The 57,671-nt window shown below is 34.9% G+C and carries 49 protein-coding genes and 2 pseudogenes (1 of these 51 running past the window's edge); 38 read left to right on the top strand and 13 right to left on the bottom strand.

The genetic code is table 11. The features are described from left to right. From FYJ79_RS06180 to FYJ79_RS06155, 6 genes are all read left to right on the top strand, one after another. Positions 1-690: the 3' portion of a ParA family protein gene (locus FYJ79_RS06180; RefSeq protein WP_154515507.1), read on the top strand. It extends 78 nt beyond the left edge of the window; only the last 690 of its 768 coding nucleotides appear in the window; the start codon falls outside the window, past its left edge; its stop codon occupies positions 688-690. Beyond that, on the top strand, positions 683-1,570 hold the full coding sequence (locus FYJ79_RS06175; protein WP_154515504.1) for a ParB/RepB/Spo0J family partition protein: 888 nt from the start codon (positions 683-685) through the stop codon (positions 1,568-1,570). The genes FYJ79_RS06180 and FYJ79_RS06175 overlap by 8 nt, the downstream gene beginning before the upstream one ends. Positions 1,571-1,665: 95 nt before the next feature. Further along, complete coding sequence (locus tag FYJ79_RS06170; RefSeq protein WP_154515501.1) at positions 1,666-3,147, top strand: glycoside hydrolase family 1 protein; 1,482 nt, start codon at positions 1,666-1,668, stop codon at positions 3,145-3,147. Between the two features lie 2 nt (positions 3,148-3,149). Further along, the gene (locus FYJ79_RS06165) at positions 3,150-3,806 is read left to right on the top strand and encodes an AEC family transporter (protein ID WP_154515499.1); all 657 of its coding nucleotides are present in this window, start codon (positions 3,150-3,152) and stop codon (positions 3,804-3,806) included. Next, positions 3,766-4,080: an AEC family transporter gene (locus FYJ79_RS06160; RefSeq protein ID WP_154515496.1), complete on the top strand. Its 315-nt coding sequence runs from the start codon at positions 3,766-3,768 to the stop codon at positions 4,078-4,080. The genes FYJ79_RS06165 and FYJ79_RS06160 overlap by 41 nt, the downstream gene beginning before the upstream one ends. A gap of 13 nt (positions 4,081-4,093) precedes the next feature. Continuing rightward, complete coding sequence (locus FYJ79_RS06155) at positions 4,094-4,963, top strand: histidinol-phosphatase HisJ family protein (protein ID WP_154515493.1); 870 nt, start codon at positions 4,094-4,096, stop codon at positions 4,961-4,963. Positions 4,964-4,995: 32 nt separating this feature from the next. On the opposite strand, the gene FYJ79_RS06150 is transcribed toward FYJ79_RS06155, so the two are convergent. Further along, on the bottom strand, positions 4,996-5,793 hold the full coding sequence (locus FYJ79_RS06150) for an MBL fold metallo-hydrolase (RefSeq protein ID WP_154515490.1): 798 nt from the start codon (positions 5,791-5,793) through the stop codon (positions 4,996-4,998). Positions 5,794-5,924: 131 nt separating this feature from the next. On the opposite strand from FYJ79_RS06150, the gene FYJ79_RS06145 reads away from it, so the two are divergent. The 8 genes from FYJ79_RS06145 to trpA all read left to right on the top strand — a co-directional run bounded on the left by FYJ79_RS06145 (position 5,925) and on the right by trpA (position 14,064). Then, on the top strand, positions 5,925-7,340 hold the full coding sequence (locus FYJ79_RS06145; protein WP_033163183.1) for an NAD(P)/FAD-dependent oxidoreductase: 1,416 nt from the start codon (positions 5,925-5,927) through the stop codon (positions 7,338-7,340). Positions 7,341-7,708: 368 nt separating this feature from the next. Then, the gene (locus tag FYJ79_RS06140; protein ID WP_154515487.1) at positions 7,709-9,172 is read left to right on the top strand and encodes an anthranilate synthase component I family protein; all 1,464 of its coding nucleotides are present in this window, start codon (positions 7,709-7,711) and stop codon (positions 9,170-9,172) included. After that, positions 9,169-9,747: an anthranilate synthase component II gene (locus FYJ79_RS06135; RefSeq protein ID WP_154515484.1), complete on the top strand. Its 579-nt coding sequence runs from the start codon at positions 9,169-9,171 to the stop codon at positions 9,745-9,747. Before FYJ79_RS06140 ends, FYJ79_RS06135 begins: the two co-directional genes overlap by 4 nt. Further along, positions 9,740-10,762 (top strand): anthranilate phosphoribosyltransferase, encoded by a 1,023-nt coding sequence (trpD, locus tag FYJ79_RS06130; RefSeq protein ID WP_154515481.1) that lies wholly within the window; start codon positions 9,740-9,742, stop codon positions 10,760-10,762. The genes FYJ79_RS06135 and trpD overlap by 8 nt, the downstream gene beginning before the upstream one ends. After that, the gene (gene trpC, locus FYJ79_RS12425; protein WP_229771354.1) at positions 10,759-11,547 is read left to right on the top strand and encodes an indole-3-glycerol phosphate synthase TrpC; all 789 of its coding nucleotides are present in this window, start codon (positions 10,759-10,761) and stop codon (positions 11,545-11,547) included. Before trpD ends, trpC begins: the two co-directional genes overlap by 4 nt. Further along, entirely contained in the window at positions 11,537-12,118 is a 582-nt protein-coding gene (locus FYJ79_RS12420) for a phosphoribosylanthranilate isomerase (RefSeq protein ID WP_326803447.1), read from the top strand. Before trpC ends, FYJ79_RS12420 begins: the two co-directional genes overlap by 11 nt. Next, the gene (gene trpB / locus FYJ79_RS06120) at positions 12,111-13,295 is read left to right on the top strand and encodes a tryptophan synthase subunit beta (RefSeq protein ID WP_033163188.1); all 1,185 of its coding nucleotides are present in this window, start codon (positions 12,111-12,113) and stop codon (positions 13,293-13,295) included. The genes FYJ79_RS12420 and trpB overlap by 8 nt, the downstream gene beginning before the upstream one ends. Further along, positions 13,288-14,064 (top strand): tryptophan synthase subunit alpha, encoded by a 777-nt coding sequence (trpA, locus tag FYJ79_RS06115; RefSeq protein ID WP_154515478.1) that lies wholly within the window; start codon positions 13,288-13,290, stop codon positions 14,062-14,064. The genes trpB and trpA overlap by 8 nt, the downstream gene beginning before the upstream one ends. 72 nt (positions 14,065-14,136) lie before the next feature. Here the strand turns inward: trpA and FYJ79_RS06110 are convergent, their stop codons facing one another. From FYJ79_RS06110 to licT, 3 genes are all read right to left on the bottom strand, one after another. Next, positions 14,137-15,177: an alpha/beta hydrolase gene (locus FYJ79_RS06110; RefSeq protein ID WP_154515475.1), complete on the bottom strand. Its 1,041-nt coding sequence runs from the start codon at positions 15,175-15,177 to the stop codon at positions 14,137-14,139. A gap of 1 nt (position 15,178) precedes the next feature. Continuing rightward, positions 15,179-17,008, bottom strand: a complete 1,830-nt coding sequence (locus FYJ79_RS06105) for a beta-glucoside-specific PTS transporter subunit IIABC (RefSeq protein ID WP_154515472.1) — start codon at positions 17,006-17,008, stop codon at positions 15,179-15,181. A gap of 72 nt (positions 17,009-17,080) precedes the next feature. Next, positions 17,081-17,926: a BglG family transcription antiterminator LicT gene (licT, locus tag FYJ79_RS06100; RefSeq protein WP_154515469.1), complete on the bottom strand. Its 846-nt coding sequence runs from the start codon at positions 17,924-17,926 to the stop codon at positions 17,081-17,083. Between the two features lie 732 nt (positions 17,927-18,658). Between licT and FYJ79_RS06095 the strand changes: the two genes are divergently transcribed. The 18 genes and pseudogenes from FYJ79_RS06095 (at position 18,659) to FYJ79_RS06010 (ending at position 38,692) form a co-directional block, all read left to right on the top strand. Next, entirely contained in the window at positions 18,659-19,213 is a 555-nt protein-coding gene (locus FYJ79_RS06095; protein WP_154515466.1) for a hypothetical protein, read from the top strand. After that, positions 19,210-27,075, top strand: a complete 7,866-nt coding sequence (locus FYJ79_RS06090; RefSeq protein WP_154515463.1) for a BspA family leucine-rich repeat surface protein — start codon at positions 19,210-19,212, stop codon at positions 27,073-27,075. The genes FYJ79_RS06095 and FYJ79_RS06090 overlap by 4 nt, the downstream gene beginning before the upstream one ends. A 100-nt stretch (positions 27,076-27,175) precedes the next feature. Continuing rightward, entirely contained in the window at positions 27,176-27,391 is a 216-nt protein-coding gene (locus FYJ79_RS06085; protein ID WP_154515460.1) for a hypothetical protein, read from the top strand. A 75-nt stretch (positions 27,392-27,466) separates the two neighbouring features. Continuing rightward, positions 27,467-27,922, top strand: a complete 456-nt coding sequence (locus FYJ79_RS06080) for a MarR family winged helix-turn-helix transcriptional regulator (RefSeq protein ID WP_154515457.1) — start codon at positions 27,467-27,469, stop codon at positions 27,920-27,922. Between the two features lie 3 nt (positions 27,923-27,925). Next, positions 27,926-28,837, top strand: coding sequence for a thioredoxin-disulfide reductase (trxB, locus tag FYJ79_RS06075; protein ID WP_154515454.1), 912 nt, complete (start codon positions 27,926-27,928; stop codon positions 28,835-28,837). Positions 28,838-28,921: 84 nt separating this feature from the next. Beyond that, positions 28,922-29,770, top strand: a complete 849-nt coding sequence (gene folD / locus FYJ79_RS06070) for a bifunctional methylenetetrahydrofolate dehydrogenase/methenyltetrahydrofolate cyclohydrolase FolD (RefSeq protein WP_154515451.1) — start codon at positions 28,922-28,924, stop codon at positions 29,768-29,770. Next, positions 29,770-29,964 (top strand): DUF951 domain-containing protein, encoded by a 195-nt coding sequence (locus tag FYJ79_RS06065; RefSeq protein WP_033162198.1) that lies wholly within the window; start codon positions 29,770-29,772, stop codon positions 29,962-29,964. Before folD ends, FYJ79_RS06065 begins: the two co-directional genes overlap by 1 nt. A 59-nt stretch (positions 29,965-30,023) precedes the next feature. Beyond that, complete coding sequence (gene ychF / locus FYJ79_RS06060) at positions 30,024-31,124, top strand: redox-regulated ATPase YchF (RefSeq protein WP_033162197.1); 1,101 nt, start codon at positions 30,024-30,026, stop codon at positions 31,122-31,124. Positions 31,125-31,182: 58 nt separating this feature from the next. Further along, positions 31,183-32,256, top strand: a complete 1,074-nt coding sequence (locus tag FYJ79_RS06055) for a CapA family protein (RefSeq protein WP_154515448.1) — start codon at positions 31,183-31,185, stop codon at positions 32,254-32,256. 9 nt (positions 32,257-32,265) lie between these two features. Continuing rightward, a complete protein-coding gene (gene ispD, locus FYJ79_RS06050; protein WP_154515445.1) occupies positions 32,266-32,898 on the top strand; it encodes a 2-C-methyl-D-erythritol 4-phosphate cytidylyltransferase in 633 nt (210 codons plus the stop codon). An 80-nt stretch (positions 32,899-32,978) separates the two neighbouring features. After that, entirely contained in the window at positions 32,979-34,397 is a 1,419-nt protein-coding gene (locus tag FYJ79_RS06045; RefSeq protein ID WP_154515442.1) for a glycoside hydrolase family 1 protein, read from the top strand. Between the two features lie 285 nt (positions 34,398-34,682). After that, the gene (locus FYJ79_RS06040; RefSeq protein ID WP_154515439.1) at positions 34,683-34,955 is read left to right on the top strand and encodes a type II toxin-antitoxin system RelB/DinJ family antitoxin; all 273 of its coding nucleotides are present in this window, start codon (positions 34,683-34,685) and stop codon (positions 34,953-34,955) included. After that, complete coding sequence (locus tag FYJ79_RS06035) at positions 34,956-35,237, top strand: type II toxin-antitoxin system YafQ family toxin (RefSeq protein ID WP_154515436.1); 282 nt, start codon at positions 34,956-34,958, stop codon at positions 35,235-35,237. Between the two features lie 250 nt (positions 35,238-35,487). Then, positions 35,488-35,925: pseudogene (gene tnpA / locus FYJ79_RS06030) on the top strand (IS200/IS605 family transposase); the annotation flags it as partial. A gap of 310 nt (positions 35,926-36,235) precedes the next feature. Next, a complete protein-coding gene (rpsF, locus tag FYJ79_RS06025) occupies positions 36,236-36,529 on the top strand; it encodes a 30S ribosomal protein S6 (protein WP_033162194.1) in 294 nt (97 codons plus the stop codon). A 13-nt stretch (positions 36,530-36,542) separates the two neighbouring features. Then, entirely contained in the window at positions 36,543-37,115 is a 573-nt protein-coding gene (locus FYJ79_RS06020) for a single-stranded DNA-binding protein (RefSeq protein ID WP_154515433.1), read from the top strand. 16 nt (positions 37,116-37,131) lie between these two features. Further along, the gene (gene rpsR / locus FYJ79_RS06015; RefSeq protein ID WP_033162192.1) at positions 37,132-37,362 is read left to right on the top strand and encodes a 30S ribosomal protein S18; all 231 of its coding nucleotides are present in this window, start codon (positions 37,132-37,134) and stop codon (positions 37,360-37,362) included. 274 nt (positions 37,363-37,636) lie between these two features. Next, a complete protein-coding gene (locus FYJ79_RS06010) occupies positions 37,637-38,692 on the top strand; it encodes a Fic family protein (protein WP_276617958.1) in 1,056 nt (351 codons plus the stop codon). A gap of 433 nt (positions 38,693-39,125) precedes the next feature. Here the strand turns inward: FYJ79_RS06010 and FYJ79_RS06005 are convergent, their stop codons facing one another. Continuing rightward, positions 39,126-39,698, bottom strand: coding sequence for a TetR/AcrR family transcriptional regulator (locus FYJ79_RS06005; RefSeq protein WP_154515427.1), 573 nt, complete (start codon positions 39,696-39,698; stop codon positions 39,126-39,128). Positions 39,699-39,822: 124 nt separating this feature from the next. On the opposite strand from FYJ79_RS06005, the gene FYJ79_RS06000 reads away from it, so the two are divergent. Further along, positions 39,823-41,748 carry an oxidoreductase gene (locus FYJ79_RS06000; protein WP_154515424.1) on the top strand — a complete coding sequence of 642 codons (1,926 nt, stop codon included), beginning with the start codon at positions 39,823-39,825 and terminating at the stop codon, positions 41,746-41,748. A 340-nt stretch (positions 41,749-42,088) separates the two neighbouring features. Here the strand turns inward: FYJ79_RS06000 and FYJ79_RS12830 are convergent, their stop codons facing one another. After that, a complete protein-coding gene (locus FYJ79_RS12830; protein WP_154515421.1) occupies positions 42,089-42,208 on the bottom strand; it encodes a helix-turn-helix domain-containing protein in 120 nt (39 codons plus the stop codon). 165 nt (positions 42,209-42,373) lie between these two features. Here FYJ79_RS12830 and FYJ79_RS12875 point away from each other — a divergent pair. Then, positions 42,374-43,114 (top strand): annotated as a pseudogene (locus FYJ79_RS12875) (transposase). A 46-nt stretch (positions 43,115-43,160) separates the two neighbouring features. Here the strand turns inward: FYJ79_RS12875 and FYJ79_RS05985 are convergent. The 6 genes from FYJ79_RS05985 to FYJ79_RS05960 form a co-directional block, all read right to left on the bottom strand. After that, positions 43,161-44,021 carry a YitT family protein gene (locus FYJ79_RS05985; protein ID WP_154515418.1) on the bottom strand — a complete coding sequence of 287 codons (861 nt, stop codon included), beginning with the start codon at positions 44,019-44,021 and terminating at the stop codon, positions 43,161-43,163. Next, positions 44,009-44,905 carry an AEC family transporter gene (locus FYJ79_RS05980; protein ID WP_154515415.1) on the bottom strand — a complete coding sequence of 299 codons (897 nt, stop codon included), beginning with the start codon at positions 44,903-44,905 and terminating at the stop codon, positions 44,009-44,011. Before FYJ79_RS05980 ends, FYJ79_RS05985 begins: the two co-directional genes overlap by 13 nt. A 1-nt stretch (position 44,906) precedes the next feature. Then, positions 44,907-46,022: a M20/M25/M40 family metallo-hydrolase gene (locus FYJ79_RS05975; protein ID WP_154515412.1), complete on the bottom strand. Its 1,116-nt coding sequence runs from the start codon at positions 46,020-46,022 to the stop codon at positions 44,907-44,909. 30 nt (positions 46,023-46,052) lie between these two features. Continuing rightward, a complete protein-coding gene (locus FYJ79_RS05970; RefSeq protein ID WP_229771346.1) occupies positions 46,053-47,339 on the bottom strand; it encodes a PTS sugar transporter subunit IIC in 1,287 nt (428 codons plus the stop codon). Between the two features lie 9 nt (positions 47,340-47,348). Further along, entirely contained in the window at positions 47,349-48,755 is a 1,407-nt protein-coding gene (locus tag FYJ79_RS05965) for a 6-phospho-beta-glucosidase (protein ID WP_154515409.1), read from the bottom strand. Positions 48,756-48,868: 113 nt separating this feature from the next. Beyond that, on the bottom strand, positions 48,869-49,762 hold the full coding sequence (locus FYJ79_RS05960; RefSeq protein ID WP_154515406.1) for a MurR/RpiR family transcriptional regulator: 894 nt from the start codon (positions 49,760-49,762) through the stop codon (positions 48,869-48,871). A gap of 314 nt (positions 49,763-50,076) precedes the next feature. Here FYJ79_RS05960 and FYJ79_RS05950 point away from each other — a divergent pair, with 314 nt between their 5' ends. Both FYJ79_RS05950 and FYJ79_RS05945 read left to right on the top strand, forming a co-directional pair. Continuing rightward, positions 50,077-50,862: an ATP-grasp domain-containing protein gene (locus FYJ79_RS05950; protein WP_154515403.1), complete on the top strand. Its 786-nt coding sequence runs from the start codon at positions 50,077-50,079 to the stop codon at positions 50,860-50,862. 1,117 nt (positions 50,863-51,979) lie between these two features. Next, positions 51,980-52,867, top strand: a complete 888-nt coding sequence (locus tag FYJ79_RS05945) for an ADP-ribosylglycohydrolase family protein (protein ID WP_154515400.1) — start codon at positions 51,980-51,982, stop codon at positions 52,865-52,867. A gap of 198 nt (positions 52,868-53,065) precedes the next feature. Here the strand turns inward: FYJ79_RS05945 and treR are convergent, their stop codons facing one another. Next, entirely contained in the window at positions 53,066-53,791 is a 726-nt protein-coding gene (treR, locus tag FYJ79_RS05940; protein WP_326803435.1) for a trehalose operon repressor, read from the bottom strand. A gap of 156 nt (positions 53,792-53,947) precedes the next feature. Here treR and treP point away from each other — a divergent pair, with 156 nt between their 5' ends. After that, on the top strand, positions 53,948-55,885 hold the full coding sequence (treP, locus tag FYJ79_RS05935; protein WP_154515397.1) for a PTS system trehalose-specific EIIBC component: 1,938 nt from the start codon (positions 53,948-53,950) through the stop codon (positions 55,883-55,885). A gap of 8 nt (positions 55,886-55,893) precedes the next feature. Continuing rightward, entirely contained in the window at positions 55,894-57,519 is a 1,626-nt protein-coding gene (treC, locus tag FYJ79_RS05930) for an alpha,alpha-phosphotrehalase (RefSeq protein WP_154515380.1), read from the top strand. Positions 57,520-57,671 lie beyond the last annotated feature (152 nt).

The raw sequence follows: 57,671 nt of genomic DNA, 5'->3' as shown, positions 1-57,671 counted from the left end.
CTCGCATATATGAAAAAGAAGGTCTTGTTGATTGATGTTGACCCTCAGGCAAATGCTACTCAGGGTATTGGTGTTAACCGTGGTGCTTTAGAACGTTCTACATATGATGTGCTTATTGACCAAATACCTATTGAAGATGTCATCATCCCTACGAATGTACCAAATTTAGACATTGCGCCTGCAAGTATTGATTTAGCAGGTGTAGAAGTGCAGCTCTCAACAGTCACACATGGCCGTGAACAGCGTTTAAAAGATGCTTTGCGAAATGCACGTGAAAACTATGAATATATTATCATTGATTGTCCTCCTGCATTAGGTCTGTTGAACACAAATGCTTTAACAGCAGCTAACTCAGTACTCATCCCTGTACAATGTGAATATTATGCACTTGAAGGTTTAACACAGTTATTAAATACAATCTTATTGACACAATCTGTCTTTAATAAGGATCTTACAATAGAAGGTGTTCTCCTTACAATGTTGGATAATCGTACAAACTTAGGTGTTGAAGTCACACAGGAAGTACGTAAGTATTTCAAAGAAAAAGTCTACGACACTGTTATTCCTAGAAATATTAAGCTATCTGAAGCACCTTCCGAAGGTCTCGATATATTTGACTATGATCCACGTTCAGGTGGAGCGAAGGCCTATAATCAGCTGGCAAAGGAAGTGGTGAAGAGAAATGCCTAAGAAGAAGAGTGGATTAGGGAAGGGTCTTGATGCAATCTTCCAAAATGGAACAACAGGTACTGATTTGACAAGCATGATTGATGCAATTGAAAAGAAAGCACCTGAAATGGCCCAAAATATGATTGCGGTAGATGAGATACGTCCTAATCCTTATCAGCCTAGAAAATATTTTGATGAAGAAGCACTTAATGAATTAGCGGCTTCGATTAAAGAACATGGCGTCTTCCAGCCGATTCTCTTAAAGAAGTCCATCCAGGGTTATGATATTGTTGCCGGTGAAAGAAGATGGCGTGCCAGCAAAATTGCAGGATTGAAGGAAATTCCAGCTATTATCGTAGAGTTTACTGATGATCAGATGATGGAAATTGCGCTGCTTGAAAACATACAGCGTGAAGATCTGAATGCGATTGAAGAAGCTCAGGCTTATAAAGCAATGATGGAGAAACTCAATCTTACACAGGAAGAACTCGCTAAAAGAGTTGGAAAATCAAGAGCACATGTGGCTAATACTTTGCGCTTGCTCAATATGCCCGAACAACTACAACAATATGTCCTTGATGGAACATTATCAATGGGACATGTAAGACCATTAATCGGCCTTAAAGAAGAAACAGCCCTGAAGATTGCGAAAAGAACGATTGACGAAGGCTTAAGTGTTCGCCAGGTAGAAGATATTGTCAAAGGTGTAAAACTCTCTCAAGCACGAAAAAATGCGCCTAAAAAAGAAAAGAATGCACAGTATACTTATGCTGAAGGATTAATTCGTAAGAAATATGGAACACGTGTAAAGGTCGAAGATAAGGCTATCACAATAAAATATACGGATGTCAAAGATCTTAATCGTATTCTTGAACTTATGGGTGTTATAGAAGATATTTAGTCATGTGGAAACACATGGCTTTTTTTGCGAATTATGAAAAAAGATCATATCTAGTCCCTCTTTCATTATAATAAAAGACATGGAGGTATTTTTGTATGAATCAATTTCCTGAAGGATTTTTATGGGGTGGTGCTACGGCTGCCAACCAATTTGAAGGTGGATGGAAAGAAGGTGGCAAAGGACCATCAGTATCCGATGTTGCTAAATTCACTGATCCCAAAAGCATGAAAGAATTACTAGATGTACATGGGCTTACTGATATTACGGATGAAGATATTAAAGAAGCTATGGCTACTGATGATGAAGTCTATTATCCAAAAAGACATGGTATTGATTTCTATCATCATTATAAAGAAGATATCAAGCTACTCGCAGGGATGGGTTTCAAGGTTTACCGTATGTCCATTGCCTGGAGCCGAATATTCCCCCGTGGCGATGAATTAGAGCCTAATGAAGAAGGCTTGAAATTCTATGACGCGGTATTTGATGAATGCCTCAAATACAATATGCAGCCTTTGGTCACAATGTCACATTATGAACCACCACTAGCTATTGCGACAGAATATAATGGCTGGTATAACCGTAAAGTTATTGACTTCTTTGTCCATTATGTCGATGTCATTACAAAACGTTATGCTTCTAAAGTCAAATACTGGCTGACATTCAATGAAGTTGATTCAATCATCCGTCATCCCTTTATGACCGGTGGACTTATTGAATCACGATTCAAAAAAGAAGAATTTGAAGAAGTCGAATATCAAGCCATGCATCACCAGTTTGTCGCAAGTGCACTAGCTGTCAAAATAACGCATGAGAATATTCCTGATGCCAAGGTTGGCTGCATGTTGACAAAGCTTACTTATTATCCCTATAGCTGTAAACCTGAAGATGTCCTGGAAGAAAGAGAACGCATGAGAAGTATTTATTGTTATAGTGATACACAGGTATTTGGTGAATATCCAAAATACTTACTAACGAAATATAGGAATAAGGGCTGGCATATTAAAATGACAGATGAAGATCTTAAAATCATGAAAGCTTATCCAGTCGATTTCATCAGTTTCTCTTATTATTCATCAAGCTGTGTCGCTCACAACAACAATGGCTTAGAAATGACAACTGGCAATACCGTTACCGCAATTAAGAATCCCTATATTCCTTCAAGTGACTGGGGCTGGCAGATTGATCCTATTGGTTTACGTATCTCTCTTATTGACTTGGCTGATCGTTATCGTAAACCACTCTTCGTCGTAGAGAATGGGTTAGGTGCAAAGGATGTCGTTGAAGCAGATGGTACAATCAACGATGATTATCGTATAGATTATCTTCAATCCCATATCATCCAAATGTGGCATGCAATTCACGATGACGGTGTAGATCTCATGGGCTATACAACATGGGCCCCAATTGACCTTATTTCCAATTCTACTAATCAGATGAGTAAGCGTTATGGCTTTATTTATGTCGATGTCGATGATTATGGCCATGGAACATATAAAAGAAGTAAAAAGAAATCTTATAATTGGTACAAAGAAGTGATTGAGACAAATGGGGCAAGTATTTTAAAAGACGAATAGTTATGAGTATGCAAGTGATCGTCAGTCAGATGGCTGAACTCTTTATCCTCCTCTTTCTAGGCTATTTTCTTTATAAAATTCATATCATTGATAATACATTCAACAATAATCTCAACAAACTTGTCCTCTATGTCACCATTCCTTGTATGGTTGTCGGCAATTCACTTTCCATCACTAAATACGCATCACTTTCAACAGTTGGCTATGTCTTCTTGATTGCGATTGCGACATTCTTACTATTACCAGTTGCTGGATATGTCATAGCGAATATATTAAAAGTTCCCAAACAAGATATGGGTCTTTATGTCTTTATGACCACCTTTTCTAATATCGGTTTTATCGGTTTTCCAGTCATGAAGAGTATTTTTGGCAATGCTTCTATCTTTTATACAACCGTCTTCAACATGGTCTTCAATATGTCCGTCTATACTTATGGACTCTATATTATTAATATGGGCAGTGAAGCAAAGATCGATGTCACCTGGCAAAAGATTCTCTCACCTGCAACCTATTCATGTCTACTTGCCTTAATCATCTATCTTGCCCATATTCATCTCCCCCATATTATCACCCATACGCTGACAACCGTAGGCGATATTACAACACCTACCTTTAGCCATGATGATTATTGGCGCAACTCTTGCCCGTATTCCTTTTAAGACTGTTTTTGATGAATTGAGACTCTATCCCTATACCATTCTTAAACAGCTTGTTTTGCCCATTATTGCCTACTATCTCCTATCAAGCTTTATTAAAGACCCACTCATATTAGGTGTAACACTGATCTGTATAGCTATGCCTGTAGGCAACTCTGCCGTTCTCTTTACTAACTTATATGGGGGCAATAATGAATTGGCAGCCAAGTCCGTCTTTATCACCACAATTATTTCCATTATCACCATTCCTATTATTGTTGCTTTATTTTTAACTTAAGGAGGAAATAAATATGTATGCAGATTATCACCTTCATAGTGAATTCTCAGATGACTCAAGAGAACCTATGGATAACCAAATCCAACAAGCCATCTCTTTAGGCTTAAATGAAATATGTTTTACTGATCATGTCGACTATGGTATTAAACGCGACTGGGATGACCCAAGAGGGGTTGAATGGCGTGGGGGCGATGGCATTTCTTCAAGCAAGGATGAAATGGATCCCCTTGCCAATGTCAACTACCCAGAATACTTCGCTAAACTCTTAAGAATGCGTGTAACTTATAGCAAAGATATCACCATTCGATCAGGCTTAGAATTTGGCATTCAGTCAATTACTGTTGATGACTACAAGAAGCTTTATAATCATTATCAGGATCAGTTAGACTTTGTGCTTTTCTCCATGCATCAGGTCAATAACTTAGAATTCTGGACACAGGATTTCCAGGCTGGTAAAACCCAACAAGAATATAATGAAGAATATTATCGTGAAATTCTTAAGACAATGAAACTCTTCAAGAATTATTCCGTTCTTGCCCACTTAGACTTACTTGTTCGTTATGACAAGAATGGTGTCTATCCATTTGAAAAGCTTGAAGATATCATTGCGGAAATCTTAAAACAGGCTATTCATGATAATAAAGGTATTGAAGTCAATACATCTTCATGGCACTATGGCCTTGCGGACACACAGCCTAGCCGCAAGATTCTTAAGCTTTATAAGGATCTTGGAGGCAAGATAATTACTGTTGGCTCAGATGCCCATTCGACAAAATATCTCGCTGATCATATCAAAGATGCCTATGCGATACTAAAAGATGAAATAGGCTTTGAAGAAATCACAACCTTTGATCATATGCAGCCAGTATTCCATAAACTATAAAAGGTGTAGTAGGTTAATCCTGCTACACTTTTTTATAGGATAATTGTTTCGTTATCATCAGGAATATATAATCTTCCTGAATAATACTGTTTCGCTTCATCACGATAGATTTCTTTGCGGACAATAATATGATCATCTTCTGTATGATACAACAATAAGTTTTCAACATGATATTTTTGTGCAATCATAGCTGCATCCTTAACTGTAGAATGATGTTTCTCATAGGGCTTATAGATTTCCTTGTCTTTGTAAAGACAGAAGGCTTCATGTAAAAGCCATTTCGCATTATTTACATATGAGGCATTACGTTCATTCAATGGTTCATCACCACAACATACGAGATACCCTTCATCTAGCTTCATCATATAACCAAACTGTTTAGCTTTTGTGGAATGAATATCAAAGAAGGTCACTTCATGACCAATAATAGTTTTCTTTTCACCGTTCGTTACAACGACAAGATGCAACCGTTCATCAATTAGACTTGTCTGTTTGGCGGTAAAAAGCTTGTTTGCGAAATCATTTAGTAATGCGATTACTTCATCATGGCCATAGATATAAGCTTCGCCTTCATATTCTCCTGAAAGCATTTTTTGAAGAATCAGACGCATAATCCAGATGATACCAAGTAAATGATCAATATGTTTATGGGTAATCATGATGTCATGAATATTTCGATAATCGATATTGTTGTCTTTAAGACGTTTGAGTATCTCGTTGCCGCCTCCTCCATCGACAAGAAAGTATTGATCATTCTCTTCAAACACATAACATGTATTAAAACATTCCGTTACTAAGGCACTTCCCGTACCAAGCATTGTCAACTCCATAATAATCTCCTTATGATGATTCTATTATACAAAACTTTACACGAAAGAGACGTATAAGTTCACAAAAAGAGTTTCAAATTTAAACGTATGTATGGTAGAATAAGATGGTTTGTCCGAAAGAGAGGTATAATATGAATCAATATGATGTGATTGTAGTTGGAGCTGGTCCTGCTGGGATTATGGCTTGTTATGAATTGTATTTGAAGAAACCTGAATTAAAGGTATTACTTGTGGATAAGGGGCATGATGTTATGTATCGTCATTGTCCAATCAAAGATAAAAAGATTAAGCGTTGTCCTGAGATTAAAGAAGAACAGCCAGGTTGTTTACCTGCTTGTTCAATTACATGTGGTTTTGGTGGTGCTGGTGCGTATTCTGATGGGAAGTTCAATATAACTAGTGAGTTTGGTGGCTGGTTAACGGACTATCTGCCTGATGATGAGGTTGTGGATGTGATTAAGTATGTTGATGAGCTTTATTTAAAGCATGGAGCGACAAAAGACATCACTGATCCTACAACCGATAAAATCCGGGAAATTGAGAGACGAGGTTATGCTGTTGGATTAAAATTGCTTCGTGCTAAGGTACGTCACTTAGGCACGGAAGAAAACCTAAGGATTATGACAGAAATGAGTGAAGAACTCAAAAAACATATCGATATGCGTTTTAAAACTGCTGTCAAAGATATTATCGTGGAAGATAATAAAGTTGTTGGTGTTGAGCTTGAAAAGGGGGATAAGCTTTATGCCAATGATGTATTGCTTGCCCCTGGTCGTGATGGTGCAACCTGGCTTGATCATATTCTCAGCCAGCATGATATTAAGATGTATAATAATCAGGTTGATATTGGTGTACGTGTGGAAACAAGCAATGTTGTTATGGATGAAATTAATGAAAACTTATATGAAGGGAAGTTTATATATAATACATCTGTTGGAACTAAGGTCAGAACATTCTGTTCTAATCCAAGTGGACATGTTGTCATAGAAAACCATGAAGGGACAATGATGGCAAATGGTCATAGCTATCATGATCCTAAACTTGGTTCCCATAATACAAACTTTGCCTTGCTTGTCTCACATCAATTCAGTGAACCTTTTAATCAGCCTAATGAATTTGCCCATGCGATTGCGAAACTTGCCAACAAGCTCTCTAATGGTTCAGTTATCGTACAACGCTATGGTGATATTAAAAGAGGTCGTCGCAGTACAACAAAACGTATCAAAGAAGGCTATACAATACCAACATTGCCAGAAGCTGTACCAGGTGATTTAGGTTTAGTATTACCTTATAATACAATGAAATCCATTATTGAAATGATTGAAGCACTTGATCATGTGACACCTGGTATTGCGAATGACCATACGCTTCTCTATGGTGTTGAAGCAAAATTCTATTCTGCAAGACCAAAAGTCCGCCCAGGTTTTGAAACAGAGATTGATCATCTCTATGTTGCTGGTGATGGGGCAGGTCTAACAAGAGGTTTAGCTCAAGCTGGCGCAAATGGTATCTTAGTCGCAAGACATATTATTGAAGAGAAACAGTAGTTTCTCTTTTTTAATAAGAATAATTATGAAATAAACAAATAATAATAGAATAATTTGGAAAACAAGACAAATGCTTGTTATGTTGTTGACTTTAGTGAACGAGATTTATAGAATGTGTCTAAACCAGTGAGGTGGAAGTAAAAATAGAAGATGTATTCACAGAGAGCTTATCGTTGCTGAGAGATAGGTAATGGCAGTCTATTAAATGGGCCACTGAGGGCGAAGAGGAAATTCTTTGACGTAGGGCTTACGTTAGTAGCCAGTGATTTGATGGAATCATGATTATACATGACAAGGTGGCTAAACGATTTTTATCGTCCTTGAGGATTATTCCTTAAGGGCGTTTTTTTATAGGAGGACACAGGTGTATGTTTGAACCAAGCTTAGAAGATATGACAAAGATGGACGTGACAGGATATCGATATATCCCACTTAGAAAAGAAATCTATAGTGACTTCTTTACACCTATAATGGTCCTAAAAAAATTACGTAGTATCACGGACCACTGTTTCATTCTTGAAAGTAATGAGCATAGTAATCAATGGGGACAATATTCATTCATTGGCTTTCATCCAAAACATGAGATTACTTGTAATAATTATCGTTTAACTTTTGATGGCTTTGATGAAGGCCGTAAAGATCCAACAAAGTATATACGCCAGTTCATGAATCATCATAAAAGTATGAAATTAGCACATTTCCCAACACTTACGGGAGGGCTAGTCGGCTTTTTTAGCTATGACTATGCGAAATATCATGAAAAGGCACTTAAACTTGTTGAAAAAGATGATACGCATTTTAAGGATGTGGATTTGATGTTCTTTGATGAAATCATCTGCTTTGATCACTATAAACAAAAGATATCCATCATTGTTAATGTTGAAACAGACAATATAGAAGAAGATTACCACAAAAAATGTGAACGTATTCTTGAAATAGAAAATATCATTAAACATACAGAAATGAAGTTTGAAGAACCACTTCGCCTAAAAAGTGCATTTACACCACAGTTCTCAAGAGAAGAATATTGTGCAAAGGTCGAAATAGTAAAGAAACATATTATTGAAGGGGATATCTTTCAAGCCGTATTAGCTAATCGTCTTGAAGCAAAGTGCAGTGGCTCCCTTCTTGATACCTACCGCATTCTAAGAACCACAAATCCTTCACCCTACATGTTTTATTTCCATTCTCAGACACTTGAAGTGGCTGGGGCTTCACCTGAAACAATGGTGAAATTAGAAGATGGAATTGTTTCAAGTTTCCCAATCGCTGGGACAAGACCAAGAGGCAGAAATGATGAAGAAGACGAAAGATTGATTGATGATCTGCTTCATGATGAAAAAGAACTTGCAGAACATAATATGTTGGTGGATTTAGGAAGAAATGATCTAGGCAGTATTTCAGAAATAGGCAGTGTTAATGTTGATAGCTATAAAGAAGTACTGAAGTTTTCTAAAGTCATACATATTGCCTCGAAAGTCTCTGGTAAGCTAACGAAAGATAGAGACGCTCTTGATGCCTTAGAACACACCTTGCCTGCTGGAACACTTTCCGGGGCACCTAAAATTCGTGCTGTCAATATTATTAGTGAACTTGAGGGTGTCAAAAGAGGTATTTATGGCGGTGCCATTGGCTATCTAGATTTAACGGGTAATATGGATACATGTATTGGTATTCGTCTTGCTTATAAGAAAGCAAGTAAACTCTATGTATGTTCAGGAGCGGGGATTGTGGCTGATAGTGTTGGTAATAATGAATATCAGGAATGCTTTAATAAAGCTGCTGCTGTTATTGAAGCGTTGAAAGAGGCAAATGGAGGTATTGATGTATGATTGTACTTATTGATAATTATGATTCATTTACTTATAACCTTTATCAGCTTATTGGTCAATTTGATCATGAGATCGTTGTAATCAGAAATGATGAAAAAAGCGTTGAAGACATCAAGAGCTTAAAGCCACGTGCCATCATCATTTCACCAGGTCCAGGAAGACCAGAAGATGCTGGTATTTGTGAAGAGCTTATTCAAAAATGCCAAAAAGACTTTCCGATGCTAGGTATATGTTTAGGTCATCAGGCAATTATCGAAAGTTTTGGCGGAACAGTGGACTATGCGCCAAAGTTAATGCATGGAAAATCTTCAACAATAACAATTGATACGACTTCACCTATTTTTCAAGGAGTAAGTGAAAGAACAGTTGTGGGAAGATATCATTCACTAGCTGGTAGTGAGAATAACTGGCCGGATATATTACAGATTATTGGCCGTAGTGATGATGGTGCCATCATGGCTATCAAGCATCAGGATTATCCCATCTATGGCCTGCAATTCCATCCCGAATCCATCCTGACAAGTAAGGGTGAAAAAATGATCAAGAATTTCTTAAAGGAGACAAGTTATGATTAAAGAAGCTATAGAGAAAATTGTGAATAAAGGCGATCTTACATATGAAGAAGCCTATCAGGTGATGAATGAAATCATGCGTGGACAATCAACACCAACACAGAATGCTGCCTTTCTTGCCGCATTAAGTACAAAATCTACAAAAGCCGAAACCATCGAAGAAATATCAGGTTGTGCTGCAGCCATGCGTGAACTCGCCACACCTGTAGAACATCCAGACTTTGATGTCTTAGAAATTGTAGGAACAGGAGGCGATGGTGCCCATTCCTTCAACATTTCAACGACAAGTGCCTTTGTGATTGCGGCAAGTGGTATTAAAGTGGCGAAACATGGCAATAGAGCTGCTTCATCACTTTCAGGAACAGCGGACGTACAGGAAGCTCTTGGCGTAAATATCCATCAGGATCCTATTAAAGCCAACCAAATGTTGAAAGATGTCGGGCTATGTTTCCTCTTTGCCCAGCAATATCATTCAGCTATGAAATATGTTGGCCCAATTCGAAAAGAATTAGGATTTAGAACAGTATTTAATATTCTTGGACCAATTACTAACCCTGCGAAGCCAACAATGTTCTTGCTTGGGGTTTATGATGAATATCTTGTTGAACCTATTGCGAAAGTACTTGATAAGCTAGGTGTAAAAAGAGCCCTCGTAGTTTATGGTCAGGACAAGCTTGATGAGATTTCAGTAAGTGCTCCAACGACTGTATGTGAACTTAAAGATGGCTATTACCGCACAACAACAATTCAGCCAGAAGACTTGGGCTTAGTACGTGGTCAAAAGGAAGAATTAGTAGGCGGTGATGCGAAAGAGAATGCAGTTATTACAAGAGGTATTCTAAGTGGTGAAATTCAAGGAACAAAGCGCAATGCCGTTCTCTTAAATGCAGGAGCTGCTCTTTATGTAGGTGGCGAGGCTGATGATATTTCCCAGGGAATACAAAAAGCAGCAATGCTTATTGATAATGGGCAAGCCTTACAAAAACTAGAAGAATATATTAAAGCAAGTAATGGATGAAAGATATGATTATTGATGAGATTGTAAGAAGTACTGAAAAAAGAATACAAAGGGAGAAGCAGTTGGTCCCTTTAGAAGAAGTGAAAGAGCAGGCTTATAAACTTCCCAAATCACATTTTCGTTTATATAACACACTCAAAGAGCCTGCTCTTTCCTATATATGTGAAGTCAAGAAAGCCTCACCTTCAAAAGGGGTGATTGCGCAAGACTTTGATTATTTAAAAATTGCGAAAGAATATGAAGATATTGGTGCTCATGCCATATCAGTTCTTACTGAACCGGATTATTTTCAAGGTCATCTGAGTTATCTTAAGGAGATTAGTGAAGAGGTTAGTATACCTACATTAAGAAAAGATTTCATAATTGATGAATATATGATTTATCAAGCAAAGATTGCGAAAGCAAGTGCGGTATTATTGATTAGTGGCATATTGACGTTAGAACAACTCAAGCACTATTTATCCATATGTCATGAACTTGGCTTAGATGCCTTGGTTGAAGCACGTGATGAAGAACAGCTCCAAAAAGCTATTAAAGCTAAGGCAAGAATTATTGGGGTGAATAATCGAGACTTAAGAGATTTTAGTGTTGATATTCATCATTCATTACGTTTCCTGAATATGATACCTGAAGATGTGTTGTTTGTGAGTGAGAGCGGTATTCAAGAGAGAAGTCAGATTGTGGAACTTGAAGAGCATCATGTGAATGGTGTACTGATTGGAGAAACTCTTATGAGAGCTCGTGATAAAGGTGCTATGTTGAAGAGGTTAAAAGGTGAAAATTAAGATATGTGGTCTTTTTAGAGAAGAAGATATAACTTATGTCAATAAATATAAACCAGATTATATCGGTTTTGTCTTTGCGAAAAGTACAAGACAGGTGACAAAAGAAAAAGCCAAAAAGCTCAAACAACTACTTGATCCTGATATTCAGGCTGTTGGTGTATTTGTGAATGCACCAATTACTTTCATCAGCGAAGTTGTGCAAGACCATATTATTGATCTTATACAACTTCATGGACAAGAAGATGAACGTTATATCAAGCAGCTTAAAGAAGTCGTTGATGTGCCTATTATCAAGGCCATCCGTGTTGGTAAAGATGAAATGAAAAGCTATGATGTGAATTATTATCTCTTGGATGGTGTGCAGCCTGGAAGTGGGCAAAGCTTTGACTGGAGTCAAATACAAGAACTTAATCATCCCATCTTTCTAGCTGGGGGAATATCCAAGAATAATATCCAAGAAGCATTAAAAACAAATGTTTATGCCTTAGATATATCAAGTGGTGTTGAAAAGCAAGGTGTAAAGAATGAAACTTTGATTAAAGAAGTGATTAGGAGTGTTAGAAATGGCTAAAGGTAGATATGGTGAATTTGGGGGACAGTATATTCCTGAAACCCTGATGAATGAGATACATAAAGTAGAAGAAGCATATGAGTTTTATAAGAATGATCCAGCATTTAATGAAGAATTGAATACATTACTGAAAGAATATGCGGGAAGACCTTCATTACTCTATTATGCAAAGAAAATGAGTGAAGATTTAGGTGGGGCAAAGATATATCTTAAAAGAGAAGATTTAAATCATACTGGTTCCCATAAAATCAACAATGTCCTAGGTCAGGCTTTAATGGCCAAAAAGATGGGCAAGAAACGCTTGATTGCTGAAACTGGCGCGGGACAGCATGGCGTGGCAACAGCTACAGCAGCCGCTCTTCTTGATTTAGAGTGTGATATCTTTATGGGAAAGGTCGATACAGATCGTCAGGCTCTTAATGTTTATCGTATGGAACTCTTAGGTGCTCATGTTCATCCTGTTACGACAGGTACAATGACCCTCAAAGATGCAGTCAACGAATGTATGCGTGAATGGACAAAACGTGTGGATGATACACTCTATTGCCTAGGCTCTGTGATGGGTCCCCATCCATTCCCTATGATGGTAAGAGATTTCCAATCTGTAATCTCTAAAGAAGCACGTGCACAGATTCTTGAAAAAGAAGGCAAGCTTCCTGATATTGTCATGGCCTGTGTTGGCGGAGGAAGCAATGCCATGGGTACTTTCTACAACTTCATTCCTGATCAAGATGTCCAGCTCATTGGCTGTGAAGCAGCCGGCAAGGGCATTGATACGCCAGAAACAGCCGCTACTATTAACACTGGATCGATTGGTGTTTTCCATGGTATGAAATCACTCTTCTGTCAGGATCAATATGGTCAGATTGCTCCTGTCTACTCCATCTCAGCAGGCCTGGATTATCCTGGTATAGGTCCAGAACATGCCTATCTCGCAGCAACTAAGCGTGCCAGCTATGTCGGCATTACAGATGATGAAGCAGTTGATGCATTTGAATATCTCGCAAAGACAGAAGGCATCATTTGTGCTATTGAAAGTGCTCATGCAGTGGCATATGCCAAGAAGATTGCCGGAAGTATGCGTAAAGACCAGATTATTATTGTTTGTCTGTCTGGTCGAGGAGATAAAGATGTAGCCGCAATCGCAAGATATAGGGGGAAAGAAATCTATGAATAGAATACAAAATGCTTTTAAAGATAAAAAAGCCTTTATCGCTTTCTTAACAGCAGGTGATCCAACCCTAGATCAAACCAAACGCTATATTCATAAAATAACAGAAGCAGGGGCATCACTGATAGAAATAGGCATACCTTTCAGTGATCCTATTGCTGAAGGACCAACAATTCAAAATGCGAATGTTCGTGCATTAAAAAATGATGTTCATACAGATAATGTTATGGCCATGGTTAAAGAAATCAGAGAAGAAGGTATTGATATTCCATTATGTTTCATGACATATTTAAATGTTGTCTTTCATTATGGTTATGATGCATTCTTTAAGAAATGCCAGGAAGTTGCTATTGATGGTATTATTATTCCTGATCTTCCCTATGAAGAAGCTAAGGAAGTCAGCGATGTCTGTAGACAATATGGTGTAAGCCTGATATCCATGATTGCCCCAACATCAAAAGAACGTGTCAAAATGATTGCCCAGGAAGCAGAAGGATTTATCTATCTTGTATCATCAATGGGGGTTACAGGTACACGCTCTAACGCTGCTTTTGCCCTCAATCTTCCCGATATTGTTGAAAGCATTAAAGATATCACGCAAACACCTGTAGCAGTAGGGTTTGGTATTCATAATCCAGAACAAGCCAAGGAAATGGCAAGTTTTGCGGATGGTGTTATTGTCGGCAGTGGCATTGTCAATATTATTGCGAATCAAGACCAGGATGTTGAAAATGCAGTTTATAATTATGTCAAAGATATGTGTGCAGCATTATAATTGAAAACAGTCCCATCTCTATTTAAGAGATTGAGACTGTTTTTCATTGGAATTATATATTACGTGGAATGATTATAATAATTGTTGAAAATAGAGAGCTATGGTTTCTATACAGTCCTTTGTTTGAACGCAGGTGCCAATACGATCAAAGAAACCATGATCCATACCTTGATAACGAACAAGTGTACAAGGAATATGATGATCGATTAATCTTTTCGCAAATTGATCATTTGATAGCCGGTAATAATCATATTCTGCTTCAATAAGAAGAACATGGGAAATATTCTGTAAATGCTTTGTATAGAGGGGAGACAAGCGTTCATCACAGTAGTCATGTACATGATAGGCATAGAGATGTACCATTAAGTCATTAAGTAGAATGAATCTATTGAGTCTTGTCTTCATATAATCTTTTTGTGTCTCAATGACTGGATAATGATCATATGACCAGTAATTGAGTTGTTTATTGTTGTTGACATCAAGAGCTGCATAGATAGGGATGGTTAAGGCGATGGACTTTCCTAACTCTGTAGCACTAATGGCTAAAGCAAGTGCACCACCAGCACTTTCACCACATATAGCAACATGTTTGGAATCAATTTGCCATAATTCAAGATGGCCTAAAAGCCATTGTGTGACTTCTTTACAATCATTATAGGCAGCTGGGAAAGGAGCTTCAGGGGCAAGACGATAGTCAATTGACACAACCATTGCTTGTGCGCATTCACATAGATATTTACATGGATTTGTCGAAACACATGAACTTCCACCAATATAACCGCCACCATGAATAAAGATAATCATATGGCTTGTTGGAGTGTTAGGTTTAAAAATCCTAATTGGAATCTGGCGGTCTTTTAAAGGAATGAGTCGAGTTTCTATTTTTATTGGAGTGCTTGTTATATCATTGTTAGGTGAACCCATTGTTTGCCTTAAAGCTAAGGCGTCTATTGACTGATTATCTTGAGAAATATCAGTTTCAAGAATAAAACCACTCTTTTTCACTTTTTCAATAACTGTTGGATCAAGAATATGTAGTTTATCTGTATGAGGTATACGTTTAAAGAGCAGGTTTGTATCTTTATAGAAGGGAATATTGTTGACTTCAAGCATATTACATTGCTCCAATTTCAGCAATGATACTATTTTGTGTAATCTTGTCCTCTTTGTTTAGCAGTTTTATTGATTTCTTATTTGATGTATCAACAACAATAACAGATGGATCATATCCTGCTTCCTTCACTTTATTAAAATCAACAGTTGCGAGTAAGTCCCCTGCAATAACAATATCTCCTTGCTTTACATGCGAAGTAAAATACTGACCATTTAGTTTTACTGTATCAATACCTATATGAATAAGGATTTCTTCGTTATTTTTTGTAGTAATACCATAGGCATGCTTTGTAGGGAAGACAACGGAAATAGTGCCTGAAACAGGGGCATAGACGTTGTGATCTGTAGGCATTATCGCAAAGCCGCTACCAAGAGATCCACTAGAGAAAGCTGGATCTTTTACATCACTTAAAGGCATAATCTGTCCTGAAACAGGAGCATGAAGTTCTAAGGTACCAGGCGTGTTATTTTCAGCTGTTTTTTCCTCTTCAGGAATCATACTATCATTAAAGCCAAAGAAATATGTTAGAACTGCTGAAATAAGGAAGGCAGAGAAATAACCAACTAAGAAGCCAACGAATCCTGTACCGAAGTATGCAGGGAATGTTGGTACGGACGCAACAGCTACAGCCATTGCACGTGCACCTGCTCCACCGGCGATAGCACCACCGATACCACCACCAATAATGGCACAAAGGAAAGCTTTACGATATTTAAGCGTAATACCATAGATGGCTGGTTCAGAAATTCCAAAGAAGCCCATGATAGCTGCAGGAGAAGCTACTTGTTTCAATTTTGCATCCTTTGTCTTAAGGTAAACACCTAAAGCTGCACCTGACTGTGCGATAATAGATGGCCCAAATACAGCTAAGATTGTATCGTAGCCAAACTTCTCAACATTCGAGAAGATAATAGGGAATAATCCCCAATGAATACCAAAGACAACCAATACTTGTGCAATAGCACCAATAAAGCCACCTGCAACAATCTTATTAAAACTATAAAGTGTCATATAGAAATTCGCAATTGTTGAAGACAAGAAAGAACCAACTGGACCAAAGATAATAATTGTTACTGGTACAACAATCAACAATGAGAAGAAAGGAGCAAGCCTACTTCTAATTTGATCAGGTAGTATTTTCTTTAATCCCTTTTCAACAAATGATAAGAAAACAATCGCAAATATAATAGGGAATACACTTGATTTAAAAGCTGTTAAATGTACTGGAATACCTAAGAAACTGATAGACTTTCCAGCGTCATATAAGGCTGTTAAATTTGGATAGAGCAATGCTCCAGCAATTGTTACAGATACAAAGAGATTTGTTTTCAAACGCTTTGAACATGTAATTGCAATAACAACTGGTAAGAAATAATACAAACTATCGGCAGCAGCATTAAGAATTTGATAAGTCCCACTATCAGTTGTAAGGAGCTTTGTAGCCGTTAAAACACTTAATAAGCCTTTTAAAATACCAGCTCCAATTAAAGTATCAATGAGGGGAGTAAATAAACTTGAAATAAGTTCAAGAGCTGTTCCCCAAAAGCCTTTCTTGTTTTCGCTTTTTGGAGCAGTTTCTCCATTTAATGGAAAGAGTGAAACAAGTTCATCATAGACATACTGGACGTTGCTACCAAGAACAACCTGTGTTTGACCAGCTACTTCCATAACAGAAAGTACACCCTCAGTATTCTCCAGTGTTTTTTGGTTTACTTTATTCACATCTTTTAAGTCAAACCTTAATCTAGTAGAACAATGCGAATAAGTAATAACATTACTCTTTCCACCCACCTCCTTTAATATTGTCTTTGCGAGATCTTTGTTTGTCATAGTGACGCCTCCTTAAAATAGATATATTTTAAGTCTTGCCTGCTCTTACGCAGTCACAATCTTGTTGCTCAATTAATGCTCGCTTGTATAAATTCTATTAATATGTATGGTGAGATAAACAATCTCACTTTTCGAGACTTCATACTTATATTTTTTTTCAACAAAATCATATATTTTTAATGCGCAATTAAATGCATCAGGCATTTTAGCATGTACTTGTTCATAGAGAAATTCTACATCATCATCAAATTTTTGCTTCATTAATACACGTTGAGCAAAGAACTTGAGATGTAAAATGAATCTTGTATATGATAGAGAATCTTCATCAAACTGTATTTTGAGTTGATATTGAACAATCTGAACAATTTGTTTGATGAGCTGTGTTATGTCTACAGCTGACTGTATTTCCTTGCCTCCTATTTCAGCATTAATAATATGTAATGCAATAAAGCTTGCTTCTTCATCAGGAAGATGAATATGGAGATCTCGATTGATAAGATGTATAGCTTCTAATGCAACATCATATTCAGTCTTATAAAATCTTTTAATTTCCCACAGTAGCTGATTTTGAAAGATTAAACCTTCACTTAGCCTCTGTTTCGCAAAATATATATGATCCGTAAGAGTAATATAAATATTATCACTTAGTGTCTTATGGAGCTTCTCTTGGGCAAATGTCTTAATCTCATCAACAACGCTTAAATATTCATCAGGAATCTGTTTCAATAATTGAGTAAGTTTATTACTGACATCATCATCTTTCAATACAAAGATATGTTCAATCCTATTACCATCAACAAGATCATCCTTATGCTTTTGAAAACCAATACCAGCTCCTTTTAAAACAATATCATGACCTAATTCATTCTTAGAAAATATGAGATTGTTGTTAAAGACTTTCGTTACTTTATATTGCATTTTTTCTCTCCTAATAAAAACGAGACTAAAACAGTCTAAAACTGTTTATAGTCTCGCCTAATCGCATTAGTCACGATCTCTATACAAATAGGATACAGCGCTTACATTTGAATGTCAAGCCACAATAGCTTACATGCCATCTTAGTAAAAAGGTGTATTATACTTAAATCTAAAACAAAGCTGTGAAAGTTCTTTCGTTAAGGAGATAAACTTAATAATCATACATATAATAAAGTATCTCATTTATCAATAATGTATGACATAGGTAACATTAATATAATAAGGGTAATATAAAAGTAAATTGAAGCCTATAACACTTTTATTTGACAATGTCAATAATAAAATTTGAAAAATGACATTTTTATGCTTTCGGATTTTGAAAATATATGTATACTGTAGGCATAGGGATAGATGACAAATATATGACATTTTCATCACGGGAAGCTATGAATATCTCTATGGACTACAAAATATCATTGTCATAAAAAGGAGGGATGAAAGAAATATACAATGCGCCATTTAGGCATACATACAAACTACCACTAGGTGAATAAGCGATAAATCATGAATATCAATGTTTTATATGCGTCAAAATGAAAGCGCTTAGAATTCAGTGACTGATGCATATTCCACCGCCTAAACAAGATATTTCTCTTATTGACCAATCAATGTATGCCTTCATCTCATGAAAACATTACATTCGCAGAATATGCTTTCTTTAATGGAGGGAAAATGAAAAGAAAGAAAACGAATATCCTGCTAGGATGGATGATGCTTTTCTTGACGCTTGGTATGGGCAGTGTTCATGCCTCTAAACATACAATTACATTGCCTATTACCGCAAAGGGAAATACGTCTCATAAAGTGACAATATCCTCTACGGATTCCCCACTTCCTAGTACGGAAAACCTGACGCTCAATAATGAAACAAAGTCCTTTGTCATTCCAATTACCAAGGCAGATAACTACCACTATCTGATTACTGATGACAAGGGCACAACCTACCACACAACTGTTGTTGTAACTAGAAATGCGGATGGCAAGATGGAATCAGCTATTTATGCGAGTAAAGATGGCATAAATAAGACGGATATCATCTTTGGCTCAAACGTTACTAACAACACAATCAAACAAGAAAAGAATGTTGTATCTAAGAAGACAAAACATGTAAAGACTGAAGATGCAACAAGTATCATGAAATACATCGTTGCTTTGTTTCTCTCGGCACTTGCCTTATTTTATTACTTAATAAAATACTTACAAAATAAGAGAGGAACGGACATATGATGAAAAGATTCATGAACAAGACATTACATATCATAGTAGCCTTAGGCATGAGCTTGTTGATGGTTGTCTCGTTGCTTATACCTAATGCTGCACCAGTCAAGGCAGAAGATACAAAAACAACTGCCATAGACAATTTCAGTGTCCAGGTAGCTAGTGGCGCTAAGTTAGATGACCAAGGTCGCTATGTCTGGACTCCAACTACAACTTATGACAAGCATCGTTTCACTTATAGAATCAACTATGATACTTCAGCAGAACATGACATTGTTGAAAATGGCTTTCAGATTACTATTCCAAAGAGACTTCTCAAGAATCGTAATGGTGAATATGCGGATTACATAGAGCTCTCAGTACCAAGTGAAGAAGAAGCTGTTAAAGAAGAGGAAGAAGATTCTTCTCATAAGGTTGACTATGCCTATAAGGAAAGTGATGATCACAACAATATCATTATTTACAACAGACATGTTCTCTCAGGCAGTAGCCATGGCTATATCGAAGTATCTTATCTAACAAGCCAAAATACTTTTAGCTATAAGGACATGGAAGCTTCAGATCCATTCCAGGCACATCTTTCACTCATAAATAATGGTAAAACAGAAACAGCTGATACAGCTATGATTCCTGTCTACATCAATACTTCAGCAACCATTTTCTCAGTTAAAAAGCAAATTCCTCAAAAAATCTATCGTCAATGGGACAAAAGCTGGGGAACTCAACCTGAAAACACAAAAGACAAATGGTTTCTCATATGGCAGATTGATACAAAGCTCAAAGAACCCCTAACTCAGCCTTATAACTTGACTCTTGAAGACAATCCTAAGACTGATGGACTACTTGTTGTTGGATATAGAAGTGGTAGTTTAAAGTTTAGTACGCAAAACGTTCTCAACAATCAAACAAATGATGAAAATACAAGCTATGTTCTTACTGCTTATGATCCTGTAAAGTATGAGAAAGATGACTTCTATACCTTAGACAATGATGTAAAGGCAACAGTCACACCTGTTGATCAGGTGGATACACCTACAGTTGCTTCATCCAGTCAGGAATTTAGATGGGATACACCTAAGTTTGTTTATCCAGTAGGACGTTTCAGCAGTCAGAATTATGGGAATAATAACTGGTATGATAAATTTCATTATTACTGGGATTTTGCTTCTTATAACCTTGATCAACTTCAATCTGGTAAAACTATAGATAAGTTTAAATATTATACGAATTTGTTATCTTATCCTTATCCATATACGGTTAGCGGAAGTAGAGACAATCCTGATAACTATGGCAAGAACAAGGTTAATTATGAATTAACGACAGATACTTTCTATCTGGATGAGAATATCACGGATAATGTGAAAAATAATGCGCATTATTATAATATTCCTGAAGATGCAAGAAAACTTGATAAAGATGACTATCATTATACCTCTGTAGATTGGTCTGTCAAGTATGAAATTCGTAAATTCGATTCAGCTGAACAAAAATTCGTTGTGGATACGCAGGGAAAGAATGAAGATCCAATTTATTTCTGGGTGCGTAATAATGATGGAGAATGGCAGAAAGTAGCTTCATATGATACTAGCGGTGCTCATGTTGACAACACCAAAATTGTTTCTACATTAACAAGTGCGAAAATCACTTTTACAAATGAATCAAACGTGACTGGATTCAGAGTTACAACATCCAATGCACATTATCATACATTTATTGAAATCTATCCGTATATGAGTTTGAAGAGCTCTAAATATATTGATTCTAAGATTAAAGACAAGAATATTATTCAATTACAAAATTTCTCAGACTCGAAAATCACAGATTCTCAGAATAATGTGATTTCTTCAGTAAGAAGTTATGCATTTGATAGAGCTATCGGACCAGAGAAATCCTCAAGCCTCAACAAGCATCTTCTCTCAACTGGAAATAATCCAGCTAAGAAGGCTTATGAATTAAGATGGAAGATTGACCAGAAGGAAACAATTAAAACTGATGACAAGACAAGTTATCTTGTACAGGATTCAGGACGTTTCTATGATCTTTTACCTAAAGGTACACATCTTAAGAAAGGTACGTTACAGGTTGAAACTGAAAAGGGCACACTAAGCAAGAATGACTTCAGTTATGAAATCAAGCAGAACTATATGCAGAGTGGGCGAGATCTCATCATTGTTGATATTCCATTACAAGCAAAGTATTACAGCCTATATCTGAGTGTTATGATGAGCTGGGAATCTGTGAAGGACTATGGCGAAAACATCATCAACCCAGTAGCTTATGAAACAGGTAACGAGGATATTACAAATGGCTTTGCGGATAATGGTGGTAACATGTCAGCAGCTAATAAGGCCTACATGATAGACCTAGATAAACAAACTAATGCAGCCAAATTCCTCTATGATGAAGATCCATACAGTATCTCCAACATTGCCTCATCACTTACAGGATTACAGCTTCAAGTCAAGTCAGCTAAGGAAAGTGCTTATTCATACAATACATTTGTATCAGGTAAAGATGAGTATTCTTATGAAACACGTCTTGTCAACTCTTATACGACAAAGAGAAAGAATATCATTATCTATGATTCACTTGAGAACTATTTAGTTAATGGCAAGAAATCAGACTGGCATGGAACATTAAGTTCATTGGATCTTACACAACTGAAGTCTAAAGGTATCGCTCCTGTTGTTTACTATAGTGAAAAAAACAACCTTTCAATAGACAACAACAATGATCTCAATGACAGTACAATATGGAAGAAGTTTGATGAAAATATAAAACTTTCTTCTGTAAAAGCAATAGTTATTGATTGTTCTAAGAATACTAATGGTGGCGACTATATACTTAATGAAGGTGAAACGCTTAATGCCGTTCTTTATATGCAGGCACCTGATAAAGTTGAAGGCAAGGCTGATGGTTATCAGAATTCCTACAATAATATCTACGTCAGAGATACAACAATAGACAATAAAGATAATGAGAAAACAGCGTTGATCCATCATGACTATACAACGGTATCATTCAAGATGACAGGCAATGTTAATATCCATAAGAAGTCATCTGAAAGCGATGATTCTGTTGAAGGCGCCAAGTATCGTCTTTATGGTACATCAGATTACAATACTAAGATTGATGTCACTGAAACAACAAATGCAAAGGGCAATCTTGTATTTGAAGATGTTGAAAAAGGTACATATACACTCAAAGAAACATATTCTCCAGCTGATTATTTTCTAGACAAGACAGAATACAAAGTCATTATCAATGATAATGGTCAGTTTACTGTCTATAAGAATAGCAATGAAGAAATTACAAAGAATGACAATGTCGTTACATTGACAGATGATCCAAGAATACATGGTGATGTTGTATTTGAAAAACGAGATTTAGTTAATAAGGCTTTAGGTGTCAAAAATGCACGTTTTAGTCTGACTGGTAAATCAGCTTACAAGAATGATGTGCTTTTATATGCGACATCGGATGATTATGGAACTGTTAGATTTGAAAATATAGAATATGGTGTCTATACGCTTAAGGAAGTGGGTACACCAGAAGGCTATATTACTAATGATGTAGAATATACTGCTATTATTGATGACAAGGGTAATGCAGGCATACAGGATGCAGTAACTGATAAGACAGGCAACATCATTATTTATAATGAACCATATCATACAATTCAAATTTCAAAGCAGTCATCATATGATGACTCATTACTCCAAGGTGCAGAGTTCTCTTTGAAAGGAACATCTAATAAAGGAACAAAGGTTAATAAAACATCTATATCAGGAGCTGATGGGCTTGTGACATTCGCTGGCCTTGAGTCAGGTACATATATCCTTCAGGAAACAAAAGCTCCAACTGGATATACGGCTGAAAGCACCAAGCATGTAGTCGTTATTGAGAAAGACGGTAAATACACAATTGATGGTCAAGAACATAACACTAACAATAAATATCGTGTAGATAACGAGAAGATTAAAGATGGCAAAATCATTGTCAAGAAGGTCTGGAAAGACAACAAGACAAATGAAGAAAGACCAACACCTGTTATTCATATCACTACAGATATCACAAAAATTCCTTCTTATGTGGAGTGGAGGGAGGATAATTTGAATGATAAAGTCAATTATTCTTCCAAAATTAGAAATAGTCCATTTTCTCATATTTTAAATTTTAAAGCTAATAGTGTGACTTCGATTTTGTATAGTGATATTTCGGAAACCGAAGTGCCGAATAATGCAGTTCGACTTGATAAAAATTTCTATGATGCAAATGCACGTTATAAGATATATGGCTGGCAAAAAGATAACGTTATTTATTATTGGACGAATGCACAAACGATAAGGATGTCGGATGCAGTAAAATATATGTTCTCATATTTTGATAAGGCTACTAAGATAGATACAAATAAAATAGATACTGCTTTTATGACAAGTATGCAGGAAATGTATTCTAGCAATAAAGCATTAGAATCAATAGATTTATCTAATTTTGATACTAGCAAAATCACAAATATGGAAGGAATGTTTAGTGATTGCAATTCTCTAATGTCTATAAATGTCTCTAATTTTGATACAGCTAATGTTGAAAATATGACTAGAATTTTTTATCGTTGCTCCTCATTGATATCATTAGATCTTTCTAAATTTAATACGTCAAAGGTGATTTCCTTCAAGTATATGTTTGGAAGCTGTTCTAAATTAAATAAACTAAACATTTCTTCCTTTGATACCAGAAATGTTAAAAATATGTACGGAATGTTTTGTGAATGTTCACTTTTAGAATCATTGGATCTATCATCTTTTGTTACTTCAAACGTTGAAAATATGTCTTGTATGTTTGATTCTTGTTCAGATTTAAAAGCCTTAGATCTTTCAAGGTTTGACACATCAAATGTTATAGATATGTCTTATATGTTTAGAGACTGTAGTTCACTTATCTCATTAGATTTATCTTCATTTAATACTGCTAAAGTTGAAGATATGAACGGAATGTTTTATGCATGTATTTCGTTAAAGTCTCTGGATGTATCTTCTTTTAACACTCCATCAATATATAGTATGGAATATATGTTTAATGGCGTGAAAAACGTTGAAACTTTGGACGTTTCTCATTTTGAAGCTGCACGTTATATGAATGGCATGTTTTCTGGTTGTGAAAAATTAAAAGAATTAGATCTTTCAAATATGCATGTTAATCGTTATGCTACTTACTCTTGTGAGGTATCGATTATGTTTTCTTATTGTGATAATTTAGAAAGAATATATGTTTCTGAGCCATGGCTTAATATATCGGATTGGAATGGGGATATGTTTGGATATAGCTATAAGCTACCTAATTATGATCCTAGTGAAACTGGTATGAGTAAAGCTTATTATGGTGGTGATGGTAAAGGTTATTTCACTTATAAGGCTACTTCAACAGGCGCAAAAGCGAATAACATTGGATTCATTGAGACACTAAAAGAAATCGGATCAAATATTATTTCACTATTTAAGAACTTGAGTATTATAACTGAAGTTCATGCTGAAGATAGGGCTACTTATTCATCTGATACTGATGCTACAATAACTAAAGATGGTGATGTTTGGACTTATGAATTTAATGTTGCTGATGATCATGCAACTTATTATGCATGGGAAGATACTGTAGAAGGCTATACATCTTCGAATGAAGAGAATAATCCAGTTGTAACTACAAAAGAAAATCCTTCGGAAATCGTAAATACTGATACAAGAGTAGTAAAGAAAGATTACTATAGTATTGATATAACTAAGAAGGTGGATGGTAAACAATTGGTATTGACTGATATTCCAGTAACTAAATACTCTCATACACCTAATATAAATGATGAAGGAATCCAAAATGGTAACTATTTAGAAGGCATGAATATAAACGATGTTGTAACAATTGATGGCGCATCCAAACTTCATGTGAAGATAATTTATGGTGGTGAGTCAAGTGATTGTGACTGGGTATGCATGTGGCAAGGAAAACATCCAAACTACACAGCTTCAAATAATCACAGCACCTCAATCTCAGGAAAGCTTGGCGGCGGCAATCATACAAATACAAGTAACACTAAAGAATATGATATTGATGGAGACAGTGTTACTTTTGGATTTAGATCTGATTATGGTGGTATTGGAGATGGGTATGGCTACTATGCAATTGTAACTGGCTTCAATGAAAATGGGGAAGTCATACCTTCCACAAAGAAAGAATATAAAGTAACTGAAGATTCACCGACAATTGAAGTTCCAAATAAATATAAAGATATGCATTACCTTTTCACAATTATACTATCTGGAAAAAATATTAAAGGTACACAAATATTTGGTGATGTTGTATTTAATGATGGTATCGGTAGAGTAAGCTTAAAAGACGGAGAAACAGCACACTTGACGGATATACCTGAAGGAACAACATATTTAGTAAAAGAAAATGAGTATGAAGAGTTCAGTACTACTAATAAGAATGCAAGTGGAACGTTAAATGATGATAATTATCATGCTGATGTTTTGTTTGAAAACCACTATCAAGAAAAGAATCTAGATGTAGAAACAAACGGCTTTACACTTAAGAAACAGGTCGAAGGTTTCTCTGTCAATGAACATACATATGACTTTGATGTTGCATTCAAGAAGCTTGAAAAGAATACAGAGTATAAGCTAGGTAATAATGTGTTTACGTCAGATAGTGATGGTAATGGCTATGTGCATGTAACGATGAAGAAGGATGAAGAATTAAAGATTGATAATCTTCCTGTTGGTGCACAGTATAAAATTACTGAAGCAGCAGGTGAATACAAGCCTTCTTATAAGATTACAGGTGGGAAGACAGCACAGTCTGCTGATATGGTTGATGCTACTAACACCGCTCTTTCTACAGCCTGGGAGAATGTGGACAAAGATGAGAATATTGTTGTGACATTCACAAACAAGCTAGAGTTCTATCAGAACCTAACACTCAAGAAGACAACAAGTGGTAATAAGAGTGATGATAAGTTTGAATTCAATATTAACTTCTCAAATATTCCTAATGAAGGCTTTATGTCAGATTTAGGTATGATTACACCTGATGATAATGGTAAGGCTGTAGTGAATGCTAAGCTTGCAAGTGGTGATGAGGTGACATTTAAGAATGTGCCTGCTACTACAAAATACCAAATAACTGAAAAGGCAAATAGAGGTAAGGCAAGCTATGATCTTGTTGCTGGAAGCTATCAGAAGACGAAAACTAATGATAAAGCTTATGTTGATTTAGCTACTGATGAAGAAACAGTTGTTGAAGGCAATGATATTGATGTTACATTCAATAATGCATTACCTGAAGCAGCTAATATTGTACTGAAAAACCGTGTTACAGGTTCGTTTGGTGATTATAGTAAGCCATTTACATTTACTGTAACATTTAATAATGTTTCTGATGATGAAGAAATTCAGGTTGATACCTTCAATGCTTCATCAAAGAACAATCCTAAAGTCATCAAGAAGAGTACGCATTTAAAGCCAAATACAGTCGCACCTCGACGTGCTCCTGCAAGCAACAACAATACCCTAAGTGCAGAAATTACACTTAAACACAATGAATCTGTTGTCTTTAAGAATGTACCTAAGACAGCATCCTACAGCATTAAAGAAGCAGAAACTGATTATGAAGTTTCTCATAATATTAATGATGGTAATGTGGTTAATGCTGATAATATGAGTAAGGCTGTTGATAATGATACAATCACATTCATTAATCACAAAGATGGTGTAGTACCTACAGGTACTCATTTTGGAATACTGACGATGCTATTAGCCTTTGTGGGCTTCTTAGGTTTTGTATTCTATATGCTTTTGAAGACACATAATGAGCAATAAATATATGTAGTATTGAGGTCGAACGTTTGTTCGGCCTTTTTGTCGTAGTTCTTGTTGAAGGAATGGGAGAATGTTAAGATTTTTATAGGGAGTGGTTGTTATGGAGAAGCTCAAGAAATTAATATATGGAAAATATCAATTTGTGATTATTGGTGTTTATGCTTTCTTTATGTTTTTGGATAAGTGTGTTGTGAAGAATAATGATGTGTTTAATGTTGTTATGAGAGTAGTGAATGATGTGATGTATGTTTATTTATTCTTGTTAGCGTTGTGTTTCTTTTATGATTTGTGGGAAGAGAAAAGAGATAAGCACTAATGTTGACAGTGATGAATGTTGATGTTAAGGTATATATGAAATTAAGTTGTACACAACTTAGTGAGGTGACATGATATGAGTTATGATTGTTTAAAGCTAGAGAATCAGCTGTGCTTTCCTCTCTATGCTGCAAGTCATTTAATCACAAAGAAATATAAACCATTATTAGATCAAATAGACCTAACATATACCCAATATATTACGATGATGGTGATGTGGGAGAAGAAGCAGGTGAATGTCAAAGAGCTAGGAGAAGCATTGTTTCTAGATTCAGGTACATTAACACCATTATTAAAGCGTTTAGAAGCTAAAGGGCTGATTAAAAGAAAGAGAAGCAAGAAAGATGAGCGTTCTCTTAATGTCACGATTACTGATGCTGGTTTAGCACTTGAAGAACAGGCAAAGAATATTCCTAATCAGTTAGGGGCATGTGTCAATATTGATAAAGAAGAAGCAGATGAATTATATCGTTTATTATATAAGATATTAGGAAAAGAAGATGTTGAGCCATCTTTTGAAAGTGAGGAATAGAATATGAAGAAGACTGATGTTGTTATTATTGGTGCAGGACCTGCTGGCTTAACAGCTGCCTTATATGCATCAAGAGCAGGAGCACAGGTGACAATTGTGGAATCTGGAGCACCTGGTGGAAAACTGAATCTGACAGCTGAAATTGAAAACTACACAGGTATTAAAAAAATTGCAGGGCCACAGTTAGCCTATGATATGTATGAACATGGTTTAAGCTTTGGTGCTTCTTTCGAAATGGCAGAAGTAACAGGTGTTACTGTTGAAGGCGATAAGAAGATTGTGCATTTAGGTGATGATGCGATTGAAGCTAAGGCAGTTATTATTGCTACAGGTACAAAAGAACGTAAGATGAATATTCCTGGTGAAGAAGAAATGACAGGTAGAGGCGTTTCTTATTGTGCTGTATGTGATGGACCTTTCTATCGTGGTAAGGAAGTAGCTGTTATTGGTGGTGGTAATTCTGCTATTGAAGAAGCCACATATCTTTCTACCATTGTGGATAAGGTGCATGTTGTAATGAGAAGAGATGTCTTTAGAGCTGACAAGATTATTTCAGATAAGGCATTAGCTGCTGACAATATTGTCTTCCATTTTAAGAAGAAACCAGCAGAAGTGCTCTCAGAAGACAATAAGGTTGTAGGCTTAAAGGTAACTGATTCTGATACTAATGAACCATCAGTTATTCCTGTAAGTGGTATTTTCCCATTTGTTGGGGCTGATCCAATTACTGGCTTTGTGAAAGACTTAGGCATCTTAGATGAACGTGGTTATGTTCTTACAGATGATAACATGGAAACAAGTATCAAAGGCATTTATGCAATTGGTGATGTACGCCAGAAACACTTACGTCAGGTTATTACTGCGGCTAGTGATGGTGCTATTGCAGGACAGCATGTTGCTGATAGTTTAATTTAAGGATATCTCCCTTTTGGGGAGATATTTTTTGCTTTTATATTGGTGTTGATTCCTTTATAATGGGGAAAAATAGGGGGTGAGGATATGAAATTAATAAACGGAAAAGAGATCTCTACAAAAACAAAAGATGCCATTAAAGCAGAAATTGAGGCAATCAGAAAGACAGGCAAGAGAGTGCCTAAGCTTGCTGTGATTCTTGTGGGGGACAATCAAGCAAGTCAGGTTTATGTACGTAATAAAGAGAAGGCTTGTGCTTATGTTGGTATGGAAAGCTTACGTATCAATAAGGATGCAACAATGAGTGAAGAGGAATTATTAAAGCTTATTGATGAATTGAATCATGATGATAGCGTTGATGGTATTCTTGTACAGTTACCATTACCTAAGACTATTGATGAAGAAAAGGTCTTAAAAGCGATTGCACCAGAGAAGGATGTGGATGGATTCCATCCAGCTAATATCGCTAAACTTTTCTTAAATGAAGAAGGCTTTATTCCATGTACTCCTTATGGCATGATGGTCATGCTTGATGAGATAGGATATGATTTGGATGGCAAGGAAGTTGTTGTTGTGGGACGTAGTAATATTGTCGGTAAGCCAGTCGCTTTATTAGCACTACACCATAATGCCACCGTGACAATAGCTCATAGTCATACAAAGAATCTTCAAGAAGTAACGTCACGTGCTGATGTGCTTATTGCGGCTATAGGCAAAGCTAAGTTCTTCACTGCTGATTATGTTAAAGAAGGGGCTGTTGTTCTTGATGTTGGCATGAATCGTGATGAGAATGGGAAGTTATGTGGTGATGTAGACTTTGATGACGTGAAAGATAAAGTTGCTGCTATTACACCAGTACCTGGTGGTGTTGGTCCAATGACAATAGCAATGCTTATGAAGAATACATTATTATCATATAAGAGAAGGGTTCAGTAATGGAATACGGATTACATGATATTGTTGTTATGAAAAAACCACATCCATGTCATAAGAGTGATCAATGGGAAATCATTCGTATGGGTGCGGATATTAAAATCAAATGTCAGGGTTGTGGTGCTGTTGTCATGTTTAGCAGAAAGGCATTTGAAAAGAAATTAAAGAAAGTTGTTGTACATCAAAGCGAAGAGTAATCTTTGCTTTTTTGTATGGTTTATTATAGAATGAATGGGAATAAAAGGAGTGAATGAAAATGGCATTAACTGCTGGTATCGTAGGTTTACCTAATGTAGGTAAATCAACATTATTTAACGCAATCACAAATTCACAGGTAGAAGCCGCAAACTATCCCTTTGCTACCATTGATCCCAATGTCGGTGTTGTAGAAGTACCCGATCATCGTCTTGATGATCTCGCAAAACTCTTTAATCCAAAGAAAGTCATTCATACAACATTTGAATTTACAGATATTGCCGGTCTTGTAAAAGGGGCAAGCAGAGGTGAAGGCTTAGGTAATAAGTTCTTAGCGAATATTCGTGAAACAGATGCAATCTGTGAAGTTGTAAGATGTTTTAGAGATAAGGATATTACGCATGTAGATGGTTCAGTAGATCCTGTACGTGATGTAGAAACAATTAATCTCGAACTTGTGATGGCGGATTTAGAAACAGTTGATAAACGTATTGAAAAGCTTGAAAGAAAAGCAAAATCAGGTGAAAAGGATGCTCAGGAAGAAATGGCAGTTCTTACACCAATCAAAGAAACACTCGAAGCAGGAAAGTCTGCTCGTGTACTTGAATTCGATAAAGATGAAATGGTTTATGTCAACCAATATAATTTACTTTCTATTAAACCAATCATCTATGTCGCTAATATGGGTGAAGAAGATATTGAAAATCCAGAAGACAACCCATACTATCTACAGCTTAAGGAATATGCTACTAATGAAGGTGCTGATGTTATTCCAATCTGTGCTAAGATTGAAAGTGAACTAGCAGGTTTAGATGAAGAAGACCGTGCTATCTTCATGGAAGACTTAGGTATTGAAGAAAGTGGCTTGGATAAGCTAATTAGAGAAACATATCATTTATTAAATCTCAAGACTTTCTTTACTGTTGGACCTGATGAATGTCGTGCCTGGACATTTACTGATGGCATGACAGCACCACAAATGGCTGGTAAGATTCATACGGACTTTGAAAGAGGCTTTATTCGTGCTGAAACATATTCCTATGATGATATGATGACATATAAGAGTGAAAATGCTTTAAGAGAAGCTGGTAAAATCAGACAAGAAGGTAAGACATACGTTGGTAAAGACGGCGATGTCATGTTCTTTAAATTTAATGTATAAGATGCCTAGTCATAGGTATCTTTTTTTTGTAAGATGATAAAAGAAGGGAAGGAAAAATATGAAAAAACTTGCATTACTCTTAACAGCTTTCTTACTTGCAGGCTGCACAAGTACACCAGCTACAAAGAAAGTCAATAAACCAGCAGTCAAAAAGGAAACAAAAACTAAAGAAACCAAAGACACAACAATCACAATCAGTGCAACAGGTGATGTCACACTTGGTAAAGGTGCTACTGCATCCTATAGCACAAGTATGATTCCATATTATAAACAGTATGGACCAGCTTACTTCTTTAAAAATGTCAAAGACACTTTTACAAAAGATGATTACACTTTAGTTAACTTCGAAGGCACATTAACGAATAGTAATAGTCTTGTGACAAAGACATTTAACTTTAAAGCTGACAAAGACTATATCAAGATTATTCAAGATGGTGGTGTTGATGCAGTTAGCTTTGCGAATAATCATGCCTATGATTATGGCAAAGAAGGCTATGATGATACAATCAACACATTTAAAGACAACAAGATGCCTTATGCCAGTTATGAGGCAGTTTCATTAGTTGAAGTCAAAGGAAAGAAGATTGGGAATATTGGTGTTGATTTCTCAGGTCTAAATCAAACAAAATTCAATAAAAGTAAGACCTATATTGATGAGGGTATTAAGAAATTAAAGAAGGAAGGGGCTGATCTTATTATTGTCAGCCAGCATGGTGGTATTGAACGCCAATATACCGTTGAACAAATGCAGAAAGATTTAGCCCATTATGCGATAGATCAGGGTGCTAATCTTGTCATTGGGCATCATCCACATGTTGTACAGGGTGTAGAAAAGTATAAGAATGCTTATATTGCTTATTCGCTTGGTAACTTCTGTTTTGGTGGCAATCAGAATCCTGCTGACAAAGATACGATGATTTTCCAGCAGTCCTTTACATTCAAGAATGACAAGCTTGAACACAACGACAATATCAAAATCATTCCAGCATCCATCTCATCCGTTACAAACCGTAATAATTATCAACCAACAATTGCTGAAGGAACAACAAAAAAACGTATTATCAATAAAGTCAACCAGTCTTCATCCGTCTTCAAAATTTCCTTTAATGAAGATGGCACTTTAAAGAAATAAGGTGAAAAGATGAATTATAGTGCAATTATTCTCTGTGCTGGAGCAGGTAAACGTACTGGCCTCTCCTACAACAAAATGTATTATAACATTGATGGTCAAACAGTCTATGAAAAGACCATGCATGTTTTTCTAAATGATTCAAGATGCAAACAAATCATTGTCGTGACAAAGAAAGAAGAACAGGAAGACTTCAAAAAACTTATTGCATCCTCGCGTATTATCTTTGTAGAAGGTGGTGCTGAGCGACAGAATTCAGTCACTAATGGCTTACAAGCTGTTAATCAGGACTATGTCATGATTCATGATGGTGCACGTTGTTTTATCAAGTCGGACTTACTTGATCGCTTATGTAAAAGCTTAGAAGAACATGATGCATGTCTAGCAATGGTGCCTTCAATCGATACTGTTAAGCGTGTTGTTGATGGTAAAGTTGTTGAAACCCTTAAGCGCAGTGAACTCTATAACGCCCAGACACCTCAGGCCTTTAAGACATCACTGATTACAAAGGCATATCACTATGTCAATGAACATCATCTTGCTGTTACGGATGATGCAAGCTGTGTTGAAGCACTGCATGAAGATGTCTATGTGGTATTAGGTGACTATGACAATAAGAAAATTACTACACCTCAAGATTTATAATTGTTCTTTCCAAAAATGAAAATAAATCTAACTATCAGATATTTCATGTAAAATGATAATAGAAGATATGGAGGAAAAATATGTTAGATCAGAATTTAAAAAAATTCCCAGAAAATTTCTTGTGGGGTGCTTCAACATCCGCATATCAGGTAGAAGGTGCAAATCTCTCAGATGGAAAAGGCCCTTCATGCCAGGATGTCAAAGAATTACCAGCTGGGACAGCATCATTGGATATTTGTGCTGATCACTATCATCGTTATGAAGAAGATATTGCATTAATGGCTGAAATGGGCTTTAAAGTCTATCGTTTCTCTATTGCATGGACAAGAATCTTACCTCAGGGTACTGGTGAAGTAAACCAGGCAGGTATTGATCATTATCATAAAGTTATTGATTGTTGTTTAGAACATCATATTGAACCATTAGTTACAATGTTCCATTTTGACATGCCAGCAGCATTGGATGAAAGAGGTTCATGGTCAAATCCAGAATCAGTAGAATGGTTTGAAAATTATGCTCGTGTATTATTTGAAAATTATGGTTCTAAAGTGAAATACTGGTTGACGATTAATGAACAGAATATGTTGACATTAGTAGGTCCATTAATTGGGACATTACATATTCCAGAAGGATGCGAAAATGTCATTAAAGAAACATATCAGCAGAATCACCATATGTTGGTAGCACAGGCAAAGGCCATGGTCTTATTGCACAAGATGTTCCCAGAAGACAAAATCGGTCCTGCTCCTAACATCTCACTTGTCTATCCAGCAAGCTGTAAGCCTGAAGATATTCTAGCAGCACAGGAATATAATGCGATTAGAAACTGGCTTTATTTAGATATGGCAGTCTTTGGTCGTTATAATAACTTGGTATGGCGCTATCTTGAAGAACATGATGCCACACCTACATTTAGAGAAGGTGACGAAGAAGCATTAAAAGCTGCACATCCTGATTTCATTGGCTTTAACTACTATTCAACATCAACAGTACAACATGCTGATGCTGATGAAGACTTAAGCCCAGGTGCAGACCAGCAGACTGCAAGAGGAGAAGCAGGCTACTATAAAGGCTTCAACAATCCTAATCTTACGAAGACAGAATTTGGCTGGGAAATTGACCCACTTGGCTTTAGAGCAAATATGAGAGAAATGTATTCTCGTTATCATTTACCAATGATCGTTACAGAAAATGGTTTAGGTGCCTATGACACCTTAACGGAAGATGGTAAAGTCCATGATAACTATCGTATTGCTTACTTAAGAGCTCATATTGAACAATTAAAGCTAGCAATTACTGATGGTATTGAAATGATGGGCTATTGCCCATGGTCAGCCATTGACTTAGTATCAACACATGAAGGTATTAGAAAGAGATATGGCTTTATCTATGTTGATACAACTGATGAAAAAGTCGGTACATTGAATAGATATAGAAAAGACTCTTTCTATTGGTATAAGAAAGTCATTGCTTCTAATGGTGAAGATTTAGCGGACTAATATTCTTTCAGTGCTTATAAATAGTATAGGGTGTCTTTGCCCTATTAAATAAAATAGAAATTAAACTTAGAAGACGGTAAACCTTATTGGTATCAACCGCCTTTTTTGTGTAAGTAGATTAAGTATGTGCTAGTCCAATATTCATAAACAATTATGGTAGTATCATTGGTGTTTATAACAAGGATATAAGTAAAGAATCCCTAATAACTCTTTGCTATAATATTGCTATTATGATTGACATTGTAAACTGAAAGCATATAATTTGAATGAAAGGAGATGATTTTTATGTCAACTGTTCCAACTCAAATTCGTATTGATGCAGATGTTAAAAAACAAGCGAACGAATTGTTTAGTGAACTTGGTTTAGATATGTCTGGTGCCGTTAATATCTTTCTAAAACAGTGTGTTTTGAGAGGAGGAATTCCTTTCAAAGTGGAAGTTCCACAATATTCAAAAGAACTTCTTGACGCTGCTAGTGAAGCGAGAAGAATTTCCCGCAATCCTGACATTGCGGGGTATACAAGTATGGAAGATCTTAAAAAGGCTCTTGAGGAATAAATGCTTTTAAAAGTCAAATTTACGTCAGCTTATAAAAAAAGCTATAAACGAATGAAGAAGAGAGGGCTAGATTTGAATCTTCTTGATGATGTTGTTGATTGTTTACGTCAGGGTAAAGTTCTTGAAGAAAAGTATCATGACCACGAATTAAAGGGAAATCTAAAAGGTTTTCGTGAATGTCATATTCAACCAGATTGGCTTCTCATATATCTTATTGAATACGATATAATTACATTGACTTTAGTAGATACCGGAAGCCATTCTGATCTTCTCAATAAGTAATATTCGGTATAAAGTCTTTCGGCAATTCATGTTTTTAAAACCTGAATTGCTAATGATTTAGCGATGAGCATAGTTATATGTTTAGCTCGTCGCTTTTATTGTGAAACATAAAACTCCCGGATTGTCTGGGGGTCCACTCGAGCTTTAGCCAAGTGGCAAAGAAAGAGTCCTCACATTATAATTATTCTGCGGCTAACAACTGCAATACAGAATAGGAGGACACTTTCATGTCATATAATGATGATTAGACAGTTTATCACACACTAAGTGGAATTGTAAATATCATGTGGTTTTCGCACCAAAATACAGAAGAAAGGCATTTTATGATGCTCGAAGGTTTGAAATTGGACAAATTTTGAGACAGCTATGTGAATGGAAGGGCATCAACATCATTAAAGAAGAAGTTTGTGTTAATCATGTACATATGCCAATTGAGATTCCGCCAAAATATACCGTCTCTGGAAAAATATAATAGCTGAAGGGAAAAGCCTCAAATAATTTTTTGAAGAAAAGATTCAAGTATCAGAACAGATCCTTCTGGTACAGAGGATATTATGTTGATAAAGTTGGAAAGAATACGAAGAAAATAAAAGAGTACATAAGAAATCAGCTGGTGGAAGACAAAGAAATAGATCGACTGGCAATGGACTTTGAAGATCTGCTTGCTGGATTCAAGGTCGAGAAATGAAAACCAAGAAATAAATGAACTGACAGTTGGTCAACCCGCACAACGTAAAACGCGGTTCACGCGTCACTGGTAGGCAGAAACTGAAAAGCCACCGGCTATTTATTTATGTTCGTAAAGCTAGGAAAGATGCATAAACTTTTGATTGAATGGTTGAAGTTGTCATAATTAATCATCTTCAATTTTCACGTTATTTTGGTCACTTTTTGGATTTGTGATTGCTTTTTATAGTTGGTCGTGTTATGATGTCAAGGCAAGTTGTGACTTGCCCTGTTCCGCTAAGGAACCGTTTAGACCAAAGGAGGTAAAAAGAATGAATAAGTACGAAATTATGATGATCTTCAAACCTGATTTAGAAGAGAATGTGAGAAACAAGACTCTTGAAGATTTAAAAGGTGTCCTCACTTCAAATGGCGGTGTCATTGACAACGTATCTGAAGAAATGGGTATGCGTGAATTAGCTTATGAAATTCAGGATTACAAGAAGGGTTATTATGTAGTAATCGATACTCATACTAACACTGATGATATTGCTGAATTCGAACGTTTATCACGTATCAACGCTAATGTTTTACGTCACTTAACTTTACGTCGTGACGAAAAATAAGAAGGTGCACTAAATGATTAATCGTGTTGTCCTAGTTGGTCGTATGACCAGAGATCCAGAGTTAAGAAGAACAGGTAATGGTACTGCTGTTACAAGTTTTACATTGGCTTTAGATCGTGGATTCACAACTCAAGATGGTCAGTCTGCTGACTTCATTCCATGTGTTGTATGGAATAAAGCTGCAGAAAGCACAGCTCAGTATTGTCATAAGGGCTCACTTGTAGGTGTTGATGGTTCACTTCGTTCAAGAAATTACACAAACAACCAAGGCCAGAAGGTCTATGTTGTGGAAGTGATGTGCAATAGTGTGAAGTTCCTCGAATCACGTCGAGAAGCTGAAGCTAGACCACAGGGAAGCTATAACAACCAGTCTTCTTACAATAACAACAACTCTTACAACAATCAGAATGCATTTGGTAATCAACAGAATAATTATTCAAACCAACAAAATACATTCAATAATCAGTCCAACAATACAAATCGTCAAAGTTTCTATGATACAAATTCAAAACAAGTCGATTTAGATAAAGACTTCAGTGATGATGTTAATGCGTATGATATCATGGATGACGACATTCAATTTTAAATAGGAGGAAAAGACTATGGCATTCAGAAGACAGAGAATGGGCAGAAAGAAAGTCTGCTATTTCACTAAGAATAAAATCGAATACATCGATTACAAAGATGTAGAATTATTAAAGAGATTCGTATCAGCTAATGGTAAGATCATCCCTAGACGTGTAACTGGTACTTCAGCTAAGTATCAGAGACAGTTAGCTAGAGCTATCAAGAGAGCTAGACAGATGGCTTTATTACCATACGTTGGTGAATAATTAAATCTACAGAATTAACCTCAGGAAACTGAGGTTTTTTTGTGCTAGTAAACTGTAAACCAAAACGATATGTTATTCCGAAAAAATGAAAAATATTTTTTTTCGGAATAACAAGGTAATAATAATGTGTACGGGATTAATAATATTAATATCATAGTTGGTCTTTGAATAGTAAGTTTACGATAATTTGAGTAAATTTATATCCAACAAATAGAATTATTGTCCACAACGCGATACAATATGGACGATAAACGAATTTGATGGACGAAAGGACGTGATAGATTTGAGAAGTTTTGATTATTCTAAGTTGGCAAACCTAAAGATTGATATGGAAATTATTAATTATCTTTCTAAAATACATGAATATAAAGGAAGACAGGATCTTTATATTAGACAAAAGCCAGCAGAGTTAGATAAGTTGGTAGAAATAGCCAAGATACAGAGTACTGAATCATCCAATATCATAGAAGGTATTTTTTCAACTAGTACTCGAATTAAAGAATTAGTTAAAGAAAAGACAACGCCTAGAAACAGAAGTGAAAAAGAAATTGTTGGGTACAAAGACGTATTAAATACAATTCACGAAAGTCATGATCTTATCCCGATTGAAGGACGCTATATTCTACAGCTTCATAGAGATTTAATGAAGCCTGCAGGTTTTAGTTATGGAGGAAGTTATAAAAATACACAAAATTACATCAACGAAACCTTACCCGATGGTACACAAGTAACGCGATTTACTCCTGTAGCACCTTATGAAACAGCTAGTGCAATTGATGCTATTTGTGAAAGCTTCAATAGGGAAATCGCACTTGAAAAAATTGATCCACTTATTCTTATTCCTTGTTTCATTATAGATTTTTTATGTATTCATCCTTTTAATGATGGTAACGGTAGAATGAGTAGATTGCTTACTTTATTACTTTTATACAGAAGTGGTTTCGTTGTAGGAAAGTATATTAGCATAGAAAAGCAAATAGAAAAAACAAAAGAAGTATACTATGATGTGTTAGAAAATGCTAATCAAGGTTGGCATGAAGAATTAAATGATCCCACACCATTTATCAAATATATGTTACAGATGATTCTTGCATGTTATGTGGAATTTGAAGAAAGAGTTAACTTGAATTCAGGAATAAGCAGTGCTAAAGATATCGTTAGAGCATATACTGTAAACAAGATAGGTAAGTTTACTGGGGCAGATGTTATTATGAACTGTCCAACAATTGGGCGTTCAGCAATTCTTAAAGCTCTTAAAGAATTAGTTGAAGAAGGCAGTGTTGAACGTTATGGTACAGGAAGAAGTACTTATTATGTTACAAAAAGATAAATTACACGCCACACATAAAGTTTATCCAATTTAATAAACTGTTAGTAAAACGATAAATAAGACTTATGTCTTTTGTTGGTGAATAATACTCAACGATACAAGAACCAAGAAGACCTCGAAGATTTAATCTATCGTGGTCTTTTTTCTTTTAGAGTAAATTAATGTATATACAAAATAGTTAAGTGATTTTATGTTGATTACTATATTGCTGAGCTCTAAAAAGCAGTTTACTAACGAAGGCGAAACGCAAATAGAAAATCATAAAAGGATTAACTATTTTGTTAATCTTTTTATGATTGGTTTTCTTTTATTGCTTGTTTTATATAAAGCAAAAACGAATTAATAGTAGATTTTTGTTTACATACAAGTCCTGTTTCACCCACTGAAATAGAAGAAGATATAGCACTTAACATATTTTATAAAAATGTTAGAGTTATTTTTGGCCTTTCATGATAGCAGTGATTGATTGTTCAAGTCCTGTTTCAACGGTTTGTAAAACAATTTGAATAATCTGATTTCTTTCAAAATTTAAATAGTTTTTATGGTACCATTTAATGGTTGTTAAGATATTATTTGAAATAAGAGATGCATATAGTTTAATTAAATCATCCTGATTAATAGATTTTTTGAAATATGTGCAGAGGTCTAATGTCATGATAGTATGCATATCTTCAAATATATTAATGGGTAGTTTTTTTGATTCTAAAATTAAAAGTCCATCTTTATTATCATCAAAGAATTGAATTAAACAATCAATATTATGTACATTGATCCCATTTTCAAAGTTTGAACTTGCTTTACTAAATAAGGATATATAATCTTTAGAAATCTTTTCAATTAAGTCATATTTATCTGAATAATGACGATAGAATGTTGTTTTATTAATGCGACATTCATCTACCAGCATGGACATAGTAATATCTTTAAATGGATATTTTTTAAGGAGATGAAGCATACTCTTTTTTATATTATCTTTAGTTTTTATAACACGTAAATCTTCTTTCATATATTTTGCAACTTTCTTTCTATTTTTGTTGCTTAAGCAACTTTTTTCTTTTTTCTTGTGATTTTTTTCTTATGAGGATTATATCATAATTTAATCTATATGATATAAGATGGAGGAGAAAAATATGAAAAACAAATATTATCCTAATTTATTTAAAAAAGGAAAAATTGGTAATGTTGTGCTTAAAAACAGAATTGTTCGTAATTCAATGGGAACTTATTTAGGAAATCCTGATGGTTCAGTAAGTTCACGCCAGATTCAAGCATATGTTGACGCGGCTGAAGGTGGTGCTGGCTTAATTTTTATGGATAACGCAACTCCTGTTCCAATGACATCTTGTGGTTTGCGTGCTGATGGTGATGAATTCGTTTCAGGTTTATCACAGTTATCTGATGCATTAAAAATGCATGGTGCTGCAGCTGGTATACAGTTAGCTCATCCAGGTCGTGATGCTGGTTTCGTTGGTAGTGCAGACGTTATCGGTGCATCTCCAATCACTTTTGAACCATGGTATGAAGCAGGTGCTAAATTACCGAGAGAATTATCTGTAGATGAAATTCATGACTTAGTTTCAAAATTTGGTGATGCTGCATTAAGATGTAGACATGCAGGTTTTGATGTTGTAGAAATTCATGGTGCAGCTGGATGTATTCCAACAAACTTCTTATCACCACATGATAATCATAGAACAGATATGTATGGTGGATCATTACATAATCGTATGCGCTTATTAATTGAAATGGTAAGAGATATGAAGAAAAAATGTGGTCCTGATTTCCCAATTGGTGTTAAATTAAGTACAGTTGACTGGGAACCAGAAGGAATTACATTAGATGAAACAATAGAAGTTGCGAAAGCATTAGAAAAAGAAGGAGTATCTTATATCAACGTTATGGCTGGTACTCATGCAACTGCTGCAATGGAATTCTTAAAGCCTAACTGTTTCAATGGTGCTGACTGTAAAAAAATTGCTGATGCAGTTAATATTCCAGTCTTTGTAGGTCATAATGTTTTTACACCTGATGAAGCAGAAGAATTGTTGAAAAATGGTTGCGGTGAATTTGTTGCTTTAGGTCGTTCTCAATTAGCAGATCCACATTGGGCTATTAAAGCTGAGTATGGTCAAGCAAGTGAAATTAAACCATGTATTAACTGTTTAATTGGCTGCTTAGATAGAGGTTTATTAAATCATACAGCTATTCATTGTACAGTTAATCCAGGTTTATATAAATTTGAAAGAGAAACAATTAATACAACTAATCCAAGAAATGTTGTTGTTATTGGAGCAGGACCAGCTGGATGTGAAGCTGCTTTAACAGCTGCAAATAATGGTCATAAAGTAACGATTTATGAAAAACGCGAATTTGGTGGTGCGATGATTGAAGCGGCAAAACCAGAAAACAAAAAGAATATTCGCCGTTTAATTTCATATTATAAAGATCATATTGACGCACATAAGAATATTACAGTTATTAATAAAGAAGCAACATATGAAGAAATCGTTGCAGGTAATTATGATGTATGTATTGCTGCCACTGGTGGTGTTTCTAGAAAAATTAAAGCCATAAATATTGATAGTCAAATGGTAGTAAACGCAATGGATTATTTAGGTGGAGAAAAAGTTGATGGTAATACAGTTGTTGTTATTGGTGGAGGTATCACTGGTGCAGAAACAGCACTGGAATTAAAAGCTGAAGGTAAAAAAGTAATCATTGTAGAAATGACTGATCATTTCTTAGCACAAAAGACGAATGCATGCCAAGCATACTCTATTGCAATCTCACAAACAGATATTGAAATTAAAACAGGTTTAAGATTAATTGAAGTAGGGAATCATACTATTGTCTTAACAGACCGTTATGGTAATGAACAAAATGTAGCTTGTGATAATGTAGTTATTGCAGCAGGTTTCGTTCCAGATAACTCTATCTATACAAAGTTAGAAGAAGAAACAGATATGCAAGTATTTAATGTTGGTGATGCTAAACGTGTTCGTCAAATTTTTGATGCTGTACACGAAGGATACATTGCAGCTAAATTAATTCACTAAAAACATATAAAATGTAGTATAGGAAACACTAGTAATGATATGATATGACCCCTGTCAAGTAGACAGTGGAAATATCCAAAACAACTACCAAGCAAGGTCAATTAGATTTGGCCTTGTTTTTTTATTGTTGTGCTTGCTCCTGGAGTTTTCCTTTGCTCTTCTCAACTTTTTCGTCGTTGATCCAAATGTAAACCTGTTGAGTACTTACTGACGGTTTAGTTGGATGATATTTTTTAAATTTGTAGACACATGTCTCAATCGAGTTGACTCTCCAGTCATAATTTTTGAGAAGATAATCGATAAAGTCTTTATATTTAACATGAATATTAGGTATTGATTTCTATTTATGAACATTATTGAGATATCTGGAAACAGTAGAATGAGAGATATTGAGACGCCTTCCAATCTCTCTCATCGAGCAGTGAAGTTGGTATAAAATATCAATTAGTGCTTTTTTCATCTAAATGTTAATAATTCATATGGGAGCTCCTTTTCGTCTGGTGAGCTCCTTTATTGTATCGATAAATTATTATAATAAGTGCAACAGCCTATAAGAATAAAAGAAGTCCATGGGTTCAATGATAAAATGTGAGTGACAAAACAAACATTTATCAAGGAGAATCCCATGAACTACAACCATCTTAACATAAATGAGAGAACAATCATATCTTTACTTTCTTCTTCTGACGTATCGATTCGTGAAATAGCGAAGCAGCTTGGAAGAAGTCCGAGTACGATTTCCAGAGAATTGAAACGAAGCCAAACAAATGAACGAGATTCCCGGTATATCCCTTCGAAAGCCCAGGAAATATATCAAAACAGAAAACATCATTGTGGCAGAAAATATATTTCCTGTGAGGATACGCTATCTTACGTGAAATCCAGAATAGAAGATCACTGGTCGCCTGAACAAATCGCAGATAGAAAAACAGCACACAAAGTTCCTTCCACATCAACGATCTAAAGAATGATTCACCAGAAAAGGCTTGGTCCTGTCACAATGGCACGTCTAAGAAGAAAAGGAAACTTTACAAGACCAGCCGAAATTGTCAGCCAGGCTATCATCAAAGCATTAAGAGATTTTCCCGAAGACATGGTCAAGATGATAACGTTCGACCGCGGAAAAGAATTCGCCGGTTATGAGGATATAGAAAATGCGCTACATTGCAGTACCTGCTTCTGCAATCCATACTGTGCCAGGCAAAAAGGAACAAATGAGAACACCAATGGACCTATCACTTGCCGATGAAGATGAGCTAAAGCATAATCTTGAACTGATGAATAATCGGCCACGAAAATGCCTTGGCTATAAGACCCAAATGAAGTAATGAACGAAATAGACTCACATACATCGTGTTGCACTTAATTTGACAATTCATCAAAAGAAAAAAGCAATCTTTCAATTGCCTTAATCAATCAATCGGTGGACGATAAAAACCACCAAAAAAATTTTCAGTTTTTATAACATTAACAATAATATGAGGATCTACTGTTTTCATTAACTCTACAATATCTAAAACCTCATAGCTAGAAACAACTGTATGTAATAAATACATCTTTTCATGACTATATCCTCCAATAGCTTCAACACATGATATTCCATGTCGATAATTTTTAATATATTTATTCATCACAGCTTGTGCTTTTTTTGTTGTTACCTGTAAAGTAACACGTTCATAACGATGATAAAATGAATCTATTGTTCTAGTAGAAATAAATTGAAATAAAATAGAATATCCCGCATGGATCCAACCAAACAGAAATCCAAAAATCAATAATATAATTGAATTAAATATAAAAACATAGCTCCAAATCGATTTCCCTTTTTTATTAGAAATATATAATGCAATAAAATCTGTTCCTCCTGTTGAGGCATTCATTTTTAAAACACCTGCCGTCATCAATCCATAAAGAGTTCCACCAAAAATCACATTCAACAAAGTATCATCAAAAAAAGGTGGAAAATGAATTATTTTTAAAAAGAAACTTGCTAGAAAAACTTCTAATAAAGAAAAGAATGTAAACCTTGGACTAATACTTTTGTAACATAAGATAGCTACTGGTACATTTAATACAATCATTCCTAAAGAAGTAGAAAATGAGAAATGAAAATAAGTTGATGTAATTTTTTCAATCAATATCGAAACTCCTGTAAATCCACTTGACAATAAATTAGCAGGTTGAATAAATACTTTAATAACATATGCCTGTATAAAAGCACATAAAATAACAGTTATCAATGTTAATAAATATTTTTTATTTAAATGAAACATAGAGCCACCACCGGTATTGTTATAATTGATAACAAAGTTGATAGAAAAACTGTTTTTGCTGCTAAAAATTCATTTTGGTGATATCTTTTCGCAAAGATAACAGCACCATTAGCTACAGGCATCGCTAAAATAATTATCGTCATTGCTTGAATCATTGTATCTTTGATAAAAAAATGAACTAACGGTGAAAAAATCATTGGAATGAGTAAATCAATGAATATTGTAAATAAATAAGTCTTTTTATCGAGAAATATTTCCATGATAGGATATTTAGAAAGCGTTGCTCCAATAATAATCATTGCCAATGGTGTTGTCATATTGCCTATCAATTGAATAGGCTGTGACAATGTTTCAGGTAATGATATTGAAAAAATATATAATAACACTGCAATCAATGAAGCAATAATTCCTGGTGTAATGAGTTTTTTTATTTGAAATGATTTATTATTTGACATAATCATCACACCTAAAGTAAACAATGATAGGTTAAAAGGCATATTAATTAAAGCTGTCAATAAAAGCGATTGTTTACCAAATAATGATTGTAATAGAGGAAAACCAATGAAACCTACATTAGGGTAGATTATCATAAATAAATAGAGTGATTTATCTTTTAAAGAACTTATTTTCAAACATAAATATGCAAAAATAGGTAATATAATAATTAAAATAACCATTGATAAAAATAAATCTTGATAGGGAATACCATTTTTATTGGCACTTACAGATGAAATAATTAAACAAGGCATTGTTATATTTAAAACAAAACGATTCATTTTATCGATAAAGCTCTCATCAAAATCTTTCATTTTTCCTAAAATAAAACCTAAAACAATCATCATAAACAACTGTAAAATTTTATTAATTACTAAATAAACATTCATTTTAATCCCTAAAATATTCTAAAATAATATTCATCATAACTTTAAAACCTATTTTATAAGAATCTAAATCAATCCATTCATCATAAGTATGTGCTTTTTCTCCCATTAAAGTTCCAATCGTATTAGCGCATATTCCATAAGATAAAGGAATATTTGAATCTGTACCATTAGCACATTTTTCTACATCACCTAAATAATATTCTTTAATCAATTTTATATTATGATCTGTAAATTTTTCAAATTTCTCTCGATTTAATAAACCATTTCCTGGTCTTACTCCTAAAATTTCAATTTCTACATTTGAATAATGAGAAACAATTTCTTGAAATTGTTTCTCCATGATATCTAAACAGCTTTGCATAGAAGAACGATATTCATAAAGTAATGTAGCTTTAGAAGCAATTGCATTGATTGTTGTTCCACCTTCTATTTTTCCAAAATTATAAGTTGTTTTAGCTTCTTGTGGTATTTGTTGATGACTTAATTCATACATAATTTTACTTAAAGTTTCAATAGCATTTTCTTTACCAAAATCAGCATAAGAATGTCCTCCTTGACAATGAACAGTCAAACGATAACGTTTAGAACCTACAGCACTGTTTGTACACTGATTCAAATATCCATCAAAAGAAATAAATGATTTAATACGGTTTTTATACTGTTCAACAATATAGCGACACCCATTAGAATTTCCTAATCCTTCTTCACACGTATTTAAAACAAATAAAACACCTGTCTTTCCATGTAAATGATGAAGGTGAATATAATGAATCACTTGCATTAAATGAACAACATTGGCTGTATCATCTCCTACTCCTGGTCCATATAAATAATGCCCTTTTTGTGTTATTTTTAATAGCTCCCTATCAGCAAAAACAACATCAAGATGACCACAAAATACCGCAATATCTTGATTCTCATCAAACATCTTAATCACTACATTATTCATCTTATCGATTTTTGCATCAATGCCTCTTTCTTCAAACCACTGTTTACAGAATCGAGCTCTTTTTTCTTCATGATAAGAAGGGGCTGGAATAGCTGCTAACTGTTTTAAAAGTTCTACAGAATACTTATTTTCTTTTTCAACATAATCTTCTTCGTATTTATATAACATTTTTTTCCCCCTATATTAAAGAAAAGGCAATTATGCCTTTTCAATAGATTCTTTTTTAACTTCTTGTTTATCTACCATTTTAAAGAATGGATAATAAATAGCCATAGAGATAAGTAATAATACAATTTGTAATAGAGCTCCTCTTATACCACATAAAATGAAACCTGAAATAATTGGTGGTGTTGTCCAAGGAACTTCAACCCCAATACTTACTGGGACTAATCCAATATATGTAGAAGCATAAGTGACAATCGCCATTGTAATATTAGCAATCACAAATGGAATAGCCATAATTGGATTTAAAACAATTGGCATACCAAAAATCAGTGGTTCATTAATATTAAATAATGAAGGAATTAATGATAATTTACCCAAAGCTTTATATCTAGATGATTTAGCAGTAAAAACAATCACAAGTGCTAATCCTAAAGTAGCTGCAGTTCCTCCTAATTTAACAAAATTAGCAATAAATTGATAATTGACAATATGTGTAGCAGCCTTTCCAAGTTCAATTGCCGCAGCGTTTTCAGCAGATAATGATCTCCAAATAGGATTCATTACTGAAGAAACAATACTTGATCCATGTAAACCAAAAATCCATAAAATTGATTCTATTAATAAAACTAAAATTGTAGCTGGTAATGTACTACCAATAGATTGCAATGGTTGTTGTAACATTGTAAAAATGAAATTTTGTGCGCTTTTGAAACTTGTCATTTCAAAACCAATTCTTACAAAGTTAAAAACAATAAAGATAATAGCTACTGGAATTAAAGCTTCAAATGGTTTAGCCACATTTTTAGGTACTGCATCCGGTAATTTAATTGTCCATCCTTTTTGAACAACAAATCTAAAGATTTCTACTGCTAAACAAGTTGTAATAATTGCTAAAAATAATCCTGATGCACTAAAATTATCAAGGGGTAACCCTTTTAATCCATCTTCTGTTACTAAAACAGGTGTTAACATGAAGATAGCAATAAATGATATAACTACTGACTCTCTTGTATCTACTTTATAAAACTGTGCAAGAGAGCGCGCAATTCCTACAACTACATAAATAGACATGATTCCATAACTCATACGATAAGGAACCATAAATATTTGACTCCAATTTTTCCCTAAAAGTCCTGTCATAAATTCACTATAACCATTAATAGGAATACTTGTAAAAAGTAAGAATAAAGAACCAACAATAATAACTGGCATTACGCCAAAGAAACCTTCTTTAATCGCATTTAAATAACGATTTGTACTTATTTTAGATGCAAATGGCATCAATTTTTCACCCATTTTATCTAAAAAACTATTCATCATTTTCTCCTCCTATTCAAATTTTGTTTGTCCATTGGTTTCAATTACTTTCTTATACCAATAAAAGGATTTCTTTCTATATCTTTTTAAACTTCCATTTCCTTGGTCATCTTTATCAACATAAATAAAACCATATCTTTTCTTCATTTCTCCTGTTCCAGCAGAAACTAAATCAATACATCCCCATGTTGTATAACCAATAACATCAACATGATCAATTTCTATAGCTTGTTTTAAAGCCTCAATGTGTTTTCCTAAAAAATCAATACGATATTGATCATCTACAGTACCATCTTCATTAAGTTGATCAACAGCCCCTAATCCATTTTCAACAACAAATAATGGTATTTGATAACGATCATATAATTCATTAAGTGCAACTCTTAATCCTAAAGGATCAATATGCCAATGCCAATCTGTAAGTTCTAAATAAGGATTACGTCCTTTAGCATTAATTGAACCATCTCTTTGATAAGAAACAATAGAAGAAAAATAATAACTAAAGCCAATAAAATCAACTGTTCCCTTCCTTAATAATTCTTCATCGCCATCATTAATAATCAATTTTCCTCCCAATTGTTCTTGTTTAGCCAAACATGTATTCGTATAAAGTCCTCTACACATCACATCTAAATAATAATGTGTAAACAACATATATTCTCTTTTAGCTATTTGATCTAGTGGTTGGCAAGTTGCTGGGTAGCTTTCTGGATATTGAACCATACAGCCAATTTTAAAATTTGGATTAATTTGGTGTCCTAAAATAACTGCTTTGGCACTTGCTACAAGCATATGATGACTTGCTTGTAAAACAGTTGATGCCTTATCTTCTCCTTCTTGAAAAAGAATACCAGCTTGATGATAAGGATTTTTCTTATTCATCGTTTCATTAATTTCATTAAAAGTCATCCAATATTTGACTTTATCTTTATAACGTTTAAAAATTGTACGACAATAATTCATATAGAAATCAATCATTTTTCTATTTCTCCATGAACCATATTTTTTAACTAAATGTAATGGTGTTTCATAATGAGAAATCGTCACCACTGGCTCTATATGATATTTTAATAATTCATCAAAAACTTGGTCATAAAATTTCAATCCAGCTTCATTCGGTTTTTCTTCATCTCCTAAAGGAAAAATACGTGTCCAATTGATAGACATTCTAAAGCATTTAAATCCCATTTCAGCAAACAATGCAATGTCTTCTTTATAATGATCATAAAATCCAGTTCCCTCATGACTTGGATAATAAGTATGAGGATGAACACTCTCATGTATTTCTCGAGGATGATCAATATTTCCTCCCGTCTCTACATCGGCAATACTTAATCCTTTTCCATCTGCAAGGTAACCACCTTCGTATTGATTAGCTGCTGTTGCCCCTCCCCATAAAAAATGATCTGATATCTTCATTTAAAAAGCCCTCCTTCTATGGTTATTAAAACATAGAAGAAAGGCTTTTATAATTGAATAGCTTTCGTTTTTAACAATGTTTAAAAATTTTGGAATTAAATGCTTTTTATTATTTAACACTGTTTAGATTCATCCATCAATATTGGATTTGAAGAATGTCTTGTACTTTCTGATTTAGATGTAAATTGTAATTTTTTATTATAATTATTTTCATAATCTAAAGAAAAATAAGAAGCATACAACAAATCCAATAAAAAATAAATAGATAAATTACTATTAAAATTTGCAATATTATGCTTTAAATTTTCTCTTGTAGAAATATATAATTTAGCATTACTCATTTGACTTAACGTATTTTCTCCAAAAGAAGTTAAACTTAAAAAAGGAATATTTTTCTTTTGACATGTTTTTGCCATATTGATAAGTGGCTTGGTTTCTCCAGAATAAGAAATAAAAATCACACAATCCCCTTTAGGAATACAATTTACTTCATAACGTTGATAATTTAAATTATTAGTAATATATACATTCTTTCCTATTTTCATCATTTTTTCTTTAAATGATTCTGCTATATTTAAAGCTGTTCCATATGAATAAATATGAATATTGTTATTATCATTTAATAATTGAACAGCTTTTTGAAATAAATCATGATGTAATAAAGATAACGTATCTTTAATTGTTTCTTCATATAAAGAGCTCATTTTATTAGCTATTTTAAAAATAGTATCTCCTGGATCAAAAGGAAAATTAGGATCAACTTTCCCAAATTGCTGATTTAAATACTCAATTTCACATAAATAAGCCTTCTTAAAATTATCAAAACCTTCAATTCCAGTTTTCTTACATAAATTTAAGACTGTTGCTGGTGACGTATAGGTTTCTTTGGCAATACTCCTTGCTGAATAATTTTTTATTTTTTCTCCTAATTGAATAATAAAATCAGCAATCACAATTTCACTTTTAGAAAAATCAACTTTATTCGTTAGTTTATCACTTAATAACATACACTCACATCCTTTTTTGATATCATAGTATATAATAAAAAAGAAAACAAAACACAGTTTTTATACAAAAAAACTTTTTGAATGATATGACCCCTGTCAAGTAGACAGTGGAAATATCCTCTCATCGCTGAAGTGGTAGGGAAGCTTCCTGTTTAGGAGCATAGGCTCCTGTATATCTTCGAAGGCTTCTTCCACTGCTTGAGTATGACGACCCTTATCTTGTGTCTCAGCCACTGTCCAAACCTGGCGGTATATTATAGAGTATGAGCAAGGGTTTGAAATGTGGCTACTGTTATGAAAAGGTGGTGATAGAAATGAAAGTATATGTAAAATGTAAATATAATTCTAACTCAGGACTTATGTTAGGTCATAGTGAAACCTTCACAAAAGCTATTTACGGTTTTAGTGAATTAGGTGCTGAAATTATTCCATATGAAAGTTTAGATGATATCTATGATGTCGTTACTAAAGAAGATATTGTTTTAGACTATATTCAACAATGTGATACTATTTTTGAAAAATTTGGTTATAAAAATGTTCATGTAGATGACTATCCTGATTGTTTGAAGAAATATTTAGGTAGAAACATTTGGCATGATACTATCAATTCTATCTCCAGTAATCCTGACAAATGGTCAGCAGGGTGGTTTGTTAAACCTGTGAAATCTAAAGTTTTTACAGGTAAAGTAATTAAATCAATTAATGATTTAATTGGTTGTGGGAACTCCCAGGAAGATTATGAAGTCATCTGCAGCGAAGCAATAGACATAAGAAAAGAATGGCGCTATTTTATATATTATGATGAAATCATTGATATTCGTCCCTATAAAGGGGATTATCATTATACATATAATCCAAAAGTGATTGATAATATCATGGAAGATTTTAGAAAATGGAAAGATAGACCAGTAGCATGTTCTATAGACGTTGGAGTTACATCAGAAAATAAAACCATATTAATTGAATGTAATGATGCATATGCATTAGGTTCATATGGATTAGTAGATTTTAGATATGCAAAATTAATATCAGCTAGATGGTCTCAAATATTAGAACGTGAAGATGAATTTGATTTTAGAAAATTCGGCATAGAAAAATAAAGTATTAAAGAGTTAGAATTATAATTTTTGATAGGGAACTTCTCTCAGTTAAATACAAATCTCGATTCAAGGAATCAATGCTATAACGAAAAAATTATCAAATAGGAAATTTGAATCATTCGATATTTATGAGAGTTGTTCCCTATCAGATTCTAATTAACAGATTCCAATTGCAATATGTTTAACGTGTTGCTTTTTTATTTACAAAGTAAATTTACCTTGTGAAAAGGAAGGTATGAAAAAGGAATAAGAGGTTCGTGAAGGATATGTATGAACAGTGTTTGTTGATACTGTTCTTTTTATATAAATTAAAACGAAAGACTATGGATCTATACAGATTAACACCAAACAACTGCAAGCGATACAACTGGCCTGCAATCATTGAGGATTAGAAAGAAAGCGGACTCATCATCAGAAGATACTGCTATGAGAACGGCATATCCGAATGTCTCTTCTACAAAATTAAGGCAATGCTTTCTGAATGCATTTATGATTGACGGTCATGAGATCTCCTGCAGCGAGGAGATGCTGACAAGAATCGTGAAGGCGCTATGATCATAGACACCAGGGAAACCAAGCACATCTGCGTATCGATAAGGCATTAGGACATGCTCAAGCAGATGAACGGATGGTAAAATACGTTATCTATTAACGAAAACGAATTAACTGTCCAAAATAATGCGACTAATCTAAAATAAGGACTTCAAATAGTCGTTGATTTTTTAAAACTGTATATAGATTATAGTGAACTACCACCTACCTTTAGATAGGTAGTAGTTCACTATATCTGAGATATTAAAATCATATTCTAATGAAGGAAAGGATTATCGATTTAATATATTTTATTATAGAGGAAAAGGTAAAAGCAAAAGGGGCTAAAACGAAATAGATTTCATTATTGAAGATAACGGGATTCTTTTCCTATCGAATATATTTAATACAAATGAAGGCCAAGTTTTTATGATTATACGGGTTCATACTCGAGGATTTAGTCATGAGTAGTTCAGCTTTAACTAATGATAGAATGAAGTACAAGTGATAAAATATAGATTCTGTTCATATAAAAGTTCATATAAAGATTTTAAAATAGATGCAGTTTCAAGGTTAGGAGATTTATATGAATAATAATCAAATAATGGGTGGTATTATGGGAGCAGTCATTGGTGATGCTCTAGGTGTACCTTATGAATTTAAAGAACGTGATAGCTTCAAAGCAACAGGTATGACATCAGGTGGTTATCATAATCAACCTTTAGGCACTTGGTCCGATGATTCTGCTTTATTGCTGGCATTAGCTGATGGATTAGGACAGGATATGGGTATACAGGAGATTGGTAATCTCTTTGTTGAGTGGCGTATGTCAGGTGCTTATACACCTGATGGTGTTGTCTTTGATATTGGGGCAACTACCAATACAGCTATTTGTAATATGGCGAATGGGATTTATCCCACTGATGCTGGATTAAAAGGTGTTCATAATAATGGTAATGGTGCCCTCATGCGTATACTCCCCATAGCTTTTAAATACTTTGATGATGATTTTAGGGAAGAAAGTGTTGAAGCTGTTGCTTCAATGACCCATGGACATAAGTTATCAGTGGATTGTTGTAAGATCTATGTAGAAATGGCTGCTGACTTGCTTCGCGGCATGGATGCTAAGGAAGCTTATCAAGACGTTTGTATAAGATTTAAGCATGGCTGTGATCGTAAGCTCAAGCCCTTTCTTTCAGGCAAACTATTCACTGCTACACGTGATCAAATTGATTCCTCAGGCTATGTCCTCAGTACACTAGAAGCAGCTGTTTGGTGTCTTCTTCATAATGATAACTACAGAGATACAGTCTTAGAAGCTGTCAATCTTGGTGATGATACAGATACAACGGCTTGTGTAGTTGGTGGGCTAGCGGGTATTCTTTATGGCTATGATGCGATTCCTGAGCATTGGCTTGAACAGCTACGTGGTCGTGACCAGGCCGAAGCTATCGCAAAAAAATTATGTCAGTAAGATAAGGCTTCTTCATGAAGCCTTTTAAGTATACGTTGATGATTAATAAGGTTTTAAAGTGCTAGTTAACTAAACTAATTTGAAAAAATGATAAAAAAGTTTAGTTAACAGGCACTTTCACAATACTTTGTGTTTGATTTCTTTCTGACTATGATGAGAAAATGATGCCCATAAGAAAAGGCTTCTTCGTGAAGCCTTTTAAACATGTTTTCTAATTGCTGTATCGGCAAAAGCAAAATAGTCAGGACGATGTCTACTGATGGTATATTCAAAGAGTTCGCTGCTAGCCGTAAAGACATGCCCTCTAATAACAGCCAAACAGTTATAGTCGTTCAGTTCAAGATTGTCCTGGTCTTGCTTTGTGACACGTTCGACAGTGAAGAGACGCTTACTTGTCGCTATATCGATATGTAATTCATTCTCAAAATAGTCATAACATGAATCCTCAACAATCTCTTTCGTAAGATCAGTAATAATTCTCTTGTTGAAATAATTGATGTCTAGGATGACAGGTTTATTATCAATACAACGTACCTTTTTAATATAGTAGAGTGGTGTACCAACTTCAAAACCACTTGTTTCAGCTAGCTTTTGATCACAAATGATATCTTCAAAAGAGATAACGTGTGTATTTGTAGTAATATTATTGCGAATCGCAGAATCTTTAAATGTCTCAATACCACCAATCAAATAGTTAGTACGATGAATAGGGCGATAAAGCGAACGTACACCTACACCATGCTGGGACTGAACATAGCCTTCAGTCGCTAACATCTTGATGGCACGTCTGACGGTATTACGTGAACAGTCATAGACTTCGATGAGCTGGTTCTCGCTTGGCAATAATTCCATATAAGGATACTCTTCTGTTTCAATCTTTTCTTTTAAATCACGATAGATATGTTCAAATTTACTCTTAGGCACAACATTACCCCCTCGTCATAACAACTATTTTACCTTCAAAATGTGAACATGCAAATAATTTTCTAAATGAAAGCGTTTTATATTGACTTGTTTAAACAAGATGTTATAATGACTGTGTTAAACATGTTTAAACAAGTATAAAAGGAGATTTAAAAGATGGGTAAGTATATTGAGGATGCCAAAGAGCTACTTACATATGTTGGCGGGCGTACAAATATCAGTGCTGTTACACACTGTATGACAAGAATGCGTTTTGTATTAGCTGATCCTGCAAAAGCTGATGTGGATAATATTGAAAAGATGGGTATTGTTAAGGGGACATTTACTCAGGCAGGTCAGTTCCAGGTTATTATTGGGAATGAAGTTAGTGATTTCTATGATGATTTTATTGCGGTTTCTGGTATTGAAGGTGTTGATAAGGCTGCAGTTAAGAAAGCAGCTAAAGCCAATCAGAATGTTTTACAGAGACTTGTTGGTACATTAGCTGAAATCTTTACACCATTACTTCCTGCTATTATTTGTGGTGGTTTAATTCTTGGTTTTAGAAATGTTATTGATTCTATTTATATGTTTGATAATGGCACTAAGACATTGGTGCAGATTTCACAGTTCTGGAATGGTGTTGATAGTTTCTTATGGTTAATTGGTGAGGCAGTCTTCCATATTGGTATTCCTTTAGGTATTTGTTGGAGTGTTATGAAGAAGATGGGGGGAACAGAAATACTTGGTATTGTGCTTGGTATTACATTAACTTCTTCTCAGTTATTAAATGCATATGCAGTTGCCTCAACACCTGCCAGCAAGATTCCTGTATGGAACTTTGGCTTTATCAAGGTGAATATGATTGGTTATCAGGCACAGGTTATTCCTGCCATGCTTGCTGCCTTTACACTTGTTTACTTAGAACGTTTCTTCAAGAAGATTACGCCTAAGGTTGTTTCTATGATTGTTGTACCATTCTGTTCATTATTACTTGCTGTCATGATGGCACACTTCGTACTTGGTCCTATTGGCTGGAAGATTGGCTCAGCCATCTCAGCAGTCATCTATGCTGGTATTACAGGCCCAGTCAAGGTTTTATTTGGTGCAGTATTTGGTACTTTCTATGCTCCTCTTGTTATTACTGGTTTACATCATATGTCCAATGCCATCGATTTACAGTTAGTTGCTGATTTCAAGGGTACAGGCTTATGGCCAATGATTGCTTTATCTAATATTGCTCAGGGTTCTGCTGTTGTAGGTATGGCAATTCTTCAAAAAAGAAATGCGAAAGCACAGGAAGTTAATATGCCTTCAGCTATCTCTTGTTATTTAGGAGTTACTGAACCAGCAATGTTTGGTGTTAACTTGAAATATCGTTTCCCATTTGTATGTGGCATGATTGGTTCTGGTATTGCTGGTATGCTATGTACATTAACGAATACAACAGCTAATGGTATTGGTGTTGGTGGTTTACCAGGTATTCTTTCTATTAAACCACAATATTGGGGATCATTCGCATTATGTATGGCTGTTGCAATTGTTGTTCCAATTGTTCTTGTCTTGATTTTAGGTAAGAAACGCTTAACTGAATCTGAAAAGGGTCTTGTTGCTGACATTGATGATGTAAAAAAAGAAGAAGAATTTACAGCTTCCTCTAAGCAAGTAGACGTATGTGGTTGTGTTGAAGGTACTGTTATTCCTCTTAAAGACGTTCATGACAAAGTATTCTCTGAAGGCTTAATGGGTGAAGGCGTTGCGATTGTACCAGATGGTGAAGAAATCAAAGCTCCATGTGATGCCAAAGTCCAGGTGATGATGGAAGAAACAGGACATGCTGTTGGCTTGAAGTTAGAAAATGGTGCTGAATTACTTATTCATATTGGACTAGATACTGTTTATATGAATGGTGAAGGCTTTGAAAACTTAGTACGTGTTGGAGATGTTGTTAAGAAGGGTACACCTTTAATCAAGTTCTCTAAAGATAAGATCAAAGCCGCTAACCATGAAGATACAGTTATGTGTATCATCACAGATAAAGGACTAGCTAAAGATACAGAACTACATACAGGTATTAAAGCAGATCTCAATACATCAATTATTACAATGAAGTAGGTGAGTATATGACTGATTTTAAAAACAAAGTCATTTATCAAATCTATCCAAAGTCATTCAAAGATACTAATCATGATGGTATTGGTGACTTAAAAGGCATTACAGAAAGCTTAGATTATTTAAAAGATCTTGGCGTAGACTATTTATGGCTCACACCCTTTGTGATATCTCCACAAAGAGATAATGGTTATGATATTGCTGATTATTATCATATCAACCCTATGTATGGTACGGATGAAGACTTAGATGAATTAATCAACGAGGCTAGTAAAAGAGATATTGGTCTTATGATGGATATGGTCTTCAACCATACTTCAACAGACCATGAATGGTTTCAAAAAGCACTACAAGGAGATCCCTATTATCAGGACTTCTATATCTTCAAAGACTCAAAAGACATCCCTAATAACTGGGTGTCTAAGTTTGGTGGACCAGCCTGGAACTATGTTCCTGAACTGAAGAAGTGGTATTTATGTCTCTTTGATAAGACACAGGCTGACCTTAACTGGGATAATCCTCATGTACGTGAAGAGCTCAAGAAAGTCATTCGTTTCTGGAAAGAAAGAGGTATTCAAGGATTTAGATTTGATGTCATCAATCTTATTTCTAAAGGAAGCTATGACAACGACTATGAAGGTGATGGACGCCGTTTCTATACGGATGGGCCACATGTCCATGAATATATCCATGAACTTGTCCATGATACAGGTATCAAAGATATGGTTACAGTTGGAGAAATGAGCTCAACATCACTTGAAGACTGCATCAAGTATTCTAATCGTGAAAGAGAAGAACTCAAGATGACATTTAGTTTCCATCATCTCAAAGTTGACTACAAAGACAACAAGAAATGGGAACTTATGAAACCGGACTATAAGAAACTTAAAGACCTCTTCAAGAACTGGCAGCTTGGTATGCAAGCAGGACATGGCTGGAATGCTTTGTTCTGGTGCAACCATGATCAGCCAAGAATTGTTTCTCGCTTTGGCGATGAAGGGAAGTACTGGAAAGAGTCTGCCAAGATGCTTGCGACAATGATTCATATGATGCAAGGGACACCATATATCTATCAAGGTGAAGAACTAGGCATGTTGAATAGTCATTATGAAGATATCTCAGAATATCGTGATGTTGAAAGTCTGAATTACTACAAGATATTGCTTGAAGCAGGACATACGAGAGAAGAAGCTCTTCATATACTCAGTGCCCGCTCACGCGATAACAGCCGTTCAGTAATGCAATGGGATGACAGCACTTATGCCGGCTTCTCAGACCATGAACCTTGGATTACTATGCCTCATACAGACAAACATATTAATGTCAAAGAAGAAATCAATGACAAGGATTCCATCCTCAATTACTATAAGCAGCTAGTCAAACTGAGACATGAACTCCCTGTCATTAGTGAAGGCACAATCAGCTTCCTTTATGATGACCGAGAAGATATCATGAGCTATCAACGTCAATATCAAGATGATGAGCTTATTGTAATCTGTAATATGTGGAATCAGGAGACAACAGTTACGCTAGATGATTGTTATATAAGCTACACAACACTTCTTTCCAATTACCCAATAACAGTAGAAAAAACACTAAAACTCCCACCTTATGCAACAATTGTATTGCGTAAATAAAAGACAATGTCAAACATTGTCTTTTTTTTGTAGTACAAGCGAAGCTTGTATCTAGTCTTTAGACAGTTGAGCGTACGTAGGACGCGAAACAATAAACCACCTGCTATGCAGGTGGATGGCAAGACAGTTATACAAAAACATCACCGTTCCTT

The organism is Sharpea porci (assembly GCF_009695655.1).
GTDB lineage: Bacteria > Bacillota_I > Bacilli_A > Erysipelotrichales > Coprobacillaceae > Sharpea > Sharpea porci.
The sequence above is the reverse complement of the archived record's forward strand: the minus strand, read 5'-3'. Positions and strand labels throughout refer to the sequence as shown.

Bases quoted from the DNA above. Each gene is read 5' to 3' on its own strand.
- FYJ79_RS06175 (WP_154515504.1), top strand. From the start codon at position 683: ATGCCTAAGAAGAAGAGTGGATTAGGGAAGGGTCTTGATGCAATCTTC.
- FYJ79_RS06170 (WP_154515501.1), top strand. From the start codon at position 1,666: ATGAATCAATTTCCTGAAGGATTTTTATGGGGTGGTGCTACGGCTGCC.
- FYJ79_RS06165 (WP_154515499.1), top strand. From the start codon at position 3,150: ATGAGTATGCAAGTGATCGTCAGTCAGATGGCTGAACTCTTTATCCTC.
- FYJ79_RS06160 (WP_154515496.1), top strand. From the start codon at position 3,766: ATGATGATTATTGGCGCAACTCTTGCCCGTATTCCTTTTAAGACTGTT.
- FYJ79_RS06155 (WP_154515493.1), top strand. From the start codon at position 4,094: ATGTATGCAGATTATCACCTTCATAGTGAATTCTCAGATGACTCAAGA.
- FYJ79_RS06150 (WP_154515490.1), bottom strand. From the start codon at position 5,793: ATGGAGTTGACAATGCTTGGTACGGGAAGTGCCTTAGTAACGGAATGT.
- FYJ79_RS06145 (WP_033163183.1), top strand. From the start codon at position 5,925: ATGAATCAATATGATGTGATTGTAGTTGGAGCTGGTCCTGCTGGGATT.
- FYJ79_RS06140 (WP_154515487.1), top strand. From the start codon at position 7,709: ATGTTTGAACCAAGCTTAGAAGATATGACAAAGATGGACGTGACAGGA.
- FYJ79_RS06135 (WP_154515484.1), top strand. From the start codon at position 9,169: ATGATTGTACTTATTGATAATTATGATTCATTTACTTATAACCTTTAT.
- trpD (WP_154515481.1), top strand. From the start codon at position 9,740: ATGATTAAAGAAGCTATAGAGAAAATTGTGAATAAAGGCGATCTTACA.
- trpC (WP_229771354.1), top strand. From the start codon at position 10,759: ATGAAAGATATGATTATTGATGAGATTGTAAGAAGTACTGAAAAAAGA.
- trpB (WP_033163188.1), top strand. From the start codon at position 12,111: ATGGCTAAAGGTAGATATGGTGAATTTGGGGGACAGTATATTCCTGAA.
- trpA (WP_154515478.1), top strand. From the start codon at position 13,288: ATGAATAGAATACAAAATGCTTTTAAAGATAAAAAAGCCTTTATCGCT.
- FYJ79_RS06110 (WP_154515475.1), bottom strand. From the start codon at position 15,177: ATGCTTGAAGTCAACAATATTCCCTTCTATAAAGATACAAACCTGCTC.
- FYJ79_RS06105 (WP_154515472.1), bottom strand. From the start codon at position 17,008: ATGACAAACAAAGATCTCGCAAAGACAATATTAAAGGAGGTGGGTGGA.
- licT (WP_154515469.1), bottom strand. From the start codon at position 17,926: ATGCAATATAAAGTAACGAAAGTCTTTAACAACAATCTCATATTTTCT.
- FYJ79_RS06095 (WP_154515466.1), top strand. From the start codon at position 18,659: ATGAAAAGAAAGAAAACGAATATCCTGCTAGGATGGATGATGCTTTTC.
- FYJ79_RS06090 (WP_154515463.1), top strand. From the start codon at position 19,210: ATGATGAAAAGATTCATGAACAAGACATTACATATCATAGTAGCCTTA.
- FYJ79_RS06085 (WP_154515460.1), top strand. From the start codon at position 27,176: ATGGAGAAGCTCAAGAAATTAATATATGGAAAATATCAATTTGTGATT.
- FYJ79_RS06080 (WP_154515457.1), top strand. From the start codon at position 27,467: ATGAGTTATGATTGTTTAAAGCTAGAGAATCAGCTGTGCTTTCCTCTC.
- trxB (WP_154515454.1), top strand. From the start codon at position 27,926: ATGAAGAAGACTGATGTTGTTATTATTGGTGCAGGACCTGCTGGCTTA.
- folD (WP_154515451.1), top strand. From the start codon at position 28,922: ATGAAATTAATAAACGGAAAAGAGATCTCTACAAAAACAAAAGATGCC.
- FYJ79_RS06065 (WP_033162198.1), top strand. From the start codon at position 29,770: ATGGAATACGGATTACATGATATTGTTGTTATGAAAAAACCACATCCA.
- ychF (WP_033162197.1), top strand. From the start codon at position 30,024: ATGGCATTAACTGCTGGTATCGTAGGTTTACCTAATGTAGGTAAATCA.
- FYJ79_RS06055 (WP_154515448.1), top strand. From the start codon at position 31,183: ATGAAAAAACTTGCATTACTCTTAACAGCTTTCTTACTTGCAGGCTGC.
- ispD (WP_154515445.1), top strand. From the start codon at position 32,266: ATGAATTATAGTGCAATTATTCTCTGTGCTGGAGCAGGTAAACGTACT.
- FYJ79_RS06045 (WP_154515442.1), top strand. From the start codon at position 32,979: ATGTTAGATCAGAATTTAAAAAAATTCCCAGAAAATTTCTTGTGGGGT.
- FYJ79_RS06040 (WP_154515439.1), top strand. From the start codon at position 34,683: ATGTCAACTGTTCCAACTCAAATTCGTATTGATGCAGATGTTAAAAAA.
- FYJ79_RS06035 (WP_154515436.1), top strand. From the start codon at position 34,956: ATGCTTTTAAAAGTCAAATTTACGTCAGCTTATAAAAAAAGCTATAAA.
- rpsF (WP_033162194.1), top strand. From the start codon at position 36,236: ATGAATAAGTACGAAATTATGATGATCTTCAAACCTGATTTAGAAGAG.
- FYJ79_RS06020 (WP_154515433.1), top strand. From the start codon at position 36,543: ATGATTAATCGTGTTGTCCTAGTTGGTCGTATGACCAGAGATCCAGAG.
- rpsR (WP_033162192.1), top strand. From the start codon at position 37,132: ATGGCATTCAGAAGACAGAGAATGGGCAGAAAGAAAGTCTGCTATTTC.
- FYJ79_RS06005 (WP_154515427.1), bottom strand. From the start codon at position 39,698: ATGAAAGAAGATTTACGTGTTATAAAAACTAAAGATAATATAAAAAAG.
- FYJ79_RS06000 (WP_154515424.1), top strand. From the start codon at position 39,823: ATGAAAAACAAATATTATCCTAATTTATTTAAAAAAGGAAAAATTGGT.
- FYJ79_RS12830 (WP_154515421.1), bottom strand. From the start codon at position 42,208: ATGAAAAAAGCACTAATTGATATTTTATACCAACTTCACTGCTCGATG.
- FYJ79_RS05985 (WP_154515418.1), bottom strand. From the start codon at position 44,021: ATGTTTCATTTAAATAAAAAATATTTATTAACATTGATAACTGTTATT.
- FYJ79_RS05980 (WP_154515415.1), bottom strand. From the start codon at position 44,905: ATGAATGTTTATTTAGTAATTAATAAAATTTTACAGTTGTTTATGATG.
- FYJ79_RS05975 (WP_154515412.1), bottom strand. From the start codon at position 46,022: ATGTTATATAAATACGAAGAAGATTATGTTGAAAAAGAAAATAAGTAT.
- FYJ79_RS05970 (WP_229771346.1), bottom strand. From the start codon at position 47,339: ATGATGAATAGTTTTTTAGATAAAATGGGTGAAAAATTGATGCCATTT.
- FYJ79_RS05965 (WP_154515409.1), bottom strand. From the start codon at position 48,755: ATGAAGATATCAGATCATTTTTTATGGGGAGGGGCAACAGCAGCTAAT.
- FYJ79_RS05960 (WP_154515406.1), bottom strand. From the start codon at position 49,762: ATGTTATTAAGTGATAAACTAACGAATAAAGTTGATTTTTCTAAAAGT.
- FYJ79_RS05950 (WP_154515403.1), top strand. From the start codon at position 50,077: ATGAAAGTATATGTAAAATGTAAATATAATTCTAACTCAGGACTTATG.
- FYJ79_RS05945 (WP_154515400.1), top strand. From the start codon at position 51,980: ATGAATAATAATCAAATAATGGGTGGTATTATGGGAGCAGTCATTGGT.
- treP (WP_154515397.1), top strand. From the start codon at position 53,948: ATGGGTAAGTATATTGAGGATGCCAAAGAGCTACTTACATATGTTGGC.
- treC (WP_154515380.1), top strand. From the start codon at position 55,894: ATGACTGATTTTAAAAACAAAGTCATTTATCAAATCTATCCAAAGTCA.